Genomic DNA, 55,803 nt, shown 5'->3' with positions numbered 1-55,803 from the left:
GACAACGCTGCTCAACCACTGGGTCAAGCAGCCGGAGCTTGGTGAGTGCGCCGTGCTGATCAACGAGTTCGGCTCGGTGGGGCTGGATCACCATCTGGTGCAGCAGGTGGATGAGCAGGTAATGCTGCTCGACTCCGGCTGCATCTGCTGCTCGGTGCAGGGCTCTCTGGTGGAGGCGCTGCAGGGGCTGTTTATGAAGGCCATCCAGCGCAAAATCAAACCGTTCAAGCGGCTGATTATCGAGACCACCGGTCTGGCAGATCCGGCACCCGTGCTCTTTACCCTGCGCGAAGAGGGCTTTATCGCCCAGCGCTACCGCTTCGATGGCACTGTCACCGTGGTGGATGCTGGCCATATCGAGCAGCAGTTGGTGGCTCAATATGAAGCGGTGAAGCAGGTAGCGCTGGCGGATCTGCTGGTGGTGAGCAAGGGGGATCTGGTGGACGGCGAACAGCTGGCGCGGGTCGAAGCCCAGCTGGCGGCACTCAATCCGGCGGCCCCGATCCAGCGGGTGACCAATGGTGAACTGTCACCAGCGGTGCTGGAGAAGCTCGGCGCCTACAACGAAGCGGCCGGGCGCGATGTGCGCCAGCTGCTGGCCTGGCTGCGCACCGAATCCCCCAAGCAGGGGCTGGCGTCACCGATGCAACCGAAGATGCAACCGTTCGCCGCCAAAGTGGGCACGGCGGCGCCCACCCACTTCGAGCACGGCAACATCGAGAGTTTCTCTTTGCGTATCGGCGAGCCGCTCAAACCCTCTCGCCTGCTGGCCGCCATCGATGCGGTGCAGGCCCAATATGGCGATGCCCTGCTGCGCCTCAAGGGGATCTTGCAGCTGGAAGGGGAGAGCCAGCCGGTGGTGATCCACGGCGTCCACGGCCAGCTCTATCCGCTGCAGGCATTGGGTGACTGGCCGGAGGGCAAGGCCCAGTCCCGACTGGTGTTTATTGTGAAAAGTCAGGACAAGGCCGGTATCGAGCAGCTCTTTATGGCGACCCTCAAGGCCCCCGAGCCCACTCTGGAAGAGCGGCTCAAAGCCATGCTGGGTCAGCCCGACAACTGATCTTGCGCGTTGCCGCTCTCCTGCACCGGGTCAGGACGGCGGCGGTTGAACAGCACAAACGCCACCGGCACAAAGTAGAACGAGAGCAGGGTCGCCAGCGCTGTGCCACCGGCGATGGCGATGGCAAAGGGGGGCCAGAAGCCGCCGCCCCCCAGCAATAGCGGGATGAAGCCGCCCACCGTGGTGATGGTGGTTGAGACGATGTGGCGGCTGCAACCGGCCACCAGGTCACGGATCTGCGGCAGATTGCCCTGTTGTGCCAGCGGGTCTGCCTTCAGCTCGGCCATAATGACGATGGCGGCGTTGATGGCCAGCCCCATCAGTCCCAGCAGGGCGATGATCACCGTAAAACCGAAGGGGTACCCCAGCAGCCAGACCCACAGCAGCCCGAGCCCCGCCGACTGGATCGCCACCAGGGTGACGATGCCTGCCAGCCGGAACGAGTTGAAGCTGAGCACCAGCACGGCCACCAGCAGCACGGCGACCAGGCTGACGTGCGCCATCAGATTGCCCACCGATTCATCCCGCTTGGCGGCTTCCCCGCCAAACTCCAGTCGATAGCCCGGCGGCAACGCCAGCGCCTTGGTGGCCAGCCTCTCTTTGACCTGCTCCAGCACAGTTTGCGGCAGTACGCCGACCGCCAGATAGGCCTCCAGCACATTGACCCGCTCACCATCCCGACGGCTGATCTCCCCCCAGCTTGGTAGCAGCTCGGGAGTGGCCAGTGCCCGCAAGGTGAGATTGGCAGCCCCTTGCTGGCCGGTGCCGGTGAGCGATAGCGGCACATTGAGCAGCGCATCCGGATCCTGACGCAAGGGCTCGGCCAGTCGCACCCGCACCGGGATTGACTCGGTGCCTTCCAGCACAGTGCCGCCCAACCTGCCATCCAGTGCGCCCGCCAGCCGGGAGGCGACATCGGTCAGGCTCATGCCTGCCAGTCGGGCGGCCTCCTCATCGACCTGCAACCAGAGTTTGGGGGCCCCAGCCTGCAAGGTGGCGCGGGTCTGCACCACGGCCGGGGTATTGGCGAGCAGACTGCGAAGCTCCTCTCCCAGACGGTGCAGCTGTTCAAGGTCGGGGCCAAACAGCCGCAGCTCGACCGGGGCATTGAAAGGCGGCCCCTGTTCCAGCTTGCGCACCAGGATCTGCGCTTCGGGAAATTTTGCATCGAGCCGCTGCTGCAGTTGTGGAATGAGCCGCTCGGCGGCATCGGCATCCTGCAGAGTGATCATCCCCTGGGCGTAATCGGCCCGCCCCTGTTTTCTGGGCACCAGGTTGTAGTAGAAGCTGGGTGCGTTATCGCCCACCACCCAATCCTGACGAACCAGCGCGGGGAGGCTGGCCAGCTCGACGGAGATCCCCTGTGCCAGCTCGCGGGTGCGCGCCAGGCTCGCCTGTGGGGATAGGCTGGCCTCGATGTGGATCATGTCCCGGTCGGCAGGGGGAAAGAACTGTTCGGTGAGGCGGCCCGCCACCCAGAAACCGAGCAGGGGCAGCAGACTGACCAGCAGCAGGGTTCGCCAGGGGTGAGCCAGCGCCATGGCGATGCTCTGCTGGAAACGGGCACTCACCCGGGGCAGGTGCAAGCCATCCTGATACCAGCGCCCCCCCTGGTCACTGCCAATCCAGCGGGCTGCGAGGCCAGCCACCAGGGTGTGGGCGATGAGGTAGGATCCCAGCAGCGAACAGATCACCGCCCAGGCGATACCGCCGACAAACTCGCCCGCCGGGCCCGGCATCAGAATGATCGGCATAAAGGCGAGCATGGTGGTGAGGGTGGAGCCCAGCAGTGGCAGCCAGAGGTGGCCGATGGCTTCCAGTGCGGCGGCACTCATGGCCATGCCGTGGCGGCGCTGATACTGCACCCGATCCGCCATGACGATGGCGTTGTCCACCATGATCCCGAGCGCTACCACCAGACCGGTGACCGACATCTGGTGAATGGGCAGATTGATCAGGTTCATGCAGGCGAATGAGAACGCCACGGTAAGCGGCAGCGACAGGGCCACGATAATGGCAGCCTTGATCCCCAAGGTCACCAGCAGCACGGCCACTATGATGAGGAAGCCCTGCACAATGTTGATGAGCAGGGTGTCGAGCCGCTGATCGGTATAACGCTGCTGATCGAAGCTGGTGACGAGGCCGATATTATCCGGCAAGTCCTGTTGCAGCTGGGCCAGCATGGTGTCGACCCGTGCCGACCAGAGGTCGATGCGGTGATCCTGTGCCATGCGCAGGCCGACCACCACGGCCCGTTCACCATTGGCAAAGGCCAGCTGACTCTCCGGCTGGTGCAGGGTACGTCTTACCTCGGCCAGATCGCCAAGGCGCAGGGTCTGGCCCTGCTCGCCAGTCCGCAGCGGGATCTGGCGGATACGCTCCAGGGTATCGAGGGCGCCGCGGATCTCTACCTGAAAGCGATTGTGGCTGCCCTGCAACTCCCCGGCGGCTACTTTGGCATCGGCACCACTCAGCGCCTGGGCAAGCTGTTCGCCACTCATGCCGCTGGCACTGAGGGCGAGGGGATCGAACCGTACCTCGATCTCCTCCTGCGGTGCCCCGACCCGCTCGACGTATTCGGTGCCCGGCAGCTGGCGAGCCCGGCGTTCCAGCTCGGCGCTGTAGCGGGCGAGGCGATCCAGCTGCGGCTGGCCCGGCCCGCGCCAGACCACATTGACCAGCCGGGTGAAGGGGTAGCCCTTCTCGTCATCCAGCTTGGGGGCACTGGCGCCGGCTGGCAGTCCGGCGGCAAGATCTGTCAGCCGGTCACGGACTCTGGACCAGACGGGCTCGACATCGCTGACCTCATCCTTGAGCTCCAGATTGATGATGGAGAGACCGGGGCGAGAGCTCGACTCGATCAGCTTGATCTCGCTCTGGGCCCGCAGCCGGTTCTCGATGGGCTCGCTCACCAGCGCCTCCACCCGCTCGGCACTGGCCCCGGGGAAGTGGGTAACCACGCTGGCAAAACGGCTGGTGAGCTGGGGATCTTCGGTTCTGGGCAGGGTCTGCAATGCCGCAAGGGCGGCCGTCAGCAGCAGCGCGACCGTCAACAGCAGCAGGCGGCCATTCTCGATAAACGGGCGGATCATGACTGTGGCTCCGGATGGCCTGCCTGATGATCCACGCTGGTTGTCAGGGTGACCTGCTGGCCCGGCACCAGTTTATGCAGGCCATCGGTCACCAGCTGTTCTTGTCCGTTCAGGGCACCACTTATCCAGGCTCGTTCGCCATCTTGCTGCAGCAGAGTGACGTCCCGACTGACCACTCGGGGTGGCGTTTCGTCATTGAGCAGATAGAGGGTCCAGCTGCCGCGCAATCCCTGGGTCAGCGCGGTGAGCGGCACCTCGTAGGCGCGGGTGGGCTCGCGGGTCTGATGCAGCAGGGTGATCAGTTGCCCTTCTGCCAGTTGTTCGCCGCCCCGGGTCAGCTGGAAGCGGGCGGTGCGGGTGTGGGTCTGCCCGTCCACTTGTACCCCCAGATTAAGCAGGCGACCCTCCAGTGATTGCGCACCGCTTTGCAGGGGGTAGTGTTGGCCGACGATCAGGGACTCGGCCTGTTTCACCGGCACGCCGATATCGGCCTCCCACTGGCCGCTGCGGGTGAGGGAGAAGAGAGGCTGGCCTGCGGCCACCACGGCCCCCAATGCCTGCTCGCGGCTGACCACAATCCCGTTGAAGGGGGCGCGCAGCTGAGATTTCTCCTGTTTGACCCGGTTGGCTTCGAGGGCGGCGGCCAGCTGGTTGGCGCTTGCCTCCAGCATGCGGACTTTGCTTTGCTGTTCATCCAGCGCCTGTCGGGAGCTGAACTGATGTTGGCGCAGGGCTGTGAGTCGATCGAGCGTCTGCCGGGCAAGGGTCAGCTCGGCCTCGTTCTGGGCAGCCCGGGCGGCCAGCTCTTTGGCTTCCACTGCCAGCAGCCGGGTATCCAGTGTGGCGAGCAGTTCGCCGGCCGCGACCGGCTCTCCGCGTCCCTTGTGCAGAGTGGCGATCCGCCCTGCCAGCTCGAAGCCTATCTGGCTGTGCTCGGGAGCGATCACCCGGCCATTGAAACGGTGCAGCACCGGGTAGTGATCGCTGGCTTGCAGCGGCTGGGCGATCACCCGGGTCAGGGCGGATGTTTCTTCTGACTCTGTGACCGGGCTGCAGCCACTCAGTAACAGCGCCAGCAGGATTAAGCAAAGTGTCATGACATCATCCTCTGGTTGACATAACATCAAATCACACCGGTGAGTCTAGTTTTTCGAAACTAGACTGTCCAGTTTGATTTTGGAGGAAAAATGAACATTTCACCCCGTAGTCAGCAGAAGCGGGCTGCGATCCTCGATGCTGCCGGGCGGCTCTTCTGTCAGCACGGTCTGCATCTGGTCAGCATGGACATGGTGGCCAGTGAAGCGGGCGTCTCCAAGCAGACGGTCTACAGCCATTTTGCCAACAAGGAGTCGCTGTTTGCCGAAGCGGTGGGCAGCAAGTGCGTCAGCAGCGAGCTGATGCCGGAGGTATTGTTGCGTGGCAACAATGTGCGGGAGAGTCTGATTGCCTTTGGTCGCAGCTTTCGCAAGTTGATCCTGAGCGATGATGCCATCAATATCTTTCGCACCTGCATCAGCTGCAACGATGCCCAGCTGGCCACCCTTTTTTTCGAGGCGGGCCCGCTCTATGTGACCAAGATGCTGTCCAACTGGCTGGAGCAGCAGAAGCAGCAAGGCCTGCTGTGCCATCAAGACAGCGAACAGGCCGCCTTGCAGCTGTTGCTGATGTGGCAGGGCAAGGAGCGCATGCTCCGTGAGCTGGGTCTGCCATTGACCCAGAGCGCTGCCGAGCAGGATGCCTGGACCCTGAGTTGTGTCGATCTCTTCCTGACCGCCGCCGCTCCCCCGCAAAAATAATGGAGGTGGCAATGAGCCACACAGTGACAGATGCCCAGCGCAAGTGGCTGCCCCTGCTGGCGGCGGTCGGTTTCTTTATGCAGGCGCTGGATGGCACCATTCTCAACACCGCCCTGCCCAGCATGGCCGAGACCTTGGGAGAGAGCCCGCTGCAGATGCAGTCGGTGATCATCGCCTACATGCTGACGGTGGCGTTGCTGATCCCGGCCTCCGGCTGGCTGGCTGACAGATTCGGCACCCGCCGCATCTATCTGGCCGCCATCTCGCTCTTTACCCTCGGCTCGCTCGCCTGCGCCGCCTCCAATTCGCTCTCCATGCTGGTGGCCGCCCGTGTGCTTCAGGGGATTGGCGGTGCGCTGCTGATGCCGGTGGGCCGGTTGGCTGTGCTGCGGGTCTATGACAAGCACGAGCTGCTGCGGGTGATGTCGTTTGTCACCATCCCGGGGCTGCTCGGCCCGCTGATGGGGCCGGCGCTCGGTGGCTGGCTGGTGGAAGTGGCGAGCTGGCACTGGGTGTTTCTCATCAACCTGCCGGTGGGGCTGCTCGGCTTTATCGCCAGCTGGCACTTTATGCCGGAGCTGCGGCAGCAGACCGCCCGGTTCGACTGGCAGGGCTTTGTGATGTTCAGCGTCGGCATGGTGCTGGTGTCGGTCGGCTTGCAGGGGCTGGGGGAGCACAGCATCTCCACCGGTTGGGCGCTGTTTGCACTGATCTTCGGCTTGGCGGCGATGGCGAGCTACTGGCTCTATGCCGCCAATACACCGCAGCCGCTCTTTAGCCTGAACCTGTTCAAGACCACCACCTTTGCCATCGGCATCTGGGGCAACCTGTTTGCCCGCCTCGGCAGCGGCGCCATGCCCTTCCTCACCCCGCTGTTTCTGCAGCTGGGGCTCGGTTTCTCCCCGAGCAAGGCGGGGATGACCATGATCCCCACCGTGATTGGCGCCATGCTGACCAAGACGCTGGTGAACAAGCTGATTCCGAAGGTGGGCTATCGCCGCATTCTGGTCGGCAACACCCTGTTGCTGGGGGCGATGATCGCCAGCTTCTACTTTATCGACAACCAGCTCCCCTACGGGGTCCTGCTGGGCTGGCTGGCGATCTTCGGTGCCATCAACTCGCTGCAGTTCTCCGCCATGAACACTCTCACGTTGCAAGATCTCAGTCCGACCCTGGCCAGCAGTGGCAACGGCCTGCTCTCGGTGGTGATGCAGCTCTCCATGAGCTTGGGGGTGGCGATTGCCGCCAGCCTGCTCGGGCTCTTCTCGGCGGGCACCTCAGCGGGCACCTTAGTGGCCGAGGGTCAGTGGCTGGCCGGGTTCCACCTAACCTACCTCTGTGTCGGGTTGCTCTCCATGCTGGCGGCGCTGATCTTCGCCCAGCTGGCGCGCGATGGGGCTACGCCGTCGGGGCGGGCAGATAGCTGACCTCGCAGGGGAGCTGCGCCAACACTTTGGCCAGATGCTCGGTCGCCAGCAGAAAGGTCTGCTCCGGGTGGCCCGGAGTCCAGGTGAAGGCGGTGTGGTTGAGCAGTTGCGGATCCACCAGTAGCGGAATATCGGCGCGGGGCAGGAAGGGGCAGACCGCCCCCGGCAGGCAGCCGATCTCCGCCTGCATCTCTTCGGCGGTGCAGATGGAGGGCTTGGCGCCGAGCGCGGCCTTGACCGCCTTGTTGTCGAGCCGCCCGTCCCTGTGGGTCAGCAGCAGAGCGAAGCGGCCATCCTTGAACTTGAGAAACAGGGTCTTGCTGAACTCCGCCTGCCAGCCGAGGCGGGCCTTGACCTTTTCATCGGTGGCGTAGTCGAGGATGGGTTCATGCTCATAGCGCTGGTGGGGCAGTTCAGCCAGCAGTTGGCAGTTGAAATGGTGAATGGTATCGAGTGGCATGGGGTTCTCCTGTAGTGGGCGCTATCCTGCCAGCCTCGCAGGGTCAGGCCCAATGACACTTTCTTATCCGTGATAAGCAACCCTGTCTGTGCAAACAACAAGGGCGCCGTGAGGCGCCCTTGCGGATCAGTGATGCTGCAATTCGCACGCTTCCCAGTGAAAGGGAATAGGGCACAGCTGCTGGGAGGCCTTGTCATAGGCTTGCCACAGCTCGCCCATGGTGCGGCCATCGACGGGGTGGCGCAGTTTGGGGGCCAGCTCGGCCAGCGGCCAGAGCACGAAGGCGTTGGTGAGCACTTCACCGCGCGGCAGCACCAGCGGGGTGTCGCAGACCAGATCGCCATAGAGCAGCAGATCGAGATCCAGGGTGCGCGGGGCGAACTTCTTGGCATCCGGCTCGCGGCCGTGGGCGAACTCCATGGCCCGCAGTCGCTGGCAGACGGTGGTCAGCGGCAGATCGGTCTCGGCAGCCGCCACCAGGTTGTAGAAGGGGCGGCCGTTGAAGCCGACCGCCTCGCTCTCGAATACCCGGGAGACCCGCAGCTCGCCAAATTCGGCGTGCAGGGCATCGAGCCCGGCGCGAATATGGCGATCCCGCTCGATGTTGGAGCCGAGGCTGATATAGATGGTGGTCATCAGTTGCTGCTCGCGGTCGGGGTGCGATGGCGCAGGATCTCGACGCCGACCCCGGCGGCATTTGGCACGGCGCCCGGCTTGGTGAGGGTCACCTTGACCCACTGTACCCGCTCGTCGGCGAGCACCAGCATGGCAACCTGCTCGGCCATGGTCTCGACCAGCTCGACCACCTTGCCGCTGACATGCTCGCAAATCTTGTTGGAGAGGTCGGCATAATCCAGTGCCAGATTGATGTCGTCGGTTGCTGCCGCGGGGCGGTTGTCGAACCCCATCTCGAGGTCAAAACGGAGCTTTTGGCGAATGCCCTTCTCCCACTCATATACACCGATGGTGGTCAAAACTTCGAGTCCGCGAATAAACACCTTGTCCATGACTGTACTTCTTCTTTACTCTTGATGGGCTGTGATGACAGCGCAGGGATGCTGGCCGGGCAACAGGCTTGCCGAGGCGCTCTGGGTGGGCATGGGCCCATGCCAGCGTATGTGGCCCGCATCATACCCCATTCATATCGTGGTAAAAACGACCAAGATGACGGCCCTGACGATTTTGATGATTATTCTGGCCTACCTGGGTGGTTCACTATCCAGTGCTGTGCTGGTCTCCCGCTGCACCGGTCTGCCCGACCCGCGGGATCATGGCTCCCACAATCCGGGGGCAACCAATGTGCTGCGCCTCGGTGGCCGGATGGCGGCGCTGGTGGTGCTGCTGCTCGATGTGCTCAAGGGCACTGTGCCTGTCTATCTGGCCTGGTATCTGCAGATCAAACCCGTCTACCTCGGCTTTATCGGGGTCGCCGCCTGTCTCGGCCATATGTACCCCATCTTCTTTCATTTTCGCGGTGGCAAAGGGGTGGCGACGGCGCTCGGTACCATGATGCCCATCGGCTTTACCATGGGGGGCGCCGTGATTGGCACCTGGCTGCTGGTGCTGCTGGTGAGCGGCTACTCCTCGCTGGCCTCCATCATTACCGTGCTGCTGACGCCGCTCTTTACCTATCTGCTCAAACCCGAATATACCCTGCCAGTCTCCCTGCTCTCCTGCCTCATTCTGATCCGCCATCACGAGAACATCTCCCGCCTGCTCAAGGGGGAGGAACCCAGAGTCTGGAGGCGAAAACGCGCGGCCTGTGCCGAAGAAGTGGCAGAAATGGACGATGTTGCGCAAAAAAGAGACGAACGAGACAAAAAGTGAAATTTCCCGTTGACCATCCGCCTTAAAATCCGTTTAATAGCGCCCACGCCCAGATAGCTCAGTCGGTAGAGCAGGGGATTGAAAATCCCCGTGTCGGCGGTTCGATTCCGTCTCTGGGCACCAATTTTGGTGCCATGAAATAAAAAATTTGTTCATGCACAATGGTTTAAAGTGTGCCGGCTTAGCTCAGTAGGTAGAGCAACTGACTTGTAATCAGTAGGTCACCAGTTCGATTCCGGTAGCCGGCACCATTTGCCCAGATAGCTCAGTCGGTAGAGCAGGGGATTGAAAATCCCCGTGTCGGCGGTTCGATTCCGTCTCTGGGCACCAATTACAATTCCTCCTTAGTTCAGTCGGTAGAACGGCGGACTGTTAATCCGTATGTCACTGGTTCAAGTCCAGTAGGAGGAGCCAATTCAAAAAGCCCTTGTCGCAAGACAAGGGCTTTTTTCTATTTGGCGCAGCCATTTTTTAACCATAAAAACAACCACACACGCACAGATGAACCGCAGGATAGATATGGAAAATCATGTAGTTATAGAGTCAAAGGGGCGACTTGCCGCCATTCGGAACTGGATGGAACCCGTGCTGGTGCTGCTTATTCTTGGCAGCCTGTTCGGTTACCTCGGCAGCCAGATGGGCCTCTCTGCCATGGTCAACACTCTCTTCAATACCGCCCACCAGCTGCTGCTCAATACCGTGCTCTTTATCATGGGGATCACGGTGCTCTCCGGTGCCCTGAGCCAACTCTTGAGCGAGTTCGGGGTGATCCGCCTGCTGGAGGTGCTGCTGGCCCCGCTGATGAAGCCGGTGTTTCGTCTGCCTGGTCGCACCGCACTGGCGGCCCTGATGACCTTCTTCTCCGACAACCCGGCGGTGATCAGCCTCGCCAAGGACAGCCGCTTTCGCAAAGGCTTCACCCCCTGGCAGCTGGTGTCGCTGACTAACTTCGGCACCGCCTTCGGCATGGGGCTGATCGTGGTCACCTTTATGGCCACCCTGCAACTGCCGAGCGGTGAATCCACCGCCAGCGCGGCGCTGATTGGGTTGCTGGGTGCTCTGGTGGGCTCGGTGGTCTCTACCCGATTGATGCAGCGGATGATCCGCCCCTTGGTGGGGGAAGTGCTGAACGATGACGCTATATCGTCCGACGGCCGCAAGGTAGGGGTAACCAAAGAGGCGGCTCCCGGCTGGCTGCGGATCCTCAACTCTCTGCTCGATGGCGGCAAATCCGGTGTGGAGCTGGGGATGGCGGTGATCCCCGGGGTGCTGATCATCAGTACCTTCGTGATGCTGCTCACCTTCGGCCCGGGCGACAAGGGCTATACCGGCGAAGCGTTTCAAGGGGTTGCCCTGCTGCCGGTGCTGGCCGCCAAGGTGAGCTGGCTGTTTGACCTGCTGTTCGGCTTCCAGCAGCCGGAGCTGGTTGCCTTCCCGGCTACCTCGCTTGGTGCGGTTGGTGCCGCCATGTCACTGGTGCCGCCTTTTATTGCCAAAGGGTGGATCACCGGTAACGAGGTCGCGGTGTTTACCGCCATGGGGATGTGCTGGAGTGGCTTCCTGAGCACCCACACCGCCATGCTGGATGCCCTCGGCTATCGCCACCTCACCTCCCGCGCCATCGTCGCCCACACCATCGGCGGCCTGTGCGCCGGTGTGGCGGCGCACCAGCTCTATCTGCTACTGGGCTGAGTCGGGTTCAGGCACGGAAACAAAAAGAGGCTCTTCGGAGCCTCTTTGCGTTTCCCCCTGCTCACGGGCGCACCAATCACCCTTGCGGCGTGATGCCCTGCACCTTCAACCAAAATCGCTCCTGACAGTGGTTGTGAAACAGCTTGCGGGCTGGAGTGATGGGGATGGGACTGGCGATGACCCAATAGCTGATCCAGCACTCGGCACAAAGCTGCTGCGATGGCGCTTCGTCCTGTTCGGTTTGCTGGCGGATGACGACTCCATTGGCAAACCAGCTGGTGGTTATCTGGTGCTGGATCACAGTGCCGCTCTCATCATGCTCGCTATAGTGTTCACTCTCTTGGCGGGTGAGGGTAACGGGGCTCGCCTGTCGATGAATGGCCCTGATATAGCTGATTAGTTGATTCATTGCCGATCTTGTCGTGATGGTTGGCCTGCACTGGATGAGCTGCACAGGATGGAAGAGGGCTAGCGTAACGTGCTGCCGGGGTTGCGGCAATCGCCTCGGCTGCACCGCAAGCAAATCTGAAAAGGGGAGAGCAATGGGGATCCCGCAAAACAAGGCCGAGCTGCTGCTCGCGATCGATACCAATTTCGGCAAGCTGTTCAAGGCGTTGCAGGCCGTCCCCGAGAGCCGGGTGCGGGAGCCGACCCTGGCAGGGCACAGCAAGGGAACCACGATGAGCGTCGCCAATCTGCTGGCCTACCTTATCGGCTGGAACGAACTGGTGATCAAGTGGATCGAGCGGGATGAGGCGGGTCTGCCGGTTGATTTCCCCGAGACCGGCTTTAAGTGGAACGAGTTGGGCGGGCTGGCCAAAAAGTTCTATCGGGATTACGAGGGGCTCAGCTATCCGGTGTTGTTGCAGCGATTGGCGGCCGCCAGAGGGCACATCATCGAACTGGTGGAGGCACGCAGCGACCAGCAGCTGTATGGCTGCCTCTGGTATGAGAAGTGGACGCTCGGGCGGATGATCCAGTTCAATAGCGCCTCCCCCTATCTCAACGCCAACGGGCGGCTGCGCAAGTGGCTAAAAGAGTTGGCGATCCGGATGTGAAAAGAGGGCGATAGCTGCCCGGGGGCGGCGGCAAAACGCTTTGCCACCATATTGCCACTACCGCCTGTGGCGGCAGCTACTGGCCGCCTGGCACCCCTTTGCGCTCGGCCATCTGCTGCGTGCTGGTTGAATAAATAGATCAGCCATTCAAGGGATTAGCCGGTGCAGTGCGTTTTATCGCCGTGCTGGTCCCGCTTATGCACTCCTCCTGGCAACACCATCAAGGGTCGTTGTCGCGGAGAGTTATCATGATCAGCAGCCTGCTTCCCCTTGCCTCGATCGCCCTCAAGCTGGGCAGTCAGCTGCTTGGCAGCAGTAGCAAACCTGAGCCTGTGCAGCAAACCGTGCAGGAAGAGCGCCTCGCCCCGACCGTCCAGAGTCTGTTCCAGCGGCTCGGTATCAAGGATGCCGATAGCGAACAGAACCGCTCGGCCATCAACCACTTTATGGGGGAGCTGATGCAGACTCTGGGGCAGGAAAATAGCGGTCAGTCACTCCCAGCCGCCATCGATAGCGCCCGCAACCAGCTGGCCAACGGCCCCCAGAGCACCCGCCTCGATGCGCTGCAAAGTGAACTAGATACCCTCAAGGGTATCCTTGGTGCCAGCGATCTCAATCTCGATCAGCTGCTCGGTGCCTTTAAACAGACCCTGCCCAATGGCAAGGGGGAGGGAGTGGGCAAACTGCTCAATGCCAGCGCCTGAACAGCGGTAAGCAATAAAAAACGGCAACCTGAGGTTGCCGTTTTGCTTTCTAGTTCGAATGGCAAGCTGGTTGGTTTAACCCGTCCGTTTTGCCAGCCAGGTTTCGGCTGTGGTCAGGGCCGCTTCCACCTGCTCCCGAGCGACACCGCCTTTGGCAACCCGTTTGGCCAGGGTCGCTTCCAGCTCCAGATTGGGGTAGACGTCGAACTCGATCACCGGGCTGAAGCGCTGGAACTCGCCGATGGATAGCTCCTCCAGCGGTTTGCCCACGCTGATGGCAAAGACCACGGTTTCGCCGACGATATGGTGCGCTTCACGGAACGGAATCCCCTTGGCTACCAGATAGTCCGCCAGTTCAGTGGCGTTGGCATAGCCGCCCTGCGCCGCCGCCATGGTGCGCTCGCCGTTGACCTTCAGATCGATCAGTACCAGCGCCGCCATATCGAGGCAGTCGTGCCAGGTATCGAGGGCATCGAACAGCCCCTCTTTGTCTTCCTGCATATCCTTGTTGTAGGCCAGCGGCAGCGCCTTGAGGCTCATCAGCATGCCCATCTGGGCGCCGACCACCCGGCCGGTCTTGCCGCGGATCAGCTCCAGCGCATCCGGGTTTTTCTTCTGCGGCATCAGCGACGACCCTGAGGTAACCGCGTCGGAGAGCTCGACAAAGCCCGCCTCGCCGGTGTTGTAGAAGATAAGGTCTTCGGCAAAGCGCGACAGGTGGGTCATGGAGAGGGACGCCACGTGCATCAGTTCCACCACGTGATCCCGATCGGAGACCGAATCCAGACTGTTGCGGGTGGCGCCACCAAAGCCCATGTCGAGCGCCAGCGCTTCGCGGTCGATGGCGTAGGCAGTGCCCGCCAGCGCGCCGCAGCCTAGGGGGCTGGTGTCGAGGCGTTTGAGGGCATCCTGCAGGCGGGAGTAGTCCCGCTCCAGCATCTCCACATAGGCCAGCGCCCAGTGAGCGAAGGTGACCGGTTGGGCCCGCTGCAGGTGGGTGTAACCGGGCAGCACCGCGGCCTGATTGGCACGAGCGGAGGCGACCAGTCCCTGCTGCAGGGCGGTGATGGAGCCGAGCAGCAGCTCGCCCTGCGCCTTGCACCAGAGTTTCAGGTCGGTGGCGACCTGATCGTTGCGCGAGCGGCCGGTGTGCAGCTTCTTGCCAAGATCGCCGACGGCGGCGATGAGCTGGCTCTCGACCCAGGAGTGGATATCTTCGGCATCCGAATTGAGGATCTGCTGGGGATCCTGCTGCACCGAGGCGAGCAGCACCTCCATCGCCTGTTGCAACTTGCCCTGCTCATCGGCGGTCAAGACGCCCACCTTGACCAGCGCTTTGGCCCAGGCCATGGAGCCCTGAATATCCTGCTCCGCCAGCCGGTAATCGAACCGCAGCGAATCGTTGAACTGCTTGAACCGGCTATCGGCTCCCTGACTGAAGCGTCCACCCCAAAGTGCCATACTGCTCTCCTTGAATGCGTTGTCGGCGGCGCCCTGGCCACCGAGCTTGAAATCGTGCCCTGTTTTTCTGCGAGCCTGTTATCTCACAGAAGCGGCCGGGGCGCTGCCGCTCTTGTCACACCAGCTGATGATGGGTCAGGGGGCTATGCTCTCTGCCTGTAGAAGAGGGGGCCATGCCCCCTCAACGGAATCAACGGGTTATCGCACTTGCTTAGCCGTGGGTATGATCACCACCGATGGCCTGATGCTGCTCCTTCATGGCGCGGATCCGGCTGGCCAGGGTGTAGAGACGGATAAAGCCTTCGGCATGGCTCTGGTCATACACTTCATCGGCCCCGAAAGTGGCGAAGTCTTCGGAGTAGAGGCTGTTCGGCGACTTTTTCTGCACCGCGGTGACCTGACCCTTGTACATCTTCAGCACCACTTCACCGTCGAGATCTTCGGCGATGGCGTTGGCAGAGGCGAGGATCGCCTTGCACAGCGGGGTGAACCAGCGACCGTCATAGACCAGATGGGAGAACTCTGCACCCAGCTTCTCCCGCCAGGCGCGGGTCGGGCGATCCAGTACCAGCTCTTCCACGGCGCGCAGCGCGGCAACCATCACGGTACCGCCCGGGGTTTCGTAGCAGCCGCGGGACTTCATGCCCACCATCCGGTTTTCGGTGATGTCGATGCGGCCCACGCCGTGCTTGCCGGCACGCTCGTTCAGGGTCATCAGGATCTGGTGCGGGCTGAGCGGCTGGTCGTCAACGGCCACCACTTCACCCTGCGCCACGGTCAGCTTGACATACTCCGGCTGATCTGGTGCCTGTTCGGCCGGTACGGTCCACTGCCAGACCGCTTCGGAGGGCTCGTTCCAGGTGCTCTCCAGCTCGCCACCCTCGGTGGAGATGTGCCAGGCGTTGGCGTCGCGGCTGTAGATCTTCTTCAGGGTCGCCTTGCAGGGGATGTTGCGGGTCTCCAGATAGGAGAGCAGATCTTCCCGGGAGCGCATGTCCCAGATCCGCCACGGGGCGATCACTTTCAGCTGGGGCGCCAGCGCAGCGACCGCGCCTTCGAAACGCACCTGATCGTTACCCTTGCCGGTACAGCCGTGGGAGATGGCATCGGCCCCTTCCGCCAGTGCGGCCTCGACCATCGCCTTGGCGATCACCGGACGGGCCATGGAGGTGCCCAGCAGATAGGTGCCCTCATAGACGGCGCCGGTCTTCAGGGTCGGATAGACGTACTCTTTGACGAACTCTTCGCGCAGATCCTTGATGATGCACTTGGTGGCGCCGGAGGCGATCGCCTTCTGCTCGATCCCTTCCAGATCGTCGCGCTCCTGACCGACGTCGGCCACGAAGGCGATGATTTCGGCATCATAGTGCTCTTTCAGCCAGGGGATGATGGCCGAGGTATCCAGTCCACCCGAGTAAGCCAGTACGATCTTGTTGATTCCGCTCATGTTACTTCTCTCCGTGATGATTCGATGATGACTCAATAAAAGTGTCGTGATTCAGGTTGAGTGCTGCGTTACTTGTTGCCCTGACTATTTATGCCCAAACAGGGTCAGCAACACGGCGTTCTGGATATGCATCCGGTTTTCGGCCTCGTCCATGATGAGGGAGGCGGGGCCATCCATCACCTGCGAGGTGATCTCCAGCTCCCGGTGCGCCGGTTGGCAGTGCAGCACATGCTGGATGCCGGTGCGGTCGAGCAGGGCCTGGTTGATCTGGTAAGGCATAAAGAGGTCTTTGACCTGCTCCATCGGGGTGTTGTCACCCATGGAGACCCAGGTATCTGTGTAGGCCACGTCAAACCCTTCGATATCCGCCACGTCATCACTGATGTGGATGGTTGCCCCCGACTTGGCCGCCAGCGCCTGCGCTTGCAGGAAGATCTGGGTATCCGGGCCGTGGCCTTTCGGGCAGATCAGGGTCACGTCGGTGCCGAGGGTTGCCCCCAGCAGCAGCAGAGAGTGGCTGACGTTGTTGCCATCACCGAGGTAGGCAAGCTTCACCTTCGACAGATCGTCGTAGTGCTCGGCAATGGTCATAAAGTCGGCCAGCCCCTGACAGGGGTGGTAGAGGTTGCACAGGCTGTTCACCACCGGCACAGAGCCGTGTTCAGCAAGCTCAACAAGCGTCTGGTGATCGAACACCCGGGCGACGATGGCATCACACCAGCGCGACAGGTTGGCGGCGAAATCCTTCACCGACTCCCGCTTGCCCAGCGCGCCGTTCTGCTGATCCAGATAGACGCTGTGGCCGCCCAGTTTGGCGATGCCGATGTCGAAGGTGACCCGGGTGCGCAGGGAGGGCTTCTCGAACAGGGTGACCACGCTCTTGCCGGCCAGTGCCTGGCTGTATTTCTTCGGGTCGGCCTTGACCGCTTTGCCCAGCGCAATCAGCGCTTCAATCTGGGCTTTGTTCAGATCACTGTCTTTCAGAAGATGTTGCATCGGATGTTCCTTGTTCCGGTGGAGATCAAATAGCTACCTGGGTACCGACCGCGCCGCCAGCCAGCAGCTTGAGCAGCTGATCCGGGTAACGCCAGCTGGCGACACAGACCGGCTTGCCGAGGGTCTCGGCGGCGTGCAGGGCCGCTTCTACCTTGACCGCCATGCCGTCCGTGATCACCCCTTTCTCCATCAAATCCAGCGCGGTCAGCTTGTCGAGTTGGGGCACCAGCTTGCCCTTGCCATCCAGGATGCCGCTCACATCGGAGAGCATAACCAGATCGGCACCGAGTGCCTCGGCAATGGCGGTGGCCGCCTGATCTGCGTTGACGTTCATCAGTTGCCCCTCGGCGGTGATGCCGATGGAACTCACCACCGGCAGGAAGCCCTGACCGAGGATGCCTGCTACCAGCGCCGGGTTGCCCGGCTTGCACTCGCCGACCGCGCCGAGGTCCGGGTCGAGCTGGGTCACCTGACACAGGCCGCCGTCGGCGAGGCAGAGCCCCACCGCCGGAATGCCGGTGGCGATTGCCTTGGCCATCATCTGCTTGTTGGCGGTCCCTGCCAGCGCCCCGGCAATAAAGGGGATCTGCTCGAACGGGGTCACCCGCAGACCGTTCTTCTTGGTAGAGGTGAGACCCAGCCCCTTGAGCAGGTCATCCACCAGACAGCCACCGCCGTGCACCAACACCAGCGGGCGGTGCTGATCGTCGAGAAAGGTTTTGAGGGTGGCGAACAGGGCGGTCAGCGCCTCGTCGTTCTCGATAAGGGCGCCGCCCAGCTTGATTACCAACGTCTGTTTGTCCATGTTCGAGATCCTTCCTAAGTCCTTAAATCAGGCCGGTGGCCGGTTCAAAACCAAATTTGATATTTATGCACTGCATGGCTTGCGAGGCGGCGCCCTTGAGCAGGTTGTCGATGGCCGAGACCACCACCAGCATGTTGCCCTGCTGTTGCCAGGCGATGTCGCAGTAAGGGGTGCCCGCGACGCCACGAATGGAGGGCATCTGGCCGGTGAGGCGCACCAGCGGCTTGCCTTCGTAAGCCTTGAGGAATGCCTGATCCACCTGGGTGGGGGTGACGCCGTCCGCCAGCTGCACATAGATGGTGGCCAGAATGCCGCGCACATAGTTGCCAAGGTGGGGCTGGAACAGCACCTCCTTGCCGAGGTGGTGGCTGATCTCCGGCTGGTGTCTGTGATTGAAGGTGCCGTAGGGGTTGAGGCTCACTTCGCAGAAGCTGGTGTTGATGGCCGCCTTGCGTCCTGCGCCGGAAACCCCGGAGACGGCGTTGATGATGGGCTGCCACCCCTTGGCAATCAGACCATCCTGCTGCAGCGGCTTGAGAGCACAGAGGGAGGCGGTCGGGTAACAACCGGGCACCGCAATCAGCTGGGCGGTGGCGATTGCATCGGCGTTCCACTCAGCCAGGCCATAGACGGCCTGATCCAGCCACTGTTCGCTGTCGTGGGTGAAGCCGTAGAAGCTGTCGTAAAAGCCCTGATCCTTGACCCGGAAGGCACCGGAGAGATCGAATACCGGCAGCCCCTTGGCGAGAAACTTGGGGGCGAGCTCGGCGCTCACCTCGTGGGCGGTGGCCAGCAGCACCAGATCGGCCTGGGTCAGGATCCGGGTCATGCCATCGTCGTCCAGCGGCAGCAGCGGCTGATCGAGGGCGCCGACCCACTGGGGATGCAGGGAAGAGAAGCGCTTGTGGGCATCCTGACTGCCGGCGGAGACGTAGAGGCCGAACAGTTTTAGTTGTGGATGGTTCTGTACCAGTGCGGCCAGTTCGGCTCCCGCGTAGCCACTGGCACCGACGATAACGGTGTTAAGCATGTTGAATATTCCAAGTCAGAGTTCGAGATTCACAGCATGACGCTGCAGTGCACAAGGGTGTTCGATCGCCCCTTTGCACAAGTGCGGAGGGGCAATTCAGGCGGGTGTGTGTCGTCGGTTATAGATCAGGTGACAGAACATTAACTTTCCCTTACAACTAGAAGCCTTTGTTGATGAGCCAGATATTCAGGTAAAATTACAGAATATTCATGCACTCACTTTGCATTTGTATTTTCTAACAGAAACATTCCGGGGACGCAAGGAGGAGCTGATGGCCAATCTGGATTTTTTTTCACTTTATAAGAATATTATTGCGATTCCCTCTATCAGCAGCACGGATCCCAAGTGGGATCAGAGCAATGAGGCGGTGATCCGGCTGCTGGCCGACTGGTTCGGTCAGCTCGGTTTTCAGTGCGAGGTAACGGCGCTCCCCGATCTGCCGGGCAAGTTCAATCTGGTGGCGACGATTGGTCAGGGGGAGGGCGGTCTGCTGCTGGCAGGCCACACCGATACGGTGCCGTTCGATGAGGGGGGCTGGAGCAAGGATCCCTTCAAGGTGACCGAAGAGGGCAATCGCCTCTATGGCCTCGGCACCATCGACATGAAGGGCTTCTTCGCCTTTATCGTCGAGGCGCTCAAAGAGATCGACCTCACCAAGCTGACCAAGCCGCTGCGCATTCTCGCCACTGCCGACGAAGAGACCACCATGGCGGGGGCCCGCGGCATCGCCGCGGCGGCCGAATTGAAACCCGACTACGCCGTGATTGGCGAGCCGACCGGGCTGGTGCCTGTGGTGGCCCACAAGGGACATATGTCGGAGGCGATCCGTATTACCGGCAAGAGCGGTCACAGCTCGGATCCCGCCAACGGCGTCAACGCCATGGAGATCATGCACAAGGCGATGGGGCAGGTGCTGCGCTTGCAGCAGGATCTGAAAGATCGCTACGCCGACCACCGCTTTGCCGTGCCGCAGCCAACCCTGAACCTGGGTTACATTCAGGGCGGTGACAGCCCGAACCGTATCTGCGGCTGTTGCGAGCTGCATATCGACCTGCGACCCACTCCGCAGGTGGGGCCGGATGAGTTGATGGGGATGCTCAAAGAGGCGCTGTCGCCCATCGAGATCCACCAGCCGGGCTGTCTGCATCTGCAACATCTGCATGAACCCATTCCCGCCTACGCCTGCGCCGACGACTCTGTGCTGGTGCGCGAAGCTGAGAAGGCGAGCGGTCGCGCCGCCGAGTCGGTCAACTACTGCACCGAGGCGCCGTTTATCCAGCAGCTTGGCTGCGAGACCATCGTCATGGGCCCCGGCCATATCACCCAGGCGCATCAGCCTGACGAGTATCTGGATCTCTCCTTCGTCAAGCCGACCACCTCGGTGTTGCAGCACCTGATCAGACGTTTTTGCCTGTAGCTGCGGCGGTGAAAGGGGCGTAAAAACTGTAAGTAAGTTACATAACAAGCCGGTTGTGGAGTGGTGATGGAAATACATGTTCTGAATCGGCCTGTTATTTGACCTTGCGCAGACAATCTGGGTAGATTGTCACCCTAAGATGACGGAGCATATGTTGTAATCGCACAACAATAAGTGAGGTCGTCTAGCACCCCGGATGGGTGTCAGGCACCAACAAGATAAGGATGTGGAATGAACGAAAAGTACGCCGCACTACGCGCCAACGTAGGTATGCTGGGTCAGCTGCTGGGTAAATCCATCAAGGATCATCAGGGTCAGGCCTTTCTCGACAAGATCGAAACCATTCGCCAATTGGCCAAGTCCTCCCGCAAGGGCAATGAATCAGACCGGGAACGTCTGCTCGATACCCTGCGCACCCTGAGCGATGACGAACTGCTGCCGGTGGCCCGCGCCTTCAGCCAGTTCCTCAATCTGGCCAACGTGGCGGAACAGTTCCACACCATCTCCCGTCGCTGCGAAGAGCAGGTCTGCACCCCGGACCCGCTGGAGCAGATGTTCGACAAGCTGAAAGCCTCCAACCTGTCGCAAGAGGCCATCATTGCGGCCGTGCGCGAGCTGGATATCGATCTGGTGCTGACCGCCCACCCCACCGAGGTGACCCGTCGCACCCTGATCCACAAGCACGTGCAGCTCAACGACTGCCTCGAGGCGCTGGAGCTCTCCGACTTGCTGCCCCGCGAGCGGGACAAGATCCTCAACCGCATCGAGCAGCTGATCAATCAGGCGTGGCACACCAACGAGATCCGCGAACAGCGCCCGACTCCGGTCGACGAGGCCAAGTGGGGTTTTGCGGTGGTGGAGAACAGCCTGTGGCCCGCCATTCCTGAATTCATGCGCAATCTGGACGAGCGTCTGCAACACCATCTGGGTGTGCGGCTGCCGCTGGATGCCGCGCCGGTCAAGTTCACCTCCTGGATGGGCGGTGACCGCGACGGCAACCCCTTCGTTACCGCCAAGGTGACTGCCGAAGTGCTGGAGCTGGGCCGCTGGATGGCGGTGAGCCTGTTCTACAAAGACATCAAGGAGCTCACCTCCGAGCTCTCCATGTCCGACTGTACCGACGCCGTGCGTGCTCGCGTTGGCGATCACCCCGAGCCCTACCGCGCGCTGGTGCGCGAGCTGCGTGAAGCGCTGCGCGAAACCAAGGAGCACCTCACCGCCAAGGTGCAAGGCCAGGCTAGCGAGAGCCAGGATCTGGTCAAGACTACCGCCCAGCTGCGCGAGCCGCTGGAGCTCTGCTACCACTCATTGCACGCCTGCGGCATGGGCAACATCGCCGATGGCATGCTGCTGGACGTGCTGCGCAAGGTCGCCTGTTTCGGCATCCATCTGGTCAAGCTGGATATCCGTCAGGATGGCGAACGTCACGGGCTGGTCTTCTCCGAGCTGACCCGTTATCTGGGTCTGGGTGACTACGCCGAGTGGAGCGAAGATGACAAGCAGGCCTTCCTGCTCAACGAACTGAATTCCCGCCGCCCGCTGATCCCCCACGACTGGGAGCCGAGCGCCGAGGTGCGCGAAACGCTGGATACCTGTCAGGTCATCGCCGAGCACGACCCCGATGCGTTCGGTATCTACATCATCTCCATGGCCGGTGCGCCGTCCGATGTGCTGTCGGTGCAACTGCTGCTCAAAGAGGCGGGCTGCAAGTTCCGCATGCCGGTCGCCCCGCTGTTTGAAACCCAGGATGACCTGATGGCAGGCACCGCCGTGATGGAGCGCCTGCTCTCGGTGGACTGGTATCGCGGCTACATTCAGGGCCGTCAGTACGTGATGATCGGTTACTCCGACTCTGCCAAGGATGCGGGCATGATGGCCGCCGGCTGGGCCCAGTACGCCGCCATGGAATCCCTGGTGGGACTTGCCGAAGCCAACAATATTCGCCTCACCCTGTTCCATGGCCGTGGCGGTACCGTCGGTCGTGGTGGTGCGCCAGCCCATCAAGCCATCCTCTCCCAGCCGCCGGGATCCCTGCGCGGTGGTCTGCGTACCACCGAACAGGGGGAGATGATCCGCTTCAAGTTCGGTCTGCCGAAAGTGGCGATCAAGAGTCTGGAGCTCTACACCAGCGCCGTGCTGGAAGGGAACCTGCTGCCACCGCCCAAGCCGAAAGAGTGCTGGCGCGAGGTGATGGAACAGCTGGCCGCCGACTCCTGCGATCACTACCGCAGTATCGTGCGCGGTCATCCGGACTTCGTCCCTTACTTCCGTGCCGCCACCCCGGAGATGGAGCTCGGCAAGCTGCCGCTCGGCTCCCGTCCCTCCAAACGCAAGCCCAACGGCGGCGTCGAGAGCCTGCGCGCCATTCCGTGGATCTTCGCCTGGACCCAGAACCGCCTGATGCTGCCGGCCTGGCTCGGTGCCCACAAGGCGCTGCAACAGGCGATCGACGGCGGCAAGCTGGCCGTGCTGGAAGAGATGAGCGCCCAGTGGCCCTTCTTCCGCACTCGTCTTGAGATGCTGGAGATGGTGTTCCTCAAGGCGGACGTCTGGCTCGCCGAGTACTACGACACCCGTCTGGTGCCGCAGGAGCTGTGGGGCCTTGGCAAACAGCTGCGTCAGGAGCTCGCCGAATCCATCGAGGTGGTGCTGAAACTGAGCCCGCGCGGGGATCTGCTGGAGGATCAGCCCTGGATCAAGGAGTCCATCAAGCTGCGCAATCCCTACACAGACCCGCTCAACGTGCTGCAGGCCGAGCTGCTCAACCGCTCCCGCAACCACCCGGAGACCCTGCACCCCGAGCTGGACAAGGCGCTGATGGTCACCATCGCCGGTATCGCCGCAGGGATGCGTAATACGGGTTGATTACCAGTCCAGGCCAACAGGCTTCAGCGATATCTATCAAGCCAAAGGGCGCCGACAAGGCGCCCTTTGTGTTTGTTGTCCGGAAGAATTTGGACAGATGGGAACCCCGTCTTGATGTGAGGCGGTATTTCGTAGGGTGCAATAAGCGCAGCGTATTGCACCACTCGAAAATGTGTTTTTCATGGAGTTATCCTGCATTTTATATGGCAAGTGGTGCAATTCACTTCGTTCATTGCACCCTACGGATGACGAGCGCAGATTGCCCCTCCGGCTTGCATCCCTCGCCACGCAGGCGCAGACTGTTTGGCCTTGTTTTTATGCGATTCGATTCAAGGCAACCATCATGACTCCAGCCATCAACCTGCTGAAGAAGCTCAAAATCCCCCACAAGCTCTACCCCTATGAGTGCGAAGCCCACGACGATTTCGGCAAGCATGCCGCGACCCAGCTCGGGCTGCCGGAGGCGCAGGTGTTCAAGACTCTGGTCGCCCATCACGACAAGCAGGCGGTGGTGGCCATCGTTCCCTCATCCGGTATGTGCAGCCTGAAGCAGCTGGCCAAGGCGACCGGTCTCAAGAAGGTGGAGATGATGAAACCGGCGGAAGCGGAGAAGCTGACCGGTTACAAGGTGGGTGGCATCAGCCCGCTGGGCCAGAAGAAATTGTTGCCCACTGTGCTCGACGAATCGGCGCTGCAGTTTGACGAGATCCTGGTGAGCGGCGGCAAGCGCGGCCTCTCGGTCGGCGTGGCGCCGCAGGATATGCTGACGCTGATGAAGTGGATCGCCGCTCCCATCGGCGAAGAGTAGTGCCGGGCACAGTGTGAACCTGCCCTCTGGGCCTGTGGTGGCCCGGATGTATCCTTGTTGGCTCACTCCTGGCTGATATAGTGGAGATGGAATAATTGCCGCCAAGGATATGGCCCATGCGCGCATCTGCCCGCTATCTGCTCTTTATTGCGTTGCTGCTGCCCGCCACCGGCGGTGCGGCTCCTGCCTTTACGCTGCGTACCTGCTTTGAAAACAGTGACTCCTACCCCTGGCTGCTGCAATCGGGGGAGGGGGTTGTGCAATATCACCTCAAGGCGGTTGCTACCGCTCTTGATGCCGAGATCGTGCTGACGCCGCTGCCGTGGAAGCGCTGCCTTTCTAGGGTGAGCAGTGGCCAGATGGATGCCGCCATCAAGATGAGTTATAGCGTCGAGCGGGCGACCAAGGTGGGGGTCTATCCCATGCGTGAGGGCAAACCCGACCCCGCCAAGCGGCTGCTGACCGAGAGCTACAGTCTCTACCAGCTCAAGGGGGGCAAGAGCCAGTGGGATGGCACCACCCTCAGGGTCAAGGGCATGGTGGCGGCCCAGTCGGGATTTTCCATCGTCGACTTGTTGCAGGCTGCAGGAGCCGAGGTGGATGACTCCAGCCGTGACCCGCTGATCATGTTGAAAAAGCTGGTGATGGATCGGGCGCAGGCGACCGCCATCCAGACCGAGGTGGCTGACAGTATTCTGGCGGCCAATCCCGCGTTGCAGACTCGCATCGAGCGGCTGTCGCCGGTGCTGGTGGAGAAGCCCTACTATCTGGTCTTCTCTCACCGCTTCTATCATGCCCATCCCCGACAAAGCCGGCAGGTGTGGGATGCTATCGAGCAGGTGCGCGACTCTGCTGCCTATCAGCGTTATGCCACATCGCTCAGAAGCACACCTCCGGTGGGTGAGTAGGCTGATGGACGCGACTGGCCGAAAAGGGGAGGAGAGCGTGGGGTGGTGGCAGGGCCGAGCGCCCACGCTCTGGGGCTACACTGAAAGTACCCCTTCAGCCAAGGCGCGGTTTATGTCACCCCTGCATCTGCTGGCCACCGCTCTGTTCTGCATGTTGTCGCTGACCGGACAGGCGGCCACCCGGTTTACCCATATCAGCCCGGAGAGCGAGCGGGATCCGCGCACTACTTATGATCGGGAGCTGCTGCGGCTCGCCCTCGACAAGACCCGCGACCAGTTTGGCGACTATCTGCTGGAGCCTGCGCCGCCCATGACCAAGGCGCGTGAGCGGCTCAGCATGCAGCTCGACAGCTACCCCAACCTCTTTGTGATGGACAGCTACAGCAGCACCCGCGAGGATCTGGGGCTCGCCTATGTCCGTTTTCCCATCCATCTGGGGATCGTCAGCTACCGCATCTGTTTTATCAGTCCGCAGCAAAAGGCGGCGGTGAGCAAAGTGACTGACCTCAAGGGGCTGCGCCAGTTCACCTTCGGTCAGGGCAAGGGGTGGCTGGATGTGGATATCCTGCGTTACGCCGGGATGGAGGTGGTGGAGGTGGAGGGGTACGAAAAGCTGTTCAAGATGGTGGCGCGGGGCCGCTTCGATCTCTTCTGCCGTGGGGTGAGCGAGCTGCGCAGCGAGCAGCTTACCCACAAGGAGATGACGGATCTGCTGGTGGATGATGCGCTGTTGATCTACTACCCGCTGCCCCGGGTCTTCTACACCAATCCCAACAATCGCGAGGCGCTGCAGCGGGTCGAACGGGGGTTGCAGCTGGCGTGGCAGGATGGCTCACTACAGGCGCTGTGGCGCAAGAGCTTTGGCCCGGCCATCGCCTTTGCCAAGCTCTCCCAGCGCCGGCTGTTGCGACTGGATAATCCCTTCCTCGACGGGATCAGCTTCGATTACCGCCCCTACTTCTACAATCCTCAGACCGATCGCTTCGGCGATTACTGAGGTGCCTGCCGCTGGCGGCAGAGGGCCAGCCAAGCCTCGGCAGTGCGCGACAGATAGCGCTCACTCGGCCAGATCACCCCGAGTCGCCAGCTCAATTCGGGCTCCAGCGGCCGCAGCACCAGACCATCCGGAGTCAGCCGGTTGCAGACCGGCTCCGGCAAGAAGGCGACCCCCATGCCGCTGCGTACCATGGCGGTGAGAAAATCCCACTGGCTGCTGCGCGCCGCCACCTGTGGCACAAAGCCCGCTTCCTGACACGCCTGCTCCAACCGCTCGCTCAGGGTAAACGCCTGGGTATAGAGCAGGAAGGGCTCCTCCTGCAGGGATTCCAGCCGCAGCGGCGCCTCGCCATGCCAGCGCGGTTGATCAGGCAGCACTACCCGGATCGGGTATTGATCCAGCTCCAGCGCGCTGAGGGCGCCCCCCTCTTTGGTCGGCAGCATGGTGATGGCGAGATCCAGCTCCCCCTCCAGCACCGCCTGTTCGATGCGGCGGCCGCCGTATTCCACCAGGGTCAGCTCCACCTTGGGATAGCGGGTGCGGTAGGCGCGGATCAGATCTGCATAGACGTGACCCACCATGGGGGGAATGCCGAGGGTGAGGCGACCATGTTGCAGGCTCTGCAGATCCGCCAGTTCGGCCTCCAGCTGCTGCATCTCAGCCAAGATGGTCTGGGCACGGTTGAACAGCACCTGGCCGCTGTCGGTCAGGGTGAAGCGGCGCCCTTCCCGGTTGAGCAGGGGCTGGCCCAGCTCCTCTTCGATATTGCGGATCATCTTGCTGATGGTGGGCTGGGTGACGAACAGCTTTTCAGAGGCGCGGGTGAAGCTTTTTTCCCGCACCAGTTCGACAAAATAGCGCAGGGCGCGAATATCCATGGACTCTCTCGACTCGTGTTGGCGGGTACAGAATGAAGTATGCCTATGCGGCATGAATTCGATAATTTTAATTCATTTCTGGCAGGTTTTGCTCAACTCTATACTGTGAGCCGGTTCACAGAAAGACGATAATCATGAAAGCCCTCTGCTTGCGCTGGTTACAGACTCCCTTCCAGATTGTGTTGCTGGCAGCCATCTGGCTGCTGGCCGATACCGCGGTGCGTACCCTCCATCTGCCGCTGCCCGCCAACCTCACCGGCATGCTGTTGCTGCTGGCCTGCATCCTGCTCGGGGTGGTTAAGGCCGAGTGGTTCAGCGCGGGTGCTCGCTGGCTGCTGGCCGAGATGCTGCTCTTCTTCGTCCCCGCCGTAGTCGCGGTGGTCAACTATCAGGATCTGCTGTTGCAGGAGGGGTGGCGCATCATGGTGGTGCTGCTGGTGAGCACTACGCTGGTGCTCGGCACCACGGCGCTGGTGGTGGACCGGGTCTACCGCCTCGAACTGAAACTGGCCCGCCGGAGTCGCCGTCATGTCTGATACCCTGCTCGGGCTGATCTGTTTCGCCCTCACCCTGCTCTTCTACTACGCCAGCAAATGGCTCTACGGCAAGAAACGCATCCTGCCGCTGATGCCCCTGCTGCTGGCGCCGACCCTGCTGGTGGCCGTGGTGCTGCTGTTCCACATCCCCTATCAGGATTACATGGCGGAATCCCACTGGCTGCTCTGGCTGCTGGGCCCCGCCACCGTCGCCTTCGCGGTGCCGGTCTACGAGAACCGCCAGCTCATTCGTCGCCACTGGTTGTCGCTGTCGGTAGGGGTGGTCGCATCGGTCATCATGGCGGTGGGGAGTACCGTGCTGCTGGCCCGCTGGCTGGATCTCTCCGACATGTTGCAACGCAGTCTGGCGATGCGATCCATCACTACGCCGTTCGCAGTGGAGGCGACCCGCGCCATCGGCGGTCAGAGCGACCTCACCGCGCTGTTTGTGGTGCTGACCGGCGTCATCGGCATGGCGGTGGGGGAGAGCGTGCTCACCGTGCTGGCCATTCGCAGTCGCCTCGGCAAGGGGGCGGGGTTTGGCGCCTCGGCCCACGGTGCCGGTACCGCCAGGGCCTATCAGATGGGTAATGAGGAGGGTGTGGTCTCCAGTATGGTGATGATGATCGCCGGTATGGTGACCGTGCTGCTGGCGCCCCTGCTGGGCCGGATGTTCTGGTAGGCCTGGCTTCCCTTTAGAAGGTGGCTCGTCCCGGCGCTACACTCTAGTGAGCCTGTATTTCCGGGATGAGCAGTATGACCTTTCATCGCCTCGCTTCCTGCTTGCTGCTGTGCAGCCTTTCCCTCCTTGTCAGTCCCCTTCGGGCGAGCAACGTCATCACTCATATCAGCCCCGAGAGCGATCGGGACTTGCGTACCCTCTATTTTCGCGATCTGTTGCAGCTGGCGCTGGAGAAGACCCGCGATAGCTTCGGTGACTACGAGCTGCGGACCGCGCCGCCGATGAACCGTATCCGGATGCGACAGATTGTGCAGACTCAGCAATACCCCAATCTGTTTGTGGCCGACAGTCTGCGTCCGGCCGCAGAGAGCGGAGCGCTGGATTACGTCCGTTTTCCGGTGGAGCTGGGCATCCTCGGTTATCGCATCTGTTTTGTCAGTCCGCAGCAGGCCGATGCGGTGGCAAGGGTCAATACCCTGACCGAGCTGCAGCAATTTCTGCATGGGCAGGGGCGTGGCTGGCAGGATGCGGAGATCCTGCGTCAGGCCGGTTTCAAGGTGCAGGAGATCGATGGTGACGAGCGGCTGTTCAAGCTGGTGGCGCGCGGTCGCATCGACCTCTTCTGCCGCGGGGCCAACGAGCTCTTTATCGAGCAGGAGCAGCACAGTGATCTGCCCGGCCTCACCGTGGATCGGCGAGTGGCGCTGCACTATCCCTTCCTCCATCTCTTCTACACCCACAAGGAGAATCAGGCCGCCATCCGCCGCCTCTCGGTCGGCCTCAAGCTGGCGTGGCGGGATGGCTCGCTGCAACAGCTCTGGCTGCGCCACTTCAAACCTTCCCTCGATCAGGCGCAGCTCCCCAGACGCCTGTTGTTCGAGTTGGCCAATCCGCGCTTGGATAAGGTGGACTTTGATTATCGGGCCTACCACTACGACCCCGTCGACGGGACGTTCGGGCCCGGGTTGCCTTGATCCTGATGGTGCTATTACCGGATAAAGGGCCGTCTCTGCTGATGTACTAAATCATGCCCAAAAGGCATGTTTTTTATTATTTAAATTCATTTTTTGAAGGTTGGTGCGCTGCATATACTGGGGGTCGCTTCACGGTTCAGGTTTGCTCCTGCCCGCTTCTGGCTTGTGCGAGTGAGCCTGAATCGTTCTGCTGCGGCGTCTTGATGTTCTGCATGAAGGCGTCCATCACTGGGCCGGGATCGATCCCGGCAGGTATTACAGCTGACGGAGCCTTGTTATGTTTAATCCCCACTCTTGTGCCCTGATTGTCGAAGGGGGCGCGATGCGCGGCATCTTTGCCAGCGGCGTGCTCGATGCGTTTGTCGAAAGTCACCACTACCCGTTCGATTTCGTCATGGGCGTCTCGGCCGGTGCCACCAATCTGGTCTCCTACCTGAGCGAGCAGCCGCGCCGCAGTCACCACATCATCACCGAGCTGGCTTGCAGCTCCCGGTTTCTCGATCCCCTGCGTTTCGTCAAAGGAGGTGATCTGGTGGACATCGGCTGGCTGTGGCAGGCCAGTCGCCATCACTTCCCGCTCGATCTCGAGACCTTCTGCGCCCGCGACATTCCCTTCTACGCGGTGGCGACCGATGTGGCGAGCGGCAAGGCCATCTATCTGCCGGTGCGGCCCGACAACATGGATGAGGTGTTGACTGCCACCTGCGCCCTGCCGGTGGTGCAGCACGATACCCCCTGCGTCGATGGTCGCCCGATGGCCGATGGCGGCATCAGCGACTCCATTCCGGTGATAGAGGCCTATCGGCGCGGGGCGCGGCGGATGACAGTGGTGCTGTCGGAACCCTGGGGATATCGCAAGAAGCCGGCCCGTTTTTGCTGGATGGTCAAAGCCTTGCTGAAAACCCAGCCTGCACTGGCGCAAGCCATGCTGGAGCGGGATCGCGCCTACAACCGGGCACTCGATTTCATTGCCAATCCCCCTGCCGATTGCGAGATCGAAGTGATCGCGCCACCGGCCGATTTCATGGTCTCCCGTTTTACCCAGGACCCGGTCAAGCTGGAGTCCGGCTATCTGCAGGGTTACTGGCAGGGGCGCCAGAGCCTGCTGCGGGCCCGTGGAGAGGCGCGAGCGGTGGCCTGACTGGTTTGCCGGGTGCTGAATATGATGCGCTGAACATAAAAAGGGGAACCACGCGGTTCCCCTTTTGCATGCTTGTGCGGCAGTCGCTGATTACAGCATCTGCTTGAGGCGATAGAGCAGGTCCAGTGCCTGACGGGGGGTGAGCTCGTCGGGGCGCATTGCTTCCAGCTCTTCCACCACCGGATGAGACTGCGGGGCGAGAGTCACCGGAGCCGGGCGGCTTTCACCTGCGGCGACCGGAGTGGCGCTCTCCAGCTCATGCAGTTTGTGACGGGCCTGCTGGATCACCGATTTCGGCACCCCTGCCAACGCTGCCACTTGCAGACCGTAGGAGCGGCTGGCCGCCCCCTCCTGCACCGCGTGCATAAAGGCGATGGTGTCGCCGTGCTCCACCGCATCGAGGTGGACGTTGGCCAGCCCGCTCATCAGCTCCGGCAAGCGGGTCAGCTCGAAGTAGTGGGTGGCAAACAGGGTGTAGGCGCCAATCTTGCTCGCCAGTTGCTCGGCGCAGGCCCACGCCAGCGAGAGGCCATCGTAGGTGCTGGTGCCGCGGCCAATTTCGTCCATCAGCACCAGACTGCGGGCGGTGGCGTTGTTGAGGATATTGGCGGTCTCGGTCATCTCCACCATAAAGGTGGAGCGGCCGGAGGCGAGATCGTCTGACGCTCCGATGCGGGTAAAGATGCGGTCGATGGGGCCGATGCGGGCGCAGTCGGCGGGGACGAAGGCACCGATATGAGCCAGCAGCACGATGAGCGCAGTCTGGCGCATGTAGGTGGACTTACCGCCCATGTTGGGGCCGGTGATGATCAGCATCCGCCGCTCCCGCTCCAGCCGGATAGGGTTGGCGATAAAGGGATCTGTCATCACCTGCTCAACCACCGGATGGCGGCCCGCCTCGATCAGGATCTGATCCTCATCGATGAGGGTCGGGCAGCGATAGTCGAGGGTCTCGGCCCGCTCGGCTAGGTTGGCCAGCACGTCCAACTCCGCCAGTGCGGCGGCGGAATCCTGCAGATCGCCGAGGTGGGGCAGCAGGGCATCGAGCAGCTCTTCGTAGAGCCGTTTCTCCAGCGCCAGCGCCTGGGACTGGGCGGTGAGTACCTTGTCCTCGTATTTCTTCAGCTCATCGATGATGTAGCGTTCGTTGTTCTTGAGGGTCTGGCGGCGGATGTAGTGGGCCGGCACCAGATGGCTGTTGGCGCGGCTCACCTCGATATAGAAGCCGTGCACCTTGTTGTAGCCCACCTTGAGGGTGTTGATGCCGGTCAGCAGCTTCTCCCGCTCCTCGATGCGGGCGAGGCTGGCGGTGGCGCCGTTGGCGAGATCCCGCAGCTCGTCCAGCTCCTGATTGAAGCCGTCACGGATGACGCCACCATCGCGGATCAGCACCGGCGGCACTTCCATCACCGCGCGCTCCAGCAGGTCGAGCAGCTCGGGGAAGGTGCTGGCCCGCTCGGCCAGCTGCTGCACCGCTTCGTGCTCGTTATCCGCCAGCAGGCGCTGCAATTCGGGCAACTGGGCGAAGGCCTGACGCAGGCGGGTGAGGTCGCGCGGGCGGGCCGAGCGCAGGGCGAGACGGGCCAGTACCCGCTCCACATCACCCACCTGACGCAACAGGTTGCCCAACTCGTCGTAGAGGTTCTGCTCGATGAGCTCCTTGATGGTGCTCTGGCGACCTTTCAGGATCACCCGATCGCGGATCGGCTGGTGGATCCAGCGCTTGAGCAGGCGGCTGCCCATGGGGGTGGCGGTGCGATCCAGCACCTCGGCCAGGGTATTTTCATAGCCACCGGCCAGATTCTGGGTCAGCTCCAGATTGCGGCGGGTGGCGGCATCCATGATGACCGCGTGATCCGGCTGCTCGAGGCGCACGTTGCGGATGTGGGGCAGGGCGGTACGTTGGGTGTCCTTGACGTACTGCATCAGGCAGCCAGCGGCGCACAGGGCGGTCTCGCTCTTGTCGACGCCAAAGCCCACCAGATCCTGGGTGCCGAACTGCTGGCAGAGCAGCTTGCGGGCGGTGCCCAGCTCAAACTCCCACTCCGGGCGGCGACGCAGGCCGCGGCGCCCCTCGATATGGTGCAGGAATTCGAACGATTCCGGGTAGAGCAGTTCGGCCGGATTGGTGCGCTGCAGCTCAGCCAGCAAGGTCTCTTCTTTCTCGAACTGGTTGATGAAGAAGCGGCCGGAGCCGATGTCCATGGTGCCATAGCCGAAGCGGCGGCCATCGTGGTAGACGGCGGCGATCAGGTTGTCCTGTCGCTCGCTGAGCAGCGCCTCGTCGGAGACGGTGCCCGGGGTGATGATGCGAATGACCTTGCGCTCCACCGGCCCCTTGCTGGTGGCGGGATCCCCCACCTGTTCGCAGATGGCGGCAGATTCGCCGAGCTGCACCAGCTTGGCCAGATAGCCCTCGATGGCGTGATAGGGCACCCCCGCCATCGGGATGGGGCTACCCGCCGACTGGCCGCGCTTGGTCAGGGAGATATCGAGCAATTGGGAGGCCTTGCGGGCATCGTCATAGAACAACTCGTAGAAGTCGCCCATCCGGTAGAACAGCAGGATCTCCGGGTTCTCGGCCTTGAGGGTCAGATACTGCTGCATCATGGGCGTGTGGGCGCTGAGATTGGCGCTTGGCGCGGCGCCAGTAGCTTGGTGTTGTGCGGTCATGTTCTATTCCAGAAGGGGCCTCTGCGGGCCCGGGTCTGCGGTGATGAGCCTTGAGCTTGATGGCGCCATTCTACACATAAGCGCCGAGACGGGGGAGCGGGTGTTCCGGGCGCGGTTGTTCTGCACTATTGAAGGCATGACGCCGGTGCGGCACCTCACATTGCGGCAGGCAAGGGCGGACTGCCGTGGTTGCGGGCGGCGCTAGCGGGATCGCATAATGTGCCTCTTGAGCGGATCAGAAGGAGTCGTGATGAAACTGGATGCAGAGATAGAGCACCTTGCCATCGAGCTGGGACGGGCCCTTGGCCAGCGGGGCTGGCTGGCGGCGACCGCCGAATCCTGTACCGGCGGCGGGGTGGCCAGCGCCATCACCGACATCGCGGGCAGCTCCGGCTGGTTCGATCGCGGATTTGTCACCTACACCAACGAGGCCAAGCAGCAGATGTTGGGGGTGAGCAGCGATAGCCTTGAGCAGCATGGTGCAGTGAGCGAAGCCGTGGTGCTGGAGATGGCCCGCGGCACGCTGGCGCACTCGTCTGCCTCCATCAGCGTTGCCATCAGTGGCATCGCCGGCCCCGGTGGCGCCACCGAGGGCAAGCCGGTCGGCACCGTCTGGTTCGCCTGGGCCGATCGCAACGGTCGTCACCACTCCCTGCTCGCCCGCTTCGACGGGGATCGCCGACAGGTGCGCCAGCAGGCGGTGAGACAGGCCTTGTCGGGTCTGTTGGCCCTGCTCAGATAAATTGGGCTTGATACTGTATGAATAGACAGTATACTTAGCCCAACTTCACTTCTTACTCACGATTTCCAGCGGAGATTGGCATGGATCAGAACAAACAGAAGGCACTGGCGGCTGCGCTGGGTCAGATTGAAAAGCAGTTCGGCAAAGGTTCCATCATGCGTCTGGGCGACAGCAAGACCATGGATATCGAAGCCATCTCTACCGGTTCCCTCTCGCTGGACGTGGCGCTGGGCATCGGCGGTCTGCCGTGTGGCCGTATCGTCGAAATCTACGGCCCGGAATCTTCCGGTAAAACCACCCTCACCCTGCAGGTGATCGCGGAAGCCCAGAAGAAGGGCAAAACCTGTGCCTTCGTCGATGCGGAACATGCCCTCGACCCTATCTACGCTGCCAAGCTGGGCGTCAACGTCGACGACCTGCTGATCTCCCAGCCGGATACCGGTGAACAGGCGCTGGAGATCTGCGACATGCTGGTTCGCTCCAACGCGGTTGACGTTATCATCGTCGACTCCGTGGCGGCCCTGACCCCGAAAGCGGAAATCGAAGGGGAGATGGGTGACTCCCACGTTGGTCTGCAGGCCCGTCTGATGTCCCAGGCGCTGCGCAAGCTGACTGCCAACATCAAGAACGCCAACTGCCTGTGCATCTTCATCAACCAGATTCGGATGAAGATCGGCGTTATGTTCGGTAGCCCGGAGACCACCACTGGTGGTAACGCGCTCAAGTTCTACGCCTCCGTGCGTCTGGATATCCGTCGTATCGGCGCCATCAAGGAAGGTGATGAAGTGGTCGGTAACGAGACCCGCGTCAAAGTGGTCAAGAACAAGGTGGCCCCGCCCTTCAAGCAGGCCGAATTCCAGATCTTCTACGGTGCCGGTATCTCCAAAGAGGGCGAGCTGGTGGATCTCGGTGTCAAGCACAAGCTGATCGACAAGGCCGGTGCCTGGTACAGCTACAACGGCGAGAAGATCGGTCAGGGCAAGGCCAACGTCATGAAGCTGTTCGCCGAGAACAAGGTGATGGCTGGCGAAGTGGAAGCCCGCCTGCGCGAGCTGCTGCTCTCCGGTGCCGTGCCAGTCGATGACAAGGCTGCACCGGTTGAGGCAGACGAGTTCGATGCCGAAAGCGAACAAGAGTTCGAATAAGGAACAAAGGAAGGCCGGGTAGATACCCGGCCTTGTTATTTATGATGGTTGATGAATCCGTTACCGAACCGGTCGAGCCTGCCAAACCGACCTTTGCAGAGCAGCTTACCGCCGCCCGCGCCTTTGCCATGCGCAGTCTGGCCCGCCGCGAGAGTGCCGAGTCCGAGCTGGCCAACCGGCTGCGCCAGCAGGGCTTCAATGAAGAGGTGATCGAGGCGGTGGTCGACTACTGCCGCGGTTACAACTGGGTCAATGACGAACGTTACGGCGGTATGGCTGTACGGGCCGGTGCCGCCAAGGGCCATGGCCCCATCAAGATCCGCTTCGATCTGCGCCGCAAGGGGCTCGACGATATGCAGATTGATGCCGCATTCGATCAGCCGGAGCTGGACTGGTTCGAACTGGCGTTTGCCCTGCTCGAACGGCGCGCCCGAGTGGCCGATCTGGCGGATTTCAAGCTGCGGATGAAGTGGCTCAAGTACCTGCTGGGGCGCGGCTTTACCCAGGATCAGGCCCGTTATGCCATCTCTGCCCTGCAGGAGCGGGAAGAGTAACGCCACTGCGTGGCAACCGTCGTTTTACCTCTCCTTATGGCAGGTTTTTTCCTGCCCGTTCAGTAGCTTGCGCGCACAATCCCGAAAAAGCGGCCTTTTGTTCATCTCATCCCTCTTTCTGCGCTGCTTTTTTGCCTCTCGACAGTGAAAAAAGCCACTGTGGGCAGCGGCGCTCTTATCTGGCCCGTTTATGTGCGCTTTTTCGCCCGTGGCGGCCCTGTCCGTTTTACTTTACCCCGCAGAAAACTTACATTAATGCGGTTAAAAGTCCGTATTCGAATCAAGCAGGATTTTCCATGTATATGTCCACGTCAGAGATTCGCGCTGCGTTTCTCGAGTATTTCCGTTCCCAGGGGCACCAGGTTGTCTCCTCCAGCTCGCTGGTACCGCATAACGACCCGACCCTGTTGTTTACCAACGCGGGTATGAACCAGTTCAAGGACGTGTTCCTTGGCGCAGACAAGCGTGCCTACAATCGCGCGACGACTTCCCAGCGTTGCGTGCGTGCCGGTGGTAAGCACAACGATCTGGAAAACGTCGGCTATACCGCTCGTCACCACACCTTCTTTGAAATGCTGGGCAACTTCAGCTTCGGTGACTACTTCAAGCAGGATGCCATCAAGTTTGCATGGGGCTTCCTCACCGAGGTGCTGCAGCTGCCGAAAGATCGCCTGCTGGTGACCGTCTACGCGACTGACGATGAAGCTTTCGATATCTGGGAAAAAGAGGTCGGTGTCCCGGCCGATCGCATCGTCCGCATCGGTGACAACAAGGGTGCCCCTTACGCTTCCGACAACTTCTGGGCCATGGGCGATACCGGCCCGTGCGGTCCCTGCACCGAGATCTTCTATGACCACGGCGATCACATCTGGGGCGGCCGTCCCGGCTCACCGGAAGAGGATGGCGACCGTTTCATCGAGATCTGGAACGTGGTGTTCATGCAGTTCAACCGTCAGGCTGACGGCACCATGGAGCCGCTGCCGCGTCCGTCCGTGGATACCGGCATGGGTCTGGAGCGTATCTCCGCCATCATGCAGGGGGTGCACTCCAACTACGAAATCGACATCTTCCAGGCGCTGATCAAGAAAGCGGCCGAGATCGTCGGTACCACAGATCTGAGCAACCAGTCTCTGCGCGTCATCGCTGACCACATCCGCTCCTGCGCCTTCCTAGTGGCAGATGGCGTGATGCCGTCCAACGAAGGTCGTGGCTATGTGCTGCGTCGCATCATCCGCCGCGCCGTGCGTCACGGTCGCAAGCTGGGCGCGACCGATGTCTTCTTCTACAAACTGGCTGCCGAGCTGGCGGTGCAGATGAAGGATGTCGCAGCTGAGCTGATCGCCCAGCTGCCGCTGGTCGAGCGCGTGCTGCGCATCGAAGAGGAGCAGTTCGTCCGCACTCTGGATCGCGGTCTGCTGCTGCTGGAAGACGCTCTGGCCAACCTGGGCGATGCCAAGGTTATTCCGGGCGAAGTGGTGTTCAAGCTCTATGACACTTACGGCTTCCCGGCCGACCTGACTGCCGACGTGGTGCGCGAGCGCGAGATCGGCATCGACGAAGAGGGCTTCAAGGCCGAGATGGAGAAGCAGCGTGCTCGCGCCAAAGAGGCCTCCAGCTTCGGCGTGAACTACAACGAGATGCTCAAGCTCGACTTCGAGACCCCCTTCACCGGTTACAAGACCCTGACCGAGCGTACCCGCGTGGTCGGTATCTACAAGGGTGTGGAAGAGGTGAGCGGTCTTATCGCCGGTGACGAAGCGGTTATCGTGCTGGAAGAGACTCCCTTCTACGCCGAGTCCGGCGGCCAGATCGGCGACAGCGGTACCCTGAAAGTGGACGACGGTATCTTTGCCGTGACCGACACCCTGAAAGCGGGCAAGGCGATCATCCACAAGGGCTACATGGAGCTGGGCACTCTGGAGAAGGGCGCCGAAGTGGAAGCCGTGGTTGATGGCGATCGTCGTCAGGCCATCGCCCTGAACCACTCCGTGACTCACCTGCTGCACGCTGCCCTGCGTCAGGCACTGGGCGAGCATGTCACCCAGAAAGGTTCTCTGGTTGGGGCCGAGCGCATGCGTTTCGACTTCTCCCACTTCGAGGGGTTGACCATGGCGACTATTCGCCGGGTCGAGGAGCTGGTCAACAATCAGATCCGCGCCAACCACGAAATCACCACCCAGCTGATGGATCTGGAAGCGGCCAAGTCCGCCGGTGCCATGGCGCTGTTTGGTGAGAAATATGAAGACGACGTGCGCGTTGTGCGCATGGGCGACTACTCCACCGAACTGTGCGGCGGTACTCACGCCAAGCGCACCGGTGATATTGGCTTCTTCAAGATCATCGCCGAGAGCGGTATCGCTGCTGGCGTGCGCCGTATCGAAGCGGTGACCGGCAAAGCGGCCATCGACTTCATGCATCAGGTTGGCGAGCAGATCGAAGAGGCTGCTGCACTGGTGAAAGGTGACCAGTTCTGCATCGCCGACAAGGTTCGCCAGATGCTGGACAAGGCCAAGATGATGGAGCGCGAGCTGGAGCAGCTCAAGGCCAAGCTGGCTGCTCAGGCTGGTAACGATCTGCTGGGTCAGGTGATCGAGATCAACGGTCAGAAGGTGCTGGTTGCAGCGCTGGAAGGGGCCGATCCGAAATCCCTGCGCGGCATGCTGGACGAGCTGAAGAACCAGATGAAGTCCGGTGTTGTGCTGCTGGCAACCTGTGCCGATGGCAAGGTCAACCTGATCGCCGGTGTCACCAACGACCTGACCGGCAAGGTCAAGGCCGGTGAACTGGTCAATCTGGTTGCCCAGCAGGTGGGTGGCAAGGGCGGTGGCCGTCCGGACATGGCACAGGCGGGTGGTACCCAGCCTGAGGCGGTGCCGGCAGCGCTGCAATCCGTTCACTCCTGGCTGGAAGAGCGCCTGTAATCGGGCGAGGTGATCTGTGGCACTCTATGTACAGAAGTACGGCGGCACCTCGGTCGGCACACTGGAGCGGATCGAGGCTGTAGCTGAGCGGGTCGAGCAGACCCGCGCCCAGGGACACGACGTGGTGGTGGTTGTCTCCGCCATGTCGGGCGAAACCAACCGGTTGCTGGGCATGGCCCAGCAACTGGATCCTGATGCCAACCGGCGGGAGATGGATGTACTGGTCTCCACCGGTGAGCAGGTCACCATAGCGCTGCTGGCGATCGCGTTGAACAAACGCGGTTGTCCTGCGGTCTCTATGACCGGTGATCAGGTACGGATTCACACCGATTCCGCCTATGGCAAGGCGCGCATCACCCACATCGACACCGAGCTGGTTCATGCCGAACTGGCTGCGGGCAAGGTGGTGGTGATCGCCGGTTTCCAGGGCCGTGACGAGCATAACGCCATCACGACGCTGGGCCGCGGCGGTTCGGATACCACGGCGGTTGCCGTGGCGGCGGCCATCAAGGCCGATGAGTGCCAGATCTTTACCGATGTGGATGGGGTATACACCACGGATCCGCGCATCGAGCCCAAGGCGCGTCGTCTCGACACCATCACCTTCGAGGAGATGCTGGAGATGGCCAGTCTCGGCGCCAAGGTGCTGCAGATCCGCTCGGTGGAGTTTGCGGGCAAGTACCGCGTCCCGCTGCGGGTGCTGTCGAGCTTTATCGATGGAGAGGGAACCTTAATCACATATGGAGGTGATAGGATGGAAGCTCCCCTGGTATCCGGGATCGCTTTTAACCGCAACGAGGCCAGCCTGACCATTCTGGGCGTGCCGGACAGACCAACCGTTGCCGCGCAGATCCTGAATCCGATCAGCGACGCCAACATTGATGTCGACATGATTGTGCAGAACACCCTGGGAGATGGCACCGCCGACTTCACCTTCACGGTGAATCGTGATGACTATCGCCGCGCCCGGGCACTGCTGGAGGAGACAGCTACTGAACTTGGCGCCTCCTGCGTGCAGGGAAATGGCGAAATTGCCAAGGTTTCCATTGTCGGTGTCGGCATGTGGAACCATCCCGGTGTTGCGCGCACCATGTTCAAGGTATTGGGCGAGGAGGGGATCAACATGCAGTTGATCTCGACCTCTGAAATCAAAATCTCTGTGGTAATTGACGAGAAGTATCTGGAGCTGGCGGTGCGAGCCCTACACGCGGCTTTCGGGTTGGATCAGGCACCGCAAGAGCAGCCCTTGGGCTAACAATCTCTGATTGATTTAGTTTCAACCATTTACCATATCGGTATCTTTGTTAGATAATGTCGCATATCGATATAAAAACAAAACAGGATACAGGAGCAAGCGAATGCTTATTTTGACTCGTCGTGTTGGGGAAACCCTGATGATTGGTGATGAAGTGACTGTCACCGTACTGGGCGTTAAAGGCAACCAGGTCCGTATCGGTGTTAACGCGCCGAAAGAGGTCTCCGTTCACCGCGAAGAGATCTACCAGCGCATCCAGGCCGAGAAAGTTCCGGGCCAACCGGGTTTCTAAGCCACTTTCATGGCTGTGACAAGGCGACACCTCATGTGTCGCCTTTTGTTTTTCCAGCCCCCTGAAATCGCCCTGCAGGGCGCGAAACTGCGGGATAAGTGCCGATATTGTTTGAATATTCCACGCTTTGACCAAATGCTGAGCGAACGCACTTTTTTCTCCAAAAAAGTGTTTGACTAAAAATCCCTGTGAAGTATTATCAGCCCCGCAAACGGAGAGGTGGCCGAGAGGCTGAAGGCGCTCCCCTGCTAAGGGAGTATGCGGCTTATACCCGCATCGGGGGTTCGAATCCCCCCTTCTCCGCCATTTGCGCCCGTAGCTCAGCTGGATAGAGTACCTGGCTACGAACCAGGTGGTCAGAGGTTCGAATCCTCTCGGGCGCACCATATTACGACTCAAGCAAGAGTCATGTGTTGACCATCAGCAAGTCGACACTTTGGAAAAGGCTTACTGATAAGTAAGCTTTTTTTATCGTTTTAAAACAGGGCGCCCGTAGCTCAGCTGGATAGAGTACCTGGCTACGAACCAGGTGGTCAGAGGTTCGAATCCTCTCGGGCGCACCATTTAAAACGACACAACGATTTATGAGCGCCCGTAGCTCAGCTGGATAGAGTACCTGGCTACGAACCAGGTGGTCAGAGGTTCGAATCCTCTCGGGCGCACCATTTTTCAAGCAGTACACAAAAGTTTGTGAGCGCCCGTAGCTCAGCTGGATAGAGTACCTGGCTACGAACCAGGTGGTCAGAGGTTCGAATCCTCTCGGGCGCACCATATTTCAAGCAGTACCAAAAGTTTATGAGCGCCCGTAGCTCAGCTGGATAGAGTACCTGGCTACGAACCAGGTGGTCAGAGGTTCGAATCCTCTCGGGCGCACCATACAGACAGCCTCGACTTCGGTCGGGGCTATTTTTTTATGGGCGATATTTAGCTTTTGGTGCGGATCCCCGTGCGCTGTTGCGGGTGGATCGCCCGTTTACCTAGCTGTTCTTGTCCTCATTTCTTCCCCTTTTTGTAATTGCGCACAGTTCTTCTGAATCGTTGCACTGCCTCACCACCCTTTGCCTCATCTATAGGCGCCCTGTATGCCTGCTGTTGCAACGGCAGATGCCGCGCAGATCACATCACTCAGGGTTTGGCTATCAACATCCTGCAAGGCCTGCTGAGGCGTTCTGCAGGCAATAAAAAAGGATGCCGCAGCATCCTTTTGTGTTGAGATATTTACTCAGCTTTTCAGCCATTTGCGAATGCGGTTGGCATCGCCGATAGGGGTGCGTTTGCCCACCGAGTTGAGCAGCACGATGGCGAGCTCGCGGCTGTCCGGTTTGGCGCGCATCACCAGACAGCGCCCCGCTTCGTCAGTGAAGCCGGTCTTGGAGAGGCGCACGTCCCAATCCGGGTTTTTCACCAGCGGGTTGGTGTTGTTGAACATCAGGCTGTAGGCGGGGGCGCTGAAGCGCATCTCCCGGTTCTCATCCTGAGTGAACTGACGGATCAGCGGCTGACGGTAGGCGGCGGCGGCCAGCTTGCCGAGATCCTGGGCGGTAGAGACGTTGCGGGTGGAGAGGCCGGTGGAGTCGTAGAAGTGGGTATTACGCATACCCAGCTGTCTGGCCTTGTTGTTCATGGCCCGCACGAAGGCGCTGCGACCGCCCGGATAGTGACGCGCCAGTGCCGAGGCCATCCGGTTTTCGGAGGACATCAATGCCAGATGCAGGGCGTCGCGGCGGGTCACCTTGGTGCCCATGCGGATGCGGGAATGGGTGTGTTTGACCCGATCCAGATCGTTCTTGTCGACCGTGATGGTCTGGTTGAGATTCTGCTTGGCATCCAGCACCACCAGTGCTGTCATCAGCTTGGTGAGGGAGGCGATGGGACGCACCTTGGTGGCATTCTTCTGGTAGAGCGTCTTGCCCGTTTTTACATCCACGACCAGGGCGCTGCTCGAGCGTACTTCCAGTTTGGCAGGGTTGGGGGCCGCGCTGACCGCAGGCAATCCCAACATTCCCATCAACCCGACAACCAGCGCTGCTGCGCGAATCCGACACCACATACAACCGACTCCATTCCCATCCAAAAAAAGGCGCTAGATTCACTCATTTTTACCCCGGCTTTACAAGGGCCGAGCGGGACTATTTCTGCGATTTGCGCAAAATTGGCGATCAAAAAAGCCCTCTGGCGAGGGCTTTCGGGTCGGGCGTTGGGCGAAGGGTCAATCCCGCTGCTGCGCGGCCCTGCGTTTGCTGATCCAGCGCCAGACCAGCGCCACCATGCCACCCACCAGCAGGGCCACCGGCAGATAGATGATGATGTTGAAGAACTGGGTCTGGTATTCGGCGGCCAGCTTGGTGTGGCTCAGGTAGTAGCCAAACCCGACCAACGGGCAGATCCACATGATGGAGCTGATCAGATTGACGATGAGAAAGCGCCCCTGGGGCAGCTCGGTGGCACCGACGATGTAGGGGTAGGCGGTGCGTACGAAGGCGATATAGCGCGCGGTGATCAGGGTGATGATCCCGTACTTGTCCAGCAGGTGGTAGACCTTCTGCTGGTGTCGCTCTTCCACATGGGACATCAGCCGATGGTAGAGCTGGGTGTGGCCGAGAAAGCGCCCCTGCATGTAACCGAGCCAGGTGCCGACAAAGGTGGCCATGATCAACAGCGGGATCACCCCGAGAGACAACACATCCTGATAGATGAGTACGCCGGTGAGGATCAGCAGGCTGTCACCGGGCAGAAAGGCGGTAGGGATGAATCCGTTTTCCAGTACCAGAAACGTCAGAATCACACCACAGATCATGAAGGCCATCTTGGGATCGGAAAGTGTGTTCAGATCGTGATTCATAAAGGCGTGAGCCAGTTGGTAAAACTGCTCCATACTTGCAAACTCCGCAGGTTAGCTGGGTTGATCGGTCAAGGGCATGGCGAGCACCTTGTCGATGCGCAGGCCATCCATGTCAACAATTTCCAGTTGCCACTGTTCCAGTGTCACCAGGTCTCCGGTTTGTGGAACACGACCAAGGAGCAGCATGATAAGCCCTCCAAGGGTGTGATAGTGATGTTTTTCTTCTTCTGGCAGACGAACCAGCTCCAGACAGTCCTTCAATTCCGGCAACGGGATCAGGCCATCGAGCAGCCAACTACCATCGGCGCGCCGGAAGGCCCAGTTGTCTTCACCATCCTCCTGCTGGAAATCCCCCGCCAGTGCCTCCAGCAGATCCTGCTGGGTGACCAGCCCCTGCAGCTCGCCATATTCGTCAACCACCAGCGCCATCTGTTCGCTGTGGGTGCGGAAGTGGTTGAGCAGCTCGACGCCGTTGAGGGTCTCGGGCAGCAGGCTGCCCTCCTGGGTCAGGGCAGCCAGATCGATGGGCTCACCCTTGATATAGGCGTGCAGCACCTTGCTGACATTGATGATACCCACCAATTCTGACAGGTTGCCGTCGCAGACCGGAAAATAGCTGTGGCGATACTCCACCAGTCGCTGCAGGTTGGTCTCCAGCGGCAGCGCCAGATCCAGATAGCGGATATCGCTGCGCGGCACCATCAGGGAGGAGAGGCTGCGCTCATCGAGACGGAAGACGTTGCGCAGCATGGTGTGTTCATGATCCTCGATCACCCCGGCTTCAGAGCCCTCCACCAGCATGGCGTGGATCTCCTCCTCGGTAACGTTGGCGCTGCCGTTCTGGTTGACCCGCAGCAGCCGCAGGCTGGCATTGGTAGAGGCCGACAGCAGCCAGACGAAGGGGCGGGTCAGGGTGGCGAGCCAGTGCATGGGGCGGGCCACCAGACAGGCGATGCGCTCGGCATTGAGCTGGCCGAGCCGCTTGGGCACCAGCTCCCCCACCACGATGGAGAGGTAAGTAACCACCACCACCACGATGACGGTGGCGATCAGGCCGCTGCTCTTGGGGGATAGTCCCCACTCCTGCAACCAGAGAGAGAAGGGCTGGGCCAGCAGGGATTCGCCGTAGATACCGTTGAGCAAACCTATGCTGGTAATGCCGATTTGGACGGCAGAGAGAAAATGGGTCGGGTCTTCGCCCAGTTTGAGGGCAATGGCGGCGGAGCGGTTGCCTTCAGAGGCAAGCTTGCCGAGGCGAGCCTTGCGTGCGGTGACGATGGCGATTTCTGACATGGCGAAGACGCCATTAAGCAAAATCAATCCCAGCAGGATCAATATTTCCATACAGCAACAGCACTCCTTGAGTGGATAAGATCGCTGGCAGTGTAATGAATTTGGCGGCGATGCGCTTGTGAAAGCGGGTGATCCGGCTCGCTAATTTGATGACCGCGCTTTGCGATGGCTGAAAAAGATGGCCGGAAAAGGGAAGGATGACCCCGCCAAATGGTGTCATGGACGAAGCGGGAGCTTGGCGAGACAGCATTGCAGGAGGGAAAAGGGCGGGAAGTCCCGCCCTTGCTTATCACTTGTCAGACAACCGTTATCAGAACTGCTGGAACCAGCGCTGGATCTGGGCTGGATCCTTGCTCTGGGTCAGGGAGAGCATCAGCAGCACCCGCGCTTTCTGCGGGTTGAGAGTGCCGGAGGCCACGAAGCCGTACTTGGCATCATCGATCTCGGCATCCAGGGTGGTGGCGCCGGTCGGCACGCGGGCGGAGCGCACGACGCGGATGCCATCCTTGCTCGCCTTGGCCAGGGTATCGAACAGGGTGTGGTAGAGGTTGCCGTTGCCCACCCCGGCACTGACGATGCCGTCGAACTTGGCATCCACCATCGCCTTGGCCGGCAAGTCGGTGGCGTTGGCGTAGCTGTAGACGATGCCCACTTGCGGCAGCTTGTCGAGCTTGCTCACGTCAAACGGCGTCTTGCTGGTGTGCAGGCGGGCCGGGCTGCGCTGATAGTCGATCTTGCCGTTGTGGATGTAACCGAGCGGGCCAAAGTTGGGGGAAGCGAAGGTCTGCACCCCGGTGGTGTTGGTCTTGGTGACGTCGCGGGCATCCAGCACGGTGTCGTTCATCGCCACCATCACGCCACGGCCTTTGGAGGCGGGGTCGGAGGCGGTCACCACGGCGTTGTAGAGGTTGAGCGGGCCATCAGCACTCATGGCGGTGGAGGGGCGCATGGCGCCAACCAGTACCACCGGCTTGTCGCTCTTGACGGTCAGATTGAGGAAGTAGGCGGTCTCTTCCATGGTGTCGGTGCCGTGGGTGATGACAATGCCATCCACGTCATCCTTGGCCAGCAGCTCGTTGACCCGTTTGGCCAGCTTGAGCCACACCTCGTCGTTCATGTCCTGGGAGCCGATCTTCACCACCTGCTCACCCTGCACATCGGCCACGTTCTTCATCTCGGGCACGGCGGCGATCAGGGTTTCGATGGCCACCTTGCCAGCCTCGTAGTTGGACTGGGTAGCCGACTGGCCAGCTCCGGCAATGGTGCCGCCGGTTGCCAGAATATGGACGTTGGGCAGGGCCATTGCCATGGGGGAGAGGGTCAGGCCAATGACGGCGGCGAGCAGGGTCTTGCGGATCGGTAGGGTCATGCTGCAAATCCTTATGGTTGGAATAATCGCAGCCAGTTTGCCCAGATAACCATCAATATCTGTGATAAAACTCACCAAAAGACAGGTGAGTACAGATTTTTAACCTGTTTTATACCTCTATGGAGATAATTTAACTCGCAGAGAAACCCTTGGCTTCGATCAGGGCGATCAGTTCTACCTTGCTCAGCTCGCTCTCGATGAAGGCCTTGCTGCTGGCGAAATCGACGGTTGCGGTGGTGACCGCAGGCTGGGCCAGCAGCGCTTTTTGCAGACTGGCGGCGCAGCCACCACAGGACATGCCGGACACAGTGAGTTCGATGGTCATGGAATATCTCCTCTGTTGATGGGCGCCAGCCTAAAGCTGCCGCCTCCGGCAAGGTCAAGCCGTTAGTACATCAACCCTAGGTAGTTCATCAGAGTCGCCCCGAGGCTGGTAGTGACCAGCGAACCTAGGGTGGTGGTGGCGATGATGTTTGCGGCCAGCACGCTGTCGCCCCCCATGGCGCGGGTCATCACATAGCTGGCGGCGGCAGTCGGGGTGGCGCTGATGAGAAACAGAATACCCAGCTCCAGATGGCTGAAGCCGAGCAGGGCGGCCCCAAGAGTGAACGCAGCCGGAATGAGACAGAGCCGCATGATACTGGCCCAGCCCGCAATGGCTGCACCACCGCGCAGGGCGTCGAGGCTGAGGGAGGCGCCGGTGCAGAGCAGCGCCAGCGGCAACGTCATGTTGGCGAAGTAGCTGCCGGTGGTGAGCAGCAGTTGCGGCATCTTGATGCCGAGCAGGCTGAAGGGCAGGGCCGCCACGATGGCGATGATGAGCGGATTCTTGATGATGCCGAGCAGGATGGGGCGGATGCCGGTGGCGCCGCCGAGGCTGCGGGTGAGGGTGATGACCGCGAGAATGTTGTAGAGCACGGTGACCGCGCCGACGTAGAGCGCTGCCGCCCCCAGCCCCTCGTGGCCATAGGCGTTTTGCACGTAGGCGAGCCCGATAATGGCGCTGTTGCCGCGAAAACTCCCCTGCACGAAGATGCCGCGCAGTCGCTGCTCGCCGATAAAGCGGCCCGCCAGCAGCTCCAGCACCAGATAGCTGGCGACGGTGGTGAGCAGGCCGTAACCGATAAACCAGGGGCTCGGCATGGTGGCGAAGTTGGTGCCAAGAATGCTGAGAAAGAGCAGGGCGGGCAGGGTGACCTGAAACACCAGCCGGGAGGCGGATTCGGTGAAGGGCTCCGGCAGCAGCCCCAGCCGTTTGAGCCAGATGCCGAGCAGCAGGATCACGCAGATGGGGCCTGTGATGGAGAGGGAGAAGAGCAGACTGGCCAGCAGATCCATGGTGGGCGTCCTCCTGATGCGCCGTCCGAAGCGGGGCAAAAAGGGCATTCTAACGCCATGGGCTTGTATTCACAGGGGTTAATCACAACAATGTGGGCAATTTCCACCGCCTGCGCCAAGCCCCAGTGAGTCAATCCATGGACAAGAAACTGACCATCCTCGATATCGCCCGCCTCTCGGGGGTCGGCAAGTCGACTGTTTCCCGGGTGCTCAATCAGGATCCCAAGGTGAAGCAGGAGACCCGCGAGCGGGTGGAGCAGATCATCGCCGAGCATGGCTTCGTGCCGAGCAAGTCGGCGCGGGCCATGCGCAGCCAGAGCCAGCAGGTGGTGGGGATCATCGTCTCGCGGCTCGACTCCAGCTCGGAGAATCAGGCGGTGCGTGGCATGCTGGAGACCCTCTACCAGCGCGGCTACGACGCCGTGCTGATGGAGAGCAAGTTCTCTCCGGCCAAGGTGCAGGAGCATCTGGCGGTGCTGAAGCGGCGCGGAGTGGATGGCATCATCCTGTTCGCCTTCAACGATCTCGACTATGCCGCCATGGCGCCGCTCAGGGATAAGCTGGTGCTGGTTGCCCGCGAATATCCCGGTTTCTCCTCGGTCTGTTTTGACGATGCCGGGGCGGTGCGCACCATGCTGGCGCAACTGGCAAGCCGTGGCGCCCGCGACATCGCCTATCTGGGGGTGGATACCTCGGATCTCACCACCGGCCAGCGCCGCCTAGATGCTTATCTCGCTTACTGCGCAGAGCAGGGGTTGCGCCCGCGCAGCGCCCTCGGTGATCTCAGCCTGCAGAGCGGCTATCGGCTGGCGGCCGAGCTGCTTACCCCCTCCACCCAGGCGTTGGTCTGCGCCAGCGACACCCTCGCCATCGGTGCGGCAAAATACCTGCAAGAACAAGGGCGTAGCGAGGTGTTGGTGACCGGCCTTGGCAACAACCCCATGCTCAGCTTCCTCTTCCCCAACGCCCTTAGTCTTGATCTGGGCTACAAGGGGGCGGGGGAGCAGGCAGCGCGTCAGCTGCTCGGCCAGATTGAGCAGGCTCAGCCTCCGTTGGTGACAATCGCCCCCTGCCGAACCCTGTGAGCCCCATCACTTCCGATTGAACAAAAAGTGCGCTTTTTGTGACGCTGGCCACGAATTGGGAACGTTCCCATTTCGATCTGGCCAGATTGTCGGCATGCTAAATGGGAACGATACCAAAAACGCTCCGGCCGACAGACTGGCTCAAAAGGGCGATACAGACCACTATTCAATGGCGTCACAGAGGGAAGACCCATGTCCAAGATCAACGCACAGCAGCTTGCCACCCTGATCGACAAGATCGGCGGCAAGGAGAACATCGCCACCGTCAGCCACTGCCTGACCCGGTTGCGCTTCGTCCTGAACGATCCGGCCAAGGCCGACAGCAAGGCCATCGAAACCATCCCGGCGGTGAAGGGAAGCTTCACCCAGGGCGGTCAGTTCCAGGTGGTGATCGGCAACGAGGTAGAGCAGTGGTACAAGGCGCTGACCGAACAGCTCGGCGTCAGCGGTGGCAGCAAGGAGACCGCCAAGCAGGCGGCTCGCCAGAACATGAATCCGCTGGAGCGAGGCATCTCCCATCTGGCGGAGATCTTCGTACCGTTGCTGCCCGCCATCATCACCGGCGGTCTGATCCTGGGCTTTCGCAACGTCATCGGCGACATCAAGATGTTCGACGATGGCACTCACACCCTCACCGAGATCAGCCAATTCTGGGCTCAGGTACACGCCTTCCTCTGGCTGCTGGGCGAGGCGATTTTCCACTTCCTGCCGGTCGGAGTTTGCTGGTCTGCAGTGAAGAAGATGGGCGGCTCCGAGATCCTCGGTATTGTGCTGGGGGTGACGCTGGTGTCACCGCAGTTGATGAACGCCTACGGCATCGGTCAGCAGACTCCCGAGGTGTGGGACTTCGGCCTGTTCGTGATCCAGAAGGTAGGTTATCAGGCCCAGGTCATTCCGGCGCTGCTGGCGGGTGTCTTCCTCGCCTGGGTTGAGACCAACCTCAAGCGGATCATTCCGGCTTACCTCTATCTGGTGATTGTGCCGTTTGTCTCGCTGCTGCTGGCAGTGATCGTGGCTCACGCCTTTATCGGCCCGTTCGGTCGCTGGATTGGTGATGGCGTCGGTTTCGCTGCCAAGGCTGCCATGACTGGCTCCTTCGCTCCCATCGGCGCTGCCCTGTTCGGTTTCCTCTATGCACCGCTGGTCATTACCGGTATCCACCACACCACCAACGCAGTGGATCTGCAGCTGATGCAGAGCATGGGTGGCACTCCGATTTGGCCGCTGATCGCTCTCTCCAACATCGCTCAGGCATCTGCCGTAGTGGGCATCATTCTGATTAGCCGCAAGGAGAACGAACGGGAGATCTCGGTGCCTGCCGCCATCTCCGCCTACCTCGGGGTGACCGAACCGGCCATGTACGGCATCAACCTCAAGTACAAGTTCCCCATGCTGTGCGCCATGGTGGGCTCCAGCCTTGCCGCCCTCATCTGCGGTTTCGCCGGGGTAATGGCCAACGGCATCGGGGTGGGCGGCCTGCCGGGCATCCTCTCCATCCAGCCGCAATACTGGGCGGTGTTTGCCATCGCCATGCTGGTCGCCATCGTGGTGCCGGTGGTGCTGACCCTGCTGGTCTACAAGCGCCAGCAAGCCGCTGGCAAGTTGGCCCAAGCCAGCGCCTGACACTGATTATCAGGGCGACCCGTGGGTCGCCCTCTCCATTTTCTATTCGAGACAAGAGAAAGACCCATGAGCCAAACACCCTGGTGGCAGAGTGCCGTGATTTACCAGATTTACCCCAAGAGCTTTCAGGATTCCGGCGCCCGTGGCACCGGCGACCTCAAGGGGATCATGGCCCGCCTCGACTATCTCAAGACCTTGGGGGTCGATGCCCTCTGGCTGACCCCTGTCTACGTCTCCCCGCAGGTGGACAACGGCTACGACATCGCCGACTACCTTGCCATCGATCCCGCCTACGGCACCATGGCTGATTTCGAGGCGCTGCTGGCCGCCGCCCACGCGCGCGACATCCGCATCGTGATGGATATCGTGGTCAACCACACTTCCACCGAGCACGCTTGGTTCAAGTCGGCGATGGGGGATAAAAACAGCCCCTACCGCGACTACTACATCTGGCGCGATCCGGTAGATGGCGGCGTGCCCAACAACTGGCAATCCAAGTTTGGTGGCAGCGCCTGGGAGCTGGACTCAGCCACCGGTCAGTACTACCTGCACCTGTTTGCCCGCGAGCAGGCGGATCTCAACTGGGAAAATCCGGCGGTGCGCGCCGAGGTCAAAAAGATCATCCACTTCTGGGCGAACAAGGGGGTGGATGGTTTCCGCCTAGACGTCATCAACCTTATCTCCAAGGATCAGACGTTCCCGAACGACGAGATTGGCGATGGCCGCCGCTTCTATACCGACGGGCCGCGCATCCACGAATTTTTGCAGGACGTGAGCCGCGACGTGTTTGCTCCTGTCGGCGCCATGACGGTGGGGGAGATGTCCTCTACTTCGCTGGAGCACTGCCAGCGCTATGGCGCCCTCGATGGCTCCGAGCTCTCCATGGTGTTCAACTTCCACCATCTGAAGGTGGATTACCCCAACGGCGACAAGTGGACCAAGGCGCCGTTCGACTTCCTCGAACTCAAGCGCATCTTCAACCACTGGCAGAGCGGCATGCATGGCAAGGGGTGGTCGGCGCTGTTCTGGTGCAACCACGATCAGCCGCGCATCGTCTCCCGTTTCGGCGATGAGGGCGAGCATCGGGTGGTGGCCGCCAAGATGCTGGCCAGCACTCTGCACGGTTTGCAAGGTACCCCCTACATCTATCAGGGGGAGGAGATCGGCATGACCAACCCCGGCTATCAGCGCATCGATGACTATCAGGATGTGGAGAGCCGCAACATCTTCGCCATCAAGCAGGCTGAAGGGATGAGCGAGGCCGAGATCCTCGCTATTCTCGCTGCCAAATCCCGCGACAACTCGCGCACCCCGATGCAGTGGAGCGCTGCGGCCAACGCCGGTTTCACCAGCGGAACGCCCTGGCTCAAGCCTGCTGCCAACTATTCCGAGATCAACGCCGAGGCGGCGCTGGCCGACCAGAACTCGGTGTTCTGGCACTATCGGGATCTTATCGCCCTTCGCAAGGCGCACCCCATCTTCACTCAGGGGGATTATCAGGAGCTGCTGACCGGGCACCCGCAGATCTGGGCCTATGCCCGCCGCGCCAACGGTCAGACCCTGCTGGTGGTGAGCAACTTCTACGGCGAGCCGGTGGAGTTTGCCTTGCCTGCCGAGCTGCAAAGCGGGCAAGGTCGGCTGCTGCTCGGCAACTACCCCGATAGCCCAGCTCAACCGCAATCGGGTATGCTGCGCCCTTATGAATCCCTGATCTGGCTGATGGAGTAGGTAATGGAGAAGGTGGTGCGCGGTACCGAGTGGCAGAAGATGGTGGCGGGGCAGCCCTATGATGCGGGTGATCCTGAGCTGAAAGCGGCGCGCGAGCGCTGCCGCCGGCTCTATCACACCTTCAACACCAGCTGGCAGGAGAAACCAGCGCGGGATGCTTTGCTGCACGAGCTGCTCGGTGGCCGCGGCCAGGAGTGTGCCATCAATCCGCCATTCTTCTGCGACTATGGTGCCAACATCTTCGTCGGCGAGAACTTCTACGCCAACGTAGGCTGCACCATCCTCGACGTCTGCGAGGTGCACATCGGCGACAACGTGCTGCTGGCGCCCGGGGTGCAGATCTACACCGCCGCTCACCCGGTGGCGGTGGTGCCACGTATCAAGGGTGTCGAGTTCGGCAAGCCGGTGCGGATCGGTCACAACGTCTGGATTGGCGGCAGCGTCGTCATCTGCCCCGGCGTCACCATCGGTGACAACAGCGTCATCGGTGCCGGTTCGGTGGTGACCAAAGATGTGCCCGCCAACGTGGTGGCGGCTGGCAACCCTTGCAAGGTGCTTCGGCCGATGACGGCACAGGAGCTGGAAGGCGTCATCCAGCGGTGAATAGGGGCCATGAATGCTATTGCTATCTGATTGATAGAAAAGCGACTTTCAGATTGTTTTGCATTCAGTGCTTATGTTCGGGGCCGCTTGGCCGATACTGTTGAGTGCAGGAGGAACCCTATGGATATATCAAGTTCTGCAAATGCGTCGTTTGGTTCTGCCCTGATGACGGCCAGTCTGGCCAAGAAACAGCAGACCCAAGAGGGCGAAGCTGCGCTGAAGCTGCTGCAAAACGCAGCGCAATCAGCGCCGGTTGCACCGACATCGGCCAGCGCTTCTTTGGGAAGCAAGATCGATATTCGCGTCTGACCCTAATGAAAAAGCCCCCATCTCGCGATGGGGGCTTTTTTATCTCTGCGATTTGCGGGATCAGACCGGGAAAGGAGCTGGCGCCTCGAAGGTCATCCGCTCGCCACTGCGGGGGTGGCTGATGGTCAGGCTGGCCGCATGAAGGTAGAGATGGGGCGCTGCCGCCAGCGCATCCGGATGGGCATAGAGGTTGTCACCCAGGATCGGGTGCCCCAGCTCCAGCATATGGACGCGCAACTGGTGCGAGCGACCTGTGATGGGGGTCAACTTGATCAGACTGTTGCCGTTCTCCACCTTCAGTTTCTGCCACAGGGTCAGGGCGTGACGCCCCTCTTCGTGGTCAACTTTCTGTTTCGGGCGGTTGGGCCAGTCGACGCAGAGCGGTAGATCTACCTGACCCGACTCTGCCTCCGGCTCACCCCACACCCAGGCGAGGTAGTGCTTCTCGGTCTCCCGCTCGCGAAATTGCCGACTCAGCTCCCGATGAGAGTTGGGATTGAGAGGAATGACGATGACGCCAGTGGTGGACATGTCGAGGCGATGAGCTGCCGCCGCCTTGGGGTGCTGTTGTTTCACCCGATGCAGGACGCTGTCTTCATTCTCGGGGCCGCGCCCGGGGACGCTTAGCAGGCCAGTGGGCTTGTTGACCACCATGATGTCCTTGTCCTTGAACAGGATATCGAGCCAGGGTTCCAGAGGCGGTGAGTATTCAAACATAAATGTCTCGCATCAGAAGGTGGGGGCAAGCCCCCATCAGTTATGGGTAACCACGACAAAGCGGCCTTGGGTATCCAGTTTGAGCTGGGTCTGGCCGCTGTCGGTCGGTACCTTGTCAGTTATGGGTGACCACGATAAAGCGGATGGCATCCAGCTTGAGTTGGGTCTGATCGATCAGGTGGTGCAATTCTGCCTGCAGATTGCGCAGATAATCCAGTTCGCTGTCTCGCACGTTCGGGTTGACCGCCTTGAGCGCTTCCAGACGATCCAGATCCTGCTGCAGGGTCTGCGCCATCTGGGCACGGGCCTTGTCGACAATCCCGGCTTTCAGCTCTTCGGCAATGGCCTGGCCCTTGCCGATCAGACCGTGGATCACCGGCTGGGATGCAGTCACGAGCTTGCTGCCGAGGTGGCGATTGACCGGCGTCAGCTGGCGGTTGAAGGCATCAAACGCCACTTTCTCACCCAGATTCTGGCCGTTCTTGTCCATCAGCAGACGGATCGGCGTCGGCGGCATGAAGCGGTAGAGCTGGGGATGGGCCGCAGACTCGGCAACGAAGATCAGCTCAAGCAGGATGGAGCCGATGGGCAGCGCCTTGTTCTTGAGCAGTGCGACCGAGGTGGCACCGATCTCGGAGCCCAGGATCAGGTCGATACCGCCGCGCATCATGGGGTGATCCCAGGAGAGCAGCGCCATGTCATCCCGCGACAGGGCTGTGTTGCGATCGAAGGTGATGGTCATGCCGTCTTGCGGCAGGCCCGGGAAGCTGGAGACCAGCATGTGATCCCCGGGGGTCAGCACCAGCGCGTTCTCGCCACGGTCATCCTGATTGACGCCGATCTCGTCGAACATCTTGAGAGCGAAGGAGATCATGCCGGTGTCGTCATCTTCGGCGGCCAGCTTGTCGACCAGTTGCTGGGCAGCGGCGCCACCGCTGGAGTGGATCTCCAGCAGGCGATCGCGGCCCTGCTCCAGCCGTGCCTTGAGCGGCTCGTGCAGTTCGCGGGTCTTGACCAACAGGGCGTCGAGGGCTGCCTGATCGCCGGTGTTGGCGGCCAGCAGCTCGAACAGCTCTTCACGTACCGCTTCGAATACCGGGCGGGCAGTCGGGCAGGTCTGCTCGAACGCGTCCAGACCATCGTGATACCAGAGCTGCAGGGCGCGCTGGGCAGTCCCTTCCAGATAGGGAACGTGGATCTCGACGGTATTCTGCTGACCGATACGATCCAGTCGACCGATACGCTGTTCCAGCAGATCCGGGTTGAGAGGCAGGTCGAACAGCACCAGATGGCTGGCAAACTGGAAGTTGCGCCCTTCTGAGCCGATCTCGGAGCAGAGCAGCACCTGGGCGCCACCCTCTTGCTGGGCAAAATAGGCGGAGGCCTTGTCCCGCTCGAGGATCGACATCCCTTCGTGGAACACGGCACCACGGATCCCTTCACGGGTACGCAGCGCCTCTTCCAGCGCGATAGCGGTCGCCGCTTCGGAGCAGATCACGAGCACCTTCTGCTGGCGGGCTGAGAGCAGCAGCTCCAGCAACCATTCTACGCGCGGGTCGAACTGGGTCCAAGTGGCGTTGTCGCCTTCGAACTGCTGGAAGATCTTCTCGGGGTAGAGGTAGCGCAGGGCGCGGGTCTGCAGATCGCCACCGTTGCCACCCATCATGCCCATCACCTTGATGGCAGTCTTGTACTGCTCCGGCAGCGGCATGGGGTAGACGTTGAGGTGACGCTCGGGGAAGCCCTGAATATTGGCGCGGCTGTTGCGGAACAGCACCCGGCCGGTGCCATGCTGGTCCAGCAGCTTGGCGACTGCCTGCTGACGGGCGGCGGCATCGCTCAAGTCCAGCCCTTCCAGCTGGCTGGCGAGGATCTGTCTGGCTTCATCGCTCAGGGTCTCGCCATCCAGCAGCTCTTGCGCGGCGCTCGCGACCTGACCATAGGCCTGCTCCTCGGCGAGGAAGGCCTCGTAGTCGTAGAAACGCTCCGGGTCGAGCAGGCGCAGACGGGCAAAGTGGCTCTGGTGGCCCAGCTGATCCGGAGTCGCGGTCAGCAGCAGTACGCCCGGCACCTGTTCGGCCAGCGCTTCCACCATCTCATAGGCACGGCTCGGCGCCTCTTCACTCCACTCCAGATGGTGGGCTTCGTCGACAACCAGCAGATCCCACTCGGCCTCCAGCACCTGCTCGAAGCGACGACGCTTCTTGCGCAGGAAGTCGAGGCTGCAGATCACCAGCTGTTCGGTCTCGAAGGGGTTCTCCGCATCGGCAAACGCCTCGATGCAGCGCTCCTCGTCAAACAGGGAGAAGTGCAGGTTGAAGCGGCGCAACATCTCGACCAGCCACTGGTGCTGCAAGGTTTCGGGCAGCAGGATCAGCACCCGATGGGCGCGGCCGGAGAGCAGCTGCTGATGAATGATCATGCCCGCTTCGATGGTCTTGCCCAGACCCACCTCATCGGCCAGCAGTACGCGCGGAGCGTAGCGGTGACCCACCTCGTGGGCGATATAAAGCTGGTGCGGGATCAGGCTGACCCGGCCACCGGCCAGACCGCGAGTCGGGTTGCGACGACGCTGGTGCTGGTTGACCAGCGCCTCGTAGCGCAGGGTGAAGCGGGACATCCGATCGATTTGACCGGCGAACAGGCGATCCTGCGGCTTGTTGAACTTGATAAAGTTGTTGAGAAACACTTCCTTGAGGGCAACGGGCTCATCATTGTCGGTGCGCACACCTACATATATAAGCAGGCCGTCTTTCTCCTGCACTTCTTCGACCGTCATGGCCCAGTCTTCGTGACTGGTGATCTGATCGCCCACATTGAAGCTGACCCGGGTGACCGGCGCCTCTTCTTTGGCATACATGCGGTTTTCACCGGTAGCCGGAAACAACAGGGTAACCATGCGTCCTTCAACAGCAACGACAGTCCCCAACCCCAGATCCGTCTCTGTATCACTAATCCAACGCTGGCCAAGTGCAAAAGGCATTAAACTCTCCAAAGCCCAAGAGTGTGTGAATCGCAAAGGGGCGCTATGTTACCCGAAGGCGTGACCTCGATCACCATGCATATAGATGTAGAGAGACCAAATCGCCACAACCTTGATCTGCTACCACCGCCACGCCATCTAGAGGATAGCGAGCTCGCCAAACGGGTGTGTTATTGCAGGATAAATGCGCTTTTTGGGTGATTAGTGAACGGTTGAACCAAAAATGCGAATTTTATTCCAAAAACCCCTTGCAAGCGTGATCCAGAT

The 55,803-nt window shown here is 61.1% G+C and carries 49 protein-coding genes and 10 tRNA genes (1 of these 59 only partly in view); 37 read left to right on the top strand and 22 right to left on the bottom strand.

Features of this window, described 5'->3' with window-relative positions; genetic code table 11:
- On the top strand, window positions 1–1,063 hold the 3' portion of the coding sequence (locus AACT07_RS15735) for a CobW family GTP-binding protein (protein WP_069528763.1). The gene continues 65 nt to the left of window position 1, outside the view; only the last 1,063 of its 1,128 coding nucleotides appear in the window; its start codon lies beyond the left edge, outside the window; its stop codon occupies window positions 1,061–1,063.
- Here the strand turns inward: AACT07_RS15735 and AACT07_RS15730 are convergent.
- The gene (locus tag AACT07_RS15730; RefSeq protein WP_069528758.1) at window positions 1,048–4,155 is read right to left on the bottom strand and encodes an efflux RND transporter permease subunit; all 3,108 of its coding nucleotides are present in this window, start codon (window positions 4,153–4,155) and stop codon (window positions 1,048–1,050) included. The two genes, AACT07_RS15735 and AACT07_RS15730, sit on opposite strands and share 16 nt — an antisense overlap.
- Window positions 4,152–5,252, bottom strand: coding sequence for an efflux RND transporter periplasmic adaptor subunit (locus tag AACT07_RS15725; protein ID WP_069528754.1), 1,101 nt, complete (start codon window positions 5,250–5,252; stop codon window positions 4,152–4,154). The genes AACT07_RS15730 and AACT07_RS15725 overlap by 4 nt, the downstream gene beginning before the upstream one ends.
- Window positions 5,253–5,342: 90 nt before the next feature.
- Between AACT07_RS15725 and AACT07_RS15720 the strand changes: the two genes are divergently transcribed.
- Entirely contained in the window at window positions 5,343–5,951 is a 609-nt protein-coding gene (locus AACT07_RS15720; protein ID WP_005336110.1) for a TetR/AcrR family transcriptional regulator, read from the top strand.
- 11 nt (window positions 5,952–5,962) lie between these two features.
- Window positions 5,963–7,378, top strand: coding sequence for a multidrug transporter subunit MdtD (gene mdtD / locus AACT07_RS15715; protein WP_069528752.1), 1,416 nt, complete (start codon window positions 5,963–5,965; stop codon window positions 7,376–7,378).
- Here mdtD and AACT07_RS15710 read toward each other — a convergent pair.
- The 3 genes from AACT07_RS15710 to folB all read right to left on the bottom strand — a co-directional run bounded on the left by AACT07_RS15710 (window position 7,350) and on the right by folB (window position 8,845).
- Window positions 7,350–7,838 carry a YbaK/EbsC family protein gene (locus AACT07_RS15710; protein WP_064341810.1) on the bottom strand — a complete coding sequence of 163 codons (489 nt, stop codon included), beginning with the start codon at window positions 7,836–7,838 and terminating at the stop codon, window positions 7,350–7,352. The genes mdtD and AACT07_RS15710 overlap by 29 nt on opposite strands.
- Before the next feature lie 126 nt (window positions 7,839–7,964).
- Window positions 7,965–8,474: a 2-amino-4-hydroxy-6-hydroxymethyldihydropteridine diphosphokinase gene (gene folK, locus AACT07_RS15705; RefSeq protein WP_005336107.1), complete on the bottom strand. Its 510-nt coding sequence runs from the start codon at window positions 8,472–8,474 to the stop codon at window positions 7,965–7,967.
- Window positions 8,474–8,845 (bottom strand): dihydroneopterin aldolase, encoded by a 372-nt coding sequence (folB, locus tag AACT07_RS15700; RefSeq protein WP_069528750.1) that lies wholly within the window; start codon window positions 8,843–8,845, stop codon window positions 8,474–8,476. The genes folK and folB overlap by 1 nt, the downstream gene beginning before the upstream one ends.
- Before the next feature lie 157 nt (window positions 8,846–9,002).
- Here folB and plsY point away from each other — a divergent pair, with 157 nt between their 5' ends.
- The 6 genes from plsY to AACT07_RS15670 all read left to right on the top strand — a co-directional run bounded on the left by plsY (window position 9,003) and on the right by AACT07_RS15670 (window position 11,357).
- Complete coding sequence (gene plsY, locus AACT07_RS15695) at window positions 9,003–9,665, top strand: glycerol-3-phosphate 1-O-acyltransferase PlsY (RefSeq protein WP_069528786.1); 663 nt, start codon at window positions 9,003–9,005, stop codon at window positions 9,663–9,665.
- A gap of 47 nt (window positions 9,666–9,712) precedes the next feature.
- Window positions 9,713–9,788: transfer RNA gene (locus AACT07_RS15690), tRNA-Phe, on the top strand.
- A gap of 52 nt (window positions 9,789–9,840) precedes the next feature.
- Window positions 9,841–9,916 (top strand) — tRNA-Thr (locus AACT07_RS15685).
- A 3-nt stretch (window positions 9,917–9,919) separates the two neighbouring features.
- Window positions 9,920–9,995: transfer RNA gene (locus AACT07_RS15680), tRNA-Phe, on the top strand.
- Window positions 9,996–10,003: 8 nt separating this feature from the next.
- A tRNA-Asn gene (locus AACT07_RS15675) sits at window positions 10,004–10,079 on the top strand.
- Between the two features lie 105 nt (window positions 10,080–10,184).
- Window positions 10,185–11,357: a CD0519/CD1768 family membrane protein gene (locus tag AACT07_RS15670; RefSeq protein WP_005336104.1), complete on the top strand. Its 1,173-nt coding sequence runs from the start codon at window positions 10,185–10,187 to the stop codon at window positions 11,355–11,357.
- Between the two features lie 76 nt (window positions 11,358–11,433).
- Here AACT07_RS15670 and AACT07_RS15665 read toward each other — a convergent pair whose 3' ends face one another.
- Window positions 11,434–11,766 (bottom strand): hypothetical protein, encoded by a 333-nt coding sequence (locus AACT07_RS15665; protein WP_069528748.1) that lies wholly within the window; start codon window positions 11,764–11,766, stop codon window positions 11,434–11,436.
- 133 nt (window positions 11,767–11,899) lie between these two features.
- On the opposite strand from AACT07_RS15665, the gene AACT07_RS15660 reads away from it, so the two are divergent.
- A complete protein-coding gene (locus AACT07_RS15660) occupies window positions 11,900–12,415 on the top strand; it encodes a ClbS/DfsB family four-helix bundle protein (RefSeq protein ID WP_069528746.1) in 516 nt (171 codons plus the stop codon).
- 248 nt (window positions 12,416–12,663) lie between these two features.
- Window positions 12,664–13,119, top strand: a complete 456-nt coding sequence (locus AACT07_RS15655) for a hypothetical protein (protein WP_069528744.1) — start codon at window positions 12,664–12,666, stop codon at window positions 13,117–13,119.
- 75 nt (window positions 13,120–13,194) lie between these two features.
- On the opposite strand, the gene argH is transcribed toward AACT07_RS15655, so the two are convergent.
- The 5 genes from argH to argC all read right to left on the bottom strand — a co-directional run bounded on the left by argH (window position 13,195) and on the right by argC (window position 18,858).
- Window positions 13,195–14,580, bottom strand: coding sequence for an argininosuccinate lyase (argH, locus tag AACT07_RS15650; RefSeq protein ID WP_069528743.1), 1,386 nt, complete (start codon window positions 14,578–14,580; stop codon window positions 13,195–13,197).
- A 211-nt stretch (window positions 14,581–14,791) separates the two neighbouring features.
- Complete coding sequence (locus tag AACT07_RS15645) at window positions 14,792–16,027, bottom strand: argininosuccinate synthase (protein WP_033115910.1); 1,236 nt, start codon at window positions 16,025–16,027, stop codon at window positions 14,792–14,794.
- Between the two features lie 84 nt (window positions 16,028–16,111).
- Window positions 16,112–17,023, bottom strand: a complete 912-nt coding sequence (locus AACT07_RS15640) for an ornithine carbamoyltransferase (RefSeq protein ID WP_069528741.1) — start codon at window positions 17,021–17,023, stop codon at window positions 16,112–16,114.
- Between the two features lie 25 nt (window positions 17,024–17,048).
- A complete protein-coding gene (argB, locus tag AACT07_RS15635; RefSeq protein ID WP_040099221.1) occupies window positions 17,049–17,828 on the bottom strand; it encodes an acetylglutamate kinase in 780 nt (259 codons plus the stop codon).
- Window positions 17,829–17,850: 22 nt separating this feature from the next.
- Window positions 17,851–18,858, bottom strand: a complete 1,008-nt coding sequence (gene argC / locus AACT07_RS15630; RefSeq protein ID WP_021231253.1) for an N-acetyl-gamma-glutamyl-phosphate reductase — start codon at window positions 18,856–18,858, stop codon at window positions 17,851–17,853.
- A 271-nt stretch (window positions 18,859–19,129) separates the two neighbouring features.
- Here argC and argE point away from each other — a divergent pair, with 271 nt between their 5' ends.
- The 5 genes from argE (at window position 19,130) to AACT07_RS15605 (ending at window position 25,853) form a co-directional block, all read left to right on the top strand.
- Complete coding sequence (gene argE, locus AACT07_RS15625) at window positions 19,130–20,275, top strand: acetylornithine deacetylase (RefSeq protein ID WP_069528739.1); 1,146 nt, start codon at window positions 19,130–19,132, stop codon at window positions 20,273–20,275.
- A 231-nt stretch (window positions 20,276–20,506) separates the two neighbouring features.
- Window positions 20,507–23,140, top strand: coding sequence for a phosphoenolpyruvate carboxylase (gene ppc / locus AACT07_RS15620; RefSeq protein ID WP_069528737.1), 2,634 nt, complete (start codon window positions 20,507–20,509; stop codon window positions 23,138–23,140).
- Between the two features lie 343 nt (window positions 23,141–23,483).
- Window positions 23,484–23,948 carry a Cys-tRNA(Pro) deacylase gene (gene ybaK / locus AACT07_RS15615; RefSeq protein WP_021231249.1) on the top strand — a complete coding sequence of 155 codons (465 nt, stop codon included), beginning with the start codon at window positions 23,484–23,486 and terminating at the stop codon, window positions 23,946–23,948.
- Between the two features lie 116 nt (window positions 23,949–24,064).
- Window positions 24,065–24,856, top strand: coding sequence for a substrate-binding periplasmic protein (locus tag AACT07_RS15610; RefSeq protein WP_069528735.1), 792 nt, complete (start codon window positions 24,065–24,067; stop codon window positions 24,854–24,856).
- A 112-nt stretch (window positions 24,857–24,968) separates the two neighbouring features.
- On the top strand, window positions 24,969–25,853 hold the full coding sequence (locus tag AACT07_RS15605) for a transporter substrate-binding domain-containing protein (RefSeq protein ID WP_069528733.1): 885 nt from the start codon (window positions 24,969–24,971) through the stop codon (window positions 25,851–25,853).
- Here the strand turns inward: AACT07_RS15605 and AACT07_RS15600 are convergent.
- Window positions 25,847–26,731 (bottom strand): LysR family transcriptional regulator, encoded by an 885-nt coding sequence (locus AACT07_RS15600; protein ID WP_005336083.1) that lies wholly within the window; start codon window positions 26,729–26,731, stop codon window positions 25,847–25,849. The two genes, AACT07_RS15605 and AACT07_RS15600, sit on opposite strands and share 7 nt — an antisense overlap.
- 134 nt (window positions 26,732–26,865) lie before the next feature.
- Between AACT07_RS15600 and AACT07_RS15595 the strand changes: the two genes are divergently transcribed.
- The 4 genes from AACT07_RS15595 (at window position 26,866) to AACT07_RS15580 (ending at window position 30,064) form a co-directional block, all read left to right on the top strand.
- Window positions 26,866–27,267, top strand: coding sequence for a CidA/LrgA family protein (locus tag AACT07_RS15595; RefSeq protein WP_040069042.1), 402 nt, complete (start codon window positions 26,866–26,868; stop codon window positions 27,265–27,267).
- Window positions 27,260–27,949, top strand: a complete 690-nt coding sequence (locus tag AACT07_RS15590) for an LrgB family protein (protein WP_005341581.1) — start codon at window positions 27,260–27,262, stop codon at window positions 27,947–27,949. Before AACT07_RS15595 ends, AACT07_RS15590 begins: the two co-directional genes overlap by 8 nt.
- Window positions 27,950–28,023: 74 nt before the next feature.
- Window positions 28,024–28,923 carry a hypothetical protein gene (locus AACT07_RS15585; RefSeq protein ID WP_069528731.1) on the top strand — a complete coding sequence of 300 codons (900 nt, stop codon included), beginning with the start codon at window positions 28,024–28,026 and terminating at the stop codon, window positions 28,921–28,923.
- A gap of 277 nt (window positions 28,924–29,200) precedes the next feature.
- Window positions 29,201–30,064, top strand: a complete 864-nt coding sequence (locus AACT07_RS15580; RefSeq protein ID WP_069528729.1) for a patatin-like phospholipase family protein — start codon at window positions 29,201–29,203, stop codon at window positions 30,062–30,064.
- A 90-nt stretch (window positions 30,065–30,154) separates the two neighbouring features.
- Here AACT07_RS15580 and mutS read toward each other — a convergent pair whose 3' ends face one another.
- Window positions 30,155–32,737, bottom strand: coding sequence for a DNA mismatch repair protein MutS (mutS, locus tag AACT07_RS15575; RefSeq protein ID WP_069528727.1), 2,583 nt, complete (start codon window positions 32,735–32,737; stop codon window positions 30,155–30,157).
- A gap of 250 nt (window positions 32,738–32,987) precedes the next feature.
- Between mutS and AACT07_RS15570 the strand changes: the two genes are divergently transcribed.
- From AACT07_RS15570 to AACT07_RS15515, 12 genes are all read left to right on the top strand, one after another.
- The gene (locus AACT07_RS15570; protein ID WP_069528725.1) at window positions 32,988–33,479 is read left to right on the top strand and encodes a CinA family protein; all 492 of its coding nucleotides are present in this window, start codon (window positions 32,988–32,990) and stop codon (window positions 33,477–33,479) included.
- Between the two features lie 80 nt (window positions 33,480–33,559).
- Window positions 33,560–34,624, top strand: coding sequence for a recombinase RecA (recA, locus tag AACT07_RS15565; RefSeq protein WP_005348744.1), 1,065 nt, complete (start codon window positions 33,560–33,562; stop codon window positions 34,622–34,624).
- A 44-nt stretch (window positions 34,625–34,668) separates the two neighbouring features.
- On the top strand, window positions 34,669–35,178 hold the full coding sequence (locus tag AACT07_RS15560) for a regulatory protein RecX (protein ID WP_069528782.1): 510 nt from the start codon (window positions 34,669–34,671) through the stop codon (window positions 35,176–35,178).
- Between the two features lie 296 nt (window positions 35,179–35,474).
- On the top strand, window positions 35,475–38,099 hold the full coding sequence (alaS, locus tag AACT07_RS15555) for an alanine--tRNA ligase (protein ID WP_005343004.1): 2,625 nt from the start codon (window positions 35,475–35,477) through the stop codon (window positions 38,097–38,099).
- A gap of 16 nt (window positions 38,100–38,115) precedes the next feature.
- Window positions 38,116–39,354 carry an aspartate kinase gene (locus tag AACT07_RS15550; protein WP_005336054.1) on the top strand — a complete coding sequence of 413 codons (1,239 nt, stop codon included), beginning with the start codon at window positions 38,116–38,118 and terminating at the stop codon, window positions 39,352–39,354.
- 103 nt (window positions 39,355–39,457) lie between these two features.
- Window positions 39,458–39,646 (top strand): carbon storage regulator CsrA, encoded by a 189-nt coding sequence (gene csrA / locus AACT07_RS15545; protein WP_005336053.1) that lies wholly within the window; start codon window positions 39,458–39,460, stop codon window positions 39,644–39,646.
- Window positions 39,647–39,859: 213 nt separating this feature from the next.
- A tRNA-Ser gene (locus AACT07_RS15540) sits at window positions 39,860–39,952 on the top strand.
- A 3-nt stretch (window positions 39,953–39,955) separates the two neighbouring features.
- Window positions 39,956–40,032: transfer RNA gene (locus tag AACT07_RS15535), tRNA-Arg, on the top strand.
- Between the two features lie 100 nt (window positions 40,033–40,132).
- Window positions 40,133–40,209: transfer RNA gene (locus AACT07_RS15530), tRNA-Arg, on the top strand.
- Window positions 40,210–40,234: 25 nt separating this feature from the next.
- Window positions 40,235–40,311 (top strand) — tRNA-Arg (locus AACT07_RS15525).
- 29 nt (window positions 40,312–40,340) lie between these two features.
- Window positions 40,341–40,417: transfer RNA gene (locus AACT07_RS15520), tRNA-Arg, on the top strand.
- Between the two features lie 28 nt (window positions 40,418–40,445).
- Window positions 40,446–40,522 (top strand) — tRNA-Arg (locus AACT07_RS15515).
- A gap of 346 nt (window positions 40,523–40,868) precedes the next feature.
- On the opposite strand, the gene pbpG is transcribed toward AACT07_RS15515, so the two are convergent.
- The 7 genes from pbpG to AACT07_RS15480 all read right to left on the bottom strand — a co-directional run bounded on the left by pbpG (window position 40,869) and on the right by AACT07_RS15480 (window position 46,488).
- Window positions 40,869–41,696 carry a D-alanyl-D-alanine endopeptidase gene (gene pbpG / locus AACT07_RS15510; protein WP_005348750.1) on the bottom strand — a complete coding sequence of 276 codons (828 nt, stop codon included), beginning with the start codon at window positions 41,694–41,696 and terminating at the stop codon, window positions 40,869–40,871.
- A 159-nt stretch (window positions 41,697–41,855) separates the two neighbouring features.
- Window positions 41,856–42,521: a DedA family protein gene (locus AACT07_RS15505; protein WP_069528723.1), complete on the bottom strand. Its 666-nt coding sequence runs from the start codon at window positions 42,519–42,521 to the stop codon at window positions 41,856–41,858.
- An 18-nt stretch (window positions 42,522–42,539) separates the two neighbouring features.
- Complete coding sequence (locus tag AACT07_RS15500) at window positions 42,540–43,832, bottom strand: hemolysin family protein (protein ID WP_069528721.1); 1,293 nt, start codon at window positions 43,830–43,832, stop codon at window positions 42,540–42,542.
- Window positions 43,795–44,001, bottom strand: coding sequence for a hypothetical protein (locus AACT07_RS15495; RefSeq protein ID WP_139123930.1), 207 nt, complete (start codon window positions 43,999–44,001; stop codon window positions 43,795–43,797). Before AACT07_RS15495 ends, AACT07_RS15500 begins: the two co-directional genes overlap by 38 nt.
- A 90-nt stretch (window positions 44,002–44,091) precedes the next feature.
- Window positions 44,092–45,150 carry an L-asparaginase 2 gene (ansB, locus tag AACT07_RS15490; protein WP_069528718.1) on the bottom strand — a complete coding sequence of 353 codons (1,059 nt, stop codon included), beginning with the start codon at window positions 45,148–45,150 and terminating at the stop codon, window positions 44,092–44,094.
- 130 nt (window positions 45,151–45,280) lie between these two features.
- A complete protein-coding gene (locus tag AACT07_RS15485) occupies window positions 45,281–45,475 on the bottom strand; it encodes a heavy-metal-associated domain-containing protein (RefSeq protein WP_069528716.1) in 195 nt (64 codons plus the stop codon).
- Between the two features lie 62 nt (window positions 45,476–45,537).
- Window positions 45,538–46,488, bottom strand: coding sequence for an AEC family transporter (locus AACT07_RS15480; protein WP_069528714.1), 951 nt, complete (start codon window positions 46,486–46,488; stop codon window positions 45,538–45,540).
- A gap of 137 nt (window positions 46,489–46,625) precedes the next feature.
- Here AACT07_RS15480 and treR point away from each other — a divergent pair, with 137 nt between their 5' ends.
- The 5 genes from treR (at window position 46,626) to AACT07_RS15455 (ending at window position 51,836) form a co-directional block, all read left to right on the top strand.
- Window positions 46,626–47,573 (top strand): trehalose operon repressor TreR, encoded by a 948-nt coding sequence (treR, locus tag AACT07_RS15475; RefSeq protein ID WP_069528712.1) that lies wholly within the window; start codon window positions 46,626–46,628, stop codon window positions 47,571–47,573.
- Window positions 47,574–47,765: 192 nt separating this feature from the next.
- Entirely contained in the window at window positions 47,766–49,196 is a 1,431-nt protein-coding gene (gene treB, locus AACT07_RS15470; protein ID WP_005336043.1) for a PTS trehalose transporter subunit IIBC, read from the top strand.
- A gap of 66 nt (window positions 49,197–49,262) precedes the next feature.
- Window positions 49,263–50,924 carry an alpha,alpha-phosphotrehalase gene (gene treC / locus AACT07_RS15465; protein WP_069528710.1) on the top strand — a complete coding sequence of 554 codons (1,662 nt, stop codon included), beginning with the start codon at window positions 49,263–49,265 and terminating at the stop codon, window positions 50,922–50,924.
- Between the two features lie 3 nt (window positions 50,925–50,927).
- Window positions 50,928–51,527 carry a sugar O-acetyltransferase gene (locus AACT07_RS15460; protein WP_005343024.1) on the top strand — a complete coding sequence of 200 codons (600 nt, stop codon included), beginning with the start codon at window positions 50,928–50,930 and terminating at the stop codon, window positions 51,525–51,527.
- Between the two features lie 120 nt (window positions 51,528–51,647).
- Window positions 51,648–51,836: a hypothetical protein gene (locus tag AACT07_RS15455; RefSeq protein WP_005336040.1), complete on the top strand. Its 189-nt coding sequence runs from the start codon at window positions 51,648–51,650 to the stop codon at window positions 51,834–51,836.
- 60 nt (window positions 51,837–51,896) lie between these two features.
- Here the strand turns inward: AACT07_RS15455 and rluA are convergent, their stop codons facing one another.
- Together rluA and rapA are read right to left on the bottom strand one after the other, a co-directional pair.
- Window positions 51,897–52,553 carry a bifunctional tRNA pseudouridine(32) synthase/23S rRNA pseudouridine(746) synthase RluA gene (rluA, locus tag AACT07_RS15450; RefSeq protein ID WP_069528708.1) on the bottom strand — a complete coding sequence of 219 codons (657 nt, stop codon included), beginning with the start codon at window positions 52,551–52,553 and terminating at the stop codon, window positions 51,897–51,899.
- A 115-nt stretch (window positions 52,554–52,668) separates the two neighbouring features.
- Window positions 52,669–55,536, bottom strand: a complete 2,868-nt coding sequence (gene rapA / locus AACT07_RS15445; protein ID WP_069528705.1) for an RNA polymerase-associated protein RapA — start codon at window positions 55,534–55,536, stop codon at window positions 52,669–52,671.
- Between the last annotated feature and the right edge of the window lie 267 nt (window positions 55,537–55,803).

The organism is Aeromonas sp. ANP5, from assembly GCF_963870295.1.
Classification (GTDB): domain Bacteria; phylum Pseudomonadota; class Gammaproteobacteria; order Enterobacterales; family Aeromonadaceae; genus Aeromonas; species Aeromonas veronii.
This window is presented reverse-complemented; position numbering and strand designations above follow the sequence as displayed.

Excerpts from the sequence above, each read along its gene's own strand:
- AACT07_RS15645 (WP_033115910.1), bottom strand. The coding sequence starts at position 16,027 with ATGAGCGGAATCAACAAGATCGTACTGGCTTACTCGGGTGGACTGGAT.
- folK (WP_005336107.1), bottom strand. The coding sequence starts at position 8,474 with ATGACCACCATCTATATCAGCCTCGGCTCCAACATCGAGCGGGATCGC.
- rluA (WP_069528708.1), bottom strand. The coding sequence starts at position 52,553 with ATGTTTGAATACTCACCGCCTCTGGAACCCTGGCTCGATATCCTGTTC.
- AACT07_RS15500 (WP_069528721.1), bottom strand. The coding sequence starts at position 43,832 with ATGGAAATATTGATCCTGCTGGGATTGATTTTGCTTAATGGCGTCTTC.
- AACT07_RS15730 (WP_069528758.1), bottom strand. The coding sequence starts at position 4,155 with ATGATCCGCCCGTTTATCGAGAATGGCCGCCTGCTGCTGTTGACGGTC.
- AACT07_RS15460 (WP_005343024.1), top strand. The coding sequence starts at position 50,928 with ATGGAGAAGGTGGTGCGCGGTACCGAGTGGCAGAAGATGGTGGCGGGG.
- ansB (WP_069528718.1), bottom strand. The coding sequence starts at position 45,150 with ATGACCCTACCGATCCGCAAGACCCTGCTCGCCGCCGTCATTGGCCTG.
- pbpG (WP_005348750.1), bottom strand. The coding sequence starts at position 41,696 with ATGTGGTGTCGGATTCGCGCAGCAGCGCTGGTTGTCGGGTTGATGGGA.
- AACT07_RS15670 (WP_005336104.1), top strand. The coding sequence starts at position 10,185 with ATGGAAAATCATGTAGTTATAGAGTCAAAGGGGCGACTTGCCGCCATT.
- AACT07_RS15595 (WP_040069042.1), top strand. The coding sequence starts at position 26,866 with ATGAAAGCCCTCTGCTTGCGCTGGTTACAGACTCCCTTCCAGATTGTG.
- AACT07_RS15560 (WP_069528782.1), top strand. The coding sequence starts at position 34,669 with ATGGTTGATGAATCCGTTACCGAACCGGTCGAGCCTGCCAAACCGACC.
- AACT07_RS15710 (WP_064341810.1), bottom strand. The coding sequence starts at position 7,838 with ATGCCACTCGATACCATTCACCATTTCAACTGCCAACTGCTGGCTGAA.
- argB (WP_040099221.1), bottom strand. The coding sequence starts at position 17,828 with ATGGACAAACAGACGTTGGTAATCAAGCTGGGCGGCGCCCTTATCGAG.
- AACT07_RS15665 (WP_069528748.1), bottom strand. The coding sequence starts at position 11,766 with ATGAATCAACTAATCAGCTATATCAGGGCCATTCATCGACAGGCGAGC.
- AACT07_RS15570 (WP_069528725.1), top strand. The coding sequence starts at position 32,988 with ATGAAACTGGATGCAGAGATAGAGCACCTTGCCATCGAGCTGGGACGG.
- AACT07_RS15590 (WP_005341581.1), top strand. The coding sequence starts at position 27,260 with ATGTCTGATACCCTGCTCGGGCTGATCTGTTTCGCCCTCACCCTGCTC.
- AACT07_RS15600 (WP_005336083.1), bottom strand. The coding sequence starts at position 26,731 with ATGGATATTCGCGCCCTGCGCTATTTTGTCGAACTGGTGCGGGAAAAA.
- mutS (WP_069528727.1), bottom strand. The coding sequence starts at position 32,737 with ATGACCGCACAACACCAAGCTACTGGCGCCGCGCCAAGCGCCAATCTC.
- argH (WP_069528743.1), bottom strand. The coding sequence starts at position 14,580 with ATGGCACTTTGGGGTGGACGCTTCAGTCAGGGAGCCGATAGCCGGTTC.
- argC (WP_021231253.1), bottom strand. The coding sequence starts at position 18,858 with ATGCTTAACACCGTTATCGTCGGTGCCAGTGGCTACGCGGGAGCCGAA.
- rapA (WP_069528705.1), bottom strand. The coding sequence starts at position 55,536 with ATGCCTTTTGCACTTGGCCAGCGTTGGATTAGTGATACAGAGACGGAT.
- argE (WP_069528739.1), top strand. The coding sequence starts at position 19,130 with ATGGCCAATCTGGATTTTTTTTCACTTTATAAGAATATTATTGCGATT.
- mdtD (WP_069528752.1), top strand. The coding sequence starts at position 5,963 with ATGAGCCACACAGTGACAGATGCCCAGCGCAAGTGGCTGCCCCTGCTG.
- treC (WP_069528710.1), top strand. The coding sequence starts at position 49,263 with ATGAGCCAAACACCCTGGTGGCAGAGTGCCGTGATTTACCAGATTTAC.
- treB (WP_005336043.1), top strand. The coding sequence starts at position 47,766 with ATGTCCAAGATCAACGCACAGCAGCTTGCCACCCTGATCGACAAGATC.
- ybaK (WP_021231249.1), top strand. The coding sequence starts at position 23,484 with ATGACTCCAGCCATCAACCTGCTGAAGAAGCTCAAAATCCCCCACAAG.
- AACT07_RS15580 (WP_069528729.1), top strand. The coding sequence starts at position 29,201 with ATGTTTAATCCCCACTCTTGTGCCCTGATTGTCGAAGGGGGCGCGATG.
- AACT07_RS15505 (WP_069528723.1), bottom strand. The coding sequence starts at position 42,521 with ATGGAGCAGTTTTACCAACTGGCTCACGCCTTTATGAATCACGATCTG.
- AACT07_RS15640 (WP_069528741.1), bottom strand. The coding sequence starts at position 17,023 with ATGCAACATCTTCTGAAAGACAGTGATCTGAACAAAGCCCAGATTGAA.
- AACT07_RS15495 (WP_139123930.1), bottom strand. The coding sequence starts at position 44,001 with ATGACACCATTTGGCGGGGTCATCCTTCCCTTTTCCGGCCATCTTTTT.
- AACT07_RS15660 (WP_069528746.1), top strand. The coding sequence starts at position 11,900 with ATGGGGATCCCGCAAAACAAGGCCGAGCTGCTGCTCGCGATCGATACC.
- recA (WP_005348744.1), top strand. The coding sequence starts at position 33,560 with ATGGATCAGAACAAACAGAAGGCACTGGCGGCTGCGCTGGGTCAGATT.
- AACT07_RS15585 (WP_069528731.1), top strand. The coding sequence starts at position 28,024 with ATGACCTTTCATCGCCTCGCTTCCTGCTTGCTGCTGTGCAGCCTTTCC.
- folB (WP_069528750.1), bottom strand. The coding sequence starts at position 8,845 with ATGGACAAGGTGTTTATTCGCGGACTCGAAGTTTTGACCACCATCGGT.
- AACT07_RS15455 (WP_005336040.1), top strand. The coding sequence starts at position 51,648 with ATGGATATATCAAGTTCTGCAAATGCGTCGTTTGGTTCTGCCCTGATG.
- AACT07_RS15610 (WP_069528735.1), top strand. The coding sequence starts at position 24,065 with ATGCGCGCATCTGCCCGCTATCTGCTCTTTATTGCGTTGCTGCTGCCC.
- csrA (WP_005336053.1), top strand. The coding sequence starts at position 39,458 with ATGCTTATTTTGACTCGTCGTGTTGGGGAAACCCTGATGATTGGTGAT.
- treR (WP_069528712.1), top strand. The coding sequence starts at position 46,626 with ATGGACAAGAAACTGACCATCCTCGATATCGCCCGCCTCTCGGGGGTC.
- AACT07_RS15725 (WP_069528754.1), bottom strand. The coding sequence starts at position 5,252 with ATGACACTTTGCTTAATCCTGCTGGCGCTGTTACTGAGTGGCTGCAGC.
- AACT07_RS15605 (WP_069528733.1), top strand. The coding sequence starts at position 24,969 with ATGTCACCCCTGCATCTGCTGGCCACCGCTCTGTTCTGCATGTTGTCG.
- ppc (WP_069528737.1), top strand. The coding sequence starts at position 20,507 with ATGAACGAAAAGTACGCCGCACTACGCGCCAACGTAGGTATGCTGGGT.
- AACT07_RS15485 (WP_069528716.1), bottom strand. The coding sequence starts at position 45,475 with ATGACCATCGAACTCACTGTGTCCGGCATGTCCTGTGGTGGCTGCGCC.
- AACT07_RS15480 (WP_069528714.1), bottom strand. The coding sequence starts at position 46,488 with ATGGATCTGCTGGCCAGTCTGCTCTTCTCCCTCTCCATCACAGGCCCC.
- AACT07_RS15720 (WP_005336110.1), top strand. The coding sequence starts at position 5,343 with ATGAACATTTCACCCCGTAGTCAGCAGAAGCGGGCTGCGATCCTCGAT.
- alaS (WP_005343004.1), top strand. The coding sequence starts at position 35,475 with ATGTATATGTCCACGTCAGAGATTCGCGCTGCGTTTCTCGAGTATTTC.
- plsY (WP_069528786.1), top strand. The coding sequence starts at position 9,003 with ATGACGGCCCTGACGATTTTGATGATTATTCTGGCCTACCTGGGTGGT.
- AACT07_RS15655 (WP_069528744.1), top strand. The coding sequence starts at position 12,664 with ATGATCAGCAGCCTGCTTCCCCTTGCCTCGATCGCCCTCAAGCTGGGC.